This is a genomic window from Actinoplanes sp. CA-051413 (genome assembly GCF_050955795.1).
Taxonomy (GTDB): Bacteria; Actinomycetota; Actinomycetes; order Mycobacteriales; family Micromonosporaceae; genus Actinoplanes.
The window spans coordinates 6584150-6639337 of the sequence record NZ_CP192100.1; the positions used below are offsets into that span (position 1 = coordinate 6584150).

The 55188-nt window shown below is 72.5% G+C and carries 52 protein-coding genes (2 of these 52 only partly in view); 24 read left to right on the forward strand and 28 right to left on the reverse strand.

The window, feature by feature from the left end; genetic code table 11:
* Window positions 1-2102, forward strand: the 3' portion of a protein-coding gene (locus tag ACQP2Y_RS31050; protein WP_433718780.1) for a Tex family protein. 358 nt of this gene lie to the left of the window's left edge; only the last 2102 of its 2460 coding nucleotides appear in the window; its start codon lies off the left edge, out of view; the stop codon is at window positions 2100-2102.
* 58 nt (window positions 2103-2160) lie between these two features.
* Here the strand turns inward: ACQP2Y_RS31050 and ACQP2Y_RS31055 are convergent, their stop codons facing one another.
* The 6 genes from ACQP2Y_RS31055 to ACQP2Y_RS31080 form a co-directional block, all read right to left on the reverse strand.
* The gene (locus tag ACQP2Y_RS31055) at window positions 2161-3915 is read right to left on the reverse strand and encodes a serine/threonine protein kinase (RefSeq protein ID WP_433718782.1); all 1755 of its coding nucleotides are present in this window, start codon (window positions 3913-3915) and stop codon (window positions 2161-2163) included.
* Between the two features lie 158 nt (window positions 3916-4073).
* Window positions 4074-5891 (reverse strand): serine/threonine-protein kinase, encoded by a 1818-nt coding sequence (locus ACQP2Y_RS31060; protein ID WP_433718783.1) that lies wholly within the window; start codon window positions 5889-5891, stop codon window positions 4074-4076.
* Between the two features lie 2 nt (window positions 5892-5893).
* The gene (locus ACQP2Y_RS31065) at window positions 5894-6754 is read right to left on the reverse strand and encodes a cytochrome c biogenesis CcdA family protein (protein WP_433718785.1); all 861 of its coding nucleotides are present in this window, start codon (window positions 6752-6754) and stop codon (window positions 5894-5896) included.
* A gap of 3 nt (window positions 6755-6757) precedes the next feature.
* Window positions 6758-7315 carry a TlpA family protein disulfide reductase gene (locus tag ACQP2Y_RS31070; protein WP_433718787.1) on the reverse strand — a complete coding sequence of 186 codons (558 nt, stop codon included), beginning with the start codon at window positions 7313-7315 and terminating at the stop codon, window positions 6758-6760.
* Window positions 7312-8784, reverse strand: coding sequence for an NADH-ubiquinone oxidoreductase-F iron-sulfur binding region domain-containing protein (locus tag ACQP2Y_RS31075; RefSeq protein WP_433718789.1), 1473 nt, complete (start codon window positions 8782-8784; stop codon window positions 7312-7314). Before ACQP2Y_RS31075 ends, ACQP2Y_RS31070 begins: the two co-directional genes overlap by 4 nt.
* Before the next feature lie 61 nt (window positions 8785-8845).
* A complete protein-coding gene (locus ACQP2Y_RS31080) occupies window positions 8846-10654 on the reverse strand; it encodes a translation initiation factor III (protein ID WP_433718790.1) in 1809 nt (602 codons plus the stop codon).
* 448 nt (window positions 10655-11102) lie between these two features.
* Between ACQP2Y_RS31080 and ACQP2Y_RS31085 the strand changes: the two genes are divergently transcribed.
* Together ACQP2Y_RS31085 and ACQP2Y_RS31090 are read left to right on the forward strand one after the other, a co-directional pair.
* On the forward strand, window positions 11103-11912 hold the full coding sequence (locus ACQP2Y_RS31085; RefSeq protein ID WP_433718792.1) for a hypothetical protein: 810 nt from the start codon (window positions 11103-11105) through the stop codon (window positions 11910-11912).
* Window positions 11913-12028: 116 nt separating this feature from the next.
* Window positions 12029-12616 carry a DUF3455 domain-containing protein gene (locus tag ACQP2Y_RS31090; protein ID WP_433718793.1) on the forward strand — a complete coding sequence of 196 codons (588 nt, stop codon included), beginning with the start codon at window positions 12029-12031 and terminating at the stop codon, window positions 12614-12616.
* A 78-nt stretch (window positions 12617-12694) separates the two neighbouring features.
* On the opposite strand, the gene ACQP2Y_RS31095 is transcribed toward ACQP2Y_RS31090, so the two are convergent.
* The 5 genes from ACQP2Y_RS31095 to ACQP2Y_RS31115 form a co-directional block, all read right to left on the reverse strand.
* Window positions 12695-13174, reverse strand: coding sequence for a GNAT family N-acetyltransferase (locus ACQP2Y_RS31095; RefSeq protein WP_433718794.1), 480 nt, complete (start codon window positions 13172-13174; stop codon window positions 12695-12697).
* Between the two features lie 24 nt (window positions 13175-13198).
* Entirely contained in the window at window positions 13199-15166 is a 1968-nt protein-coding gene (locus ACQP2Y_RS31100; RefSeq protein ID WP_433718796.1) for a fibronectin type III domain-containing protein, read from the reverse strand.
* A 229-nt stretch (window positions 15167-15395) separates the two neighbouring features.
* Window positions 15396-16256, reverse strand: a complete 861-nt coding sequence (locus ACQP2Y_RS31105; protein WP_433718798.1) for a methyltransferase domain-containing protein — start codon at window positions 16254-16256, stop codon at window positions 15396-15398.
* Complete coding sequence (locus ACQP2Y_RS31110; RefSeq protein ID WP_433718800.1) at window positions 16253-16681, reverse strand: hypothetical protein; 429 nt, start codon at window positions 16679-16681, stop codon at window positions 16253-16255. Before ACQP2Y_RS31110 ends, ACQP2Y_RS31105 begins: the two co-directional genes overlap by 4 nt.
* Before the next feature lie 61 nt (window positions 16682-16742).
* Entirely contained in the window at window positions 16743-18506 is a 1764-nt protein-coding gene (locus ACQP2Y_RS31115) for a glycoside hydrolase family 6 protein (protein WP_433718802.1), read from the reverse strand.
* Between the two features lie 195 nt (window positions 18507-18701).
* On the opposite strand from ACQP2Y_RS31115, the gene ACQP2Y_RS31120 reads away from it, so the two are divergent.
* On the forward strand, window positions 18702-19550 hold the full coding sequence (locus ACQP2Y_RS31120; protein WP_433718804.1) for a class I SAM-dependent methyltransferase: 849 nt from the start codon (window positions 18702-18704) through the stop codon (window positions 19548-19550).
* Complete coding sequence (locus ACQP2Y_RS31125) at window positions 19547-20104, forward strand: hypothetical protein (RefSeq protein WP_433718806.1); 558 nt, start codon at window positions 19547-19549, stop codon at window positions 20102-20104. Before ACQP2Y_RS31120 ends, ACQP2Y_RS31125 begins: the two co-directional genes overlap by 4 nt.
* On the opposite strand, the gene ACQP2Y_RS31130 is transcribed toward ACQP2Y_RS31125, so the two are convergent.
* Both ACQP2Y_RS31130 and ACQP2Y_RS31135 read right to left on the reverse strand, forming a co-directional pair.
* Window positions 20079-20186 carry an MFS transporter small subunit gene (locus ACQP2Y_RS31130; RefSeq protein WP_433718808.1) on the reverse strand — a complete coding sequence of 36 codons (108 nt, stop codon included), beginning with the start codon at window positions 20184-20186 and terminating at the stop codon, window positions 20079-20081. The genes ACQP2Y_RS31125 and ACQP2Y_RS31130 overlap by 26 nt on opposite strands.
* Window positions 20183-21574, reverse strand: coding sequence for an OFA family MFS transporter (locus ACQP2Y_RS31135; RefSeq protein WP_433718810.1), 1392 nt, complete (start codon window positions 21572-21574; stop codon window positions 20183-20185). Before ACQP2Y_RS31135 ends, ACQP2Y_RS31130 begins: the two co-directional genes overlap by 4 nt.
* A gap of 101 nt (window positions 21575-21675) precedes the next feature.
* Here ACQP2Y_RS31135 and ACQP2Y_RS31140 point away from each other — a divergent pair, with 101 nt between their 5' ends.
* Window positions 21676-22248 carry an RNA polymerase sigma factor gene (locus tag ACQP2Y_RS31140; protein ID WP_433718812.1) on the forward strand — a complete coding sequence of 191 codons (573 nt, stop codon included), beginning with the start codon at window positions 21676-21678 and terminating at the stop codon, window positions 22246-22248.
* Window positions 22245-23072, forward strand: coding sequence for a hypothetical protein (locus tag ACQP2Y_RS31145; protein WP_433718815.1), 828 nt, complete (start codon window positions 22245-22247; stop codon window positions 23070-23072). Before ACQP2Y_RS31140 ends, ACQP2Y_RS31145 begins: the two co-directional genes overlap by 4 nt.
* Window positions 23073-23114: 42 nt before the next feature.
* Here the strand turns inward: ACQP2Y_RS31145 and ACQP2Y_RS31150 are convergent, their stop codons facing one another.
* Window positions 23115-25619, reverse strand: coding sequence for a LamG-like jellyroll fold domain-containing protein (locus ACQP2Y_RS31150; protein WP_433718816.1), 2505 nt, complete (start codon window positions 25617-25619; stop codon window positions 23115-23117).
* 213 nt (window positions 25620-25832) lie between these two features.
* Between ACQP2Y_RS31150 and ACQP2Y_RS31155 the strand changes: the two genes are divergently transcribed.
* Window positions 25833-26501, forward strand: coding sequence for a copper homeostasis protein CutC (locus ACQP2Y_RS31155; protein ID WP_433718819.1), 669 nt, complete (start codon window positions 25833-25835; stop codon window positions 26499-26501).
* An 18-nt stretch (window positions 26502-26519) separates the two neighbouring features.
* Here the strand turns inward: ACQP2Y_RS31155 and ACQP2Y_RS31160 are convergent, their stop codons facing one another.
* The gene (locus ACQP2Y_RS31160; protein WP_433718821.1) at window positions 26520-27887 is read right to left on the reverse strand and encodes a UDP-glucose dehydrogenase family protein; all 1368 of its coding nucleotides are present in this window, start codon (window positions 27885-27887) and stop codon (window positions 26520-26522) included.
* Window positions 27888-28204: 317 nt separating this feature from the next.
* Here ACQP2Y_RS31160 and ACQP2Y_RS31165 point away from each other — a divergent pair, with 317 nt between their 5' ends.
* Genes ACQP2Y_RS31165 through ACQP2Y_RS31180 form a run of 4 tightly spaced genes read left to right on the forward strand, consistent with a single transcriptional unit; the run spans window position 28205 to window position 33204 of the window.
* Window positions 28205-29236: a LacI family DNA-binding transcriptional regulator gene (locus tag ACQP2Y_RS31165; RefSeq protein WP_433718823.1), complete on the forward strand. Its 1032-nt coding sequence runs from the start codon at window positions 28205-28207 to the stop codon at window positions 29234-29236.
* A gap of 36 nt (window positions 29237-29272) precedes the next feature.
* Entirely contained in the window at window positions 29273-30037 is a 765-nt protein-coding gene (locus ACQP2Y_RS31170; protein ID WP_433718825.1) for a ThuA domain-containing protein, read from the forward strand.
* Window positions 30034-31086, forward strand: a complete 1053-nt coding sequence (locus tag ACQP2Y_RS31175; RefSeq protein WP_433718827.1) for a Gfo/Idh/MocA family protein — start codon at window positions 30034-30036, stop codon at window positions 31084-31086. Before ACQP2Y_RS31170 ends, ACQP2Y_RS31175 begins: the two co-directional genes overlap by 4 nt.
* Before the next feature lie 54 nt (window positions 31087-31140).
* Window positions 31141-33204, forward strand: a complete 2064-nt coding sequence (locus ACQP2Y_RS31180; protein WP_433718830.1) for an MMPL family transporter — start codon at window positions 31141-31143, stop codon at window positions 33202-33204.
* 7 nt (window positions 33205-33211) lie between these two features.
* Here ACQP2Y_RS31180 and ACQP2Y_RS31185 read toward each other — a convergent pair whose 3' ends face one another.
* Genes ACQP2Y_RS31185 through ACQP2Y_RS31195 form a run of 3 tightly spaced genes read right to left on the reverse strand, consistent with a single transcriptional unit; the run spans window position 33212 to window position 35574 of the window.
* Complete coding sequence (locus tag ACQP2Y_RS31185) at window positions 33212-33730, reverse strand: 2'-5' RNA ligase family protein (protein ID WP_433718832.1); 519 nt, start codon at window positions 33728-33730, stop codon at window positions 33212-33214.
* An 18-nt stretch (window positions 33731-33748) separates the two neighbouring features.
* Window positions 33749-34537, reverse strand: a complete 789-nt coding sequence (locus tag ACQP2Y_RS31190; RefSeq protein ID WP_433718834.1) for a class I SAM-dependent DNA methyltransferase — start codon at window positions 34535-34537, stop codon at window positions 33749-33751.
* Window positions 34534-35574 (reverse strand): Glu/Leu/Phe/Val dehydrogenase dimerization domain-containing protein, encoded by a 1041-nt coding sequence (locus tag ACQP2Y_RS31195; RefSeq protein WP_433718838.1) that lies wholly within the window; start codon window positions 35572-35574, stop codon window positions 34534-34536. The genes ACQP2Y_RS31190 and ACQP2Y_RS31195 overlap by 4 nt, the downstream gene beginning before the upstream one ends.
* A gap of 78 nt (window positions 35575-35652) precedes the next feature.
* On the opposite strand from ACQP2Y_RS31195, the gene ACQP2Y_RS31200 reads away from it, so the two are divergent.
* The gene (locus ACQP2Y_RS31200; RefSeq protein WP_433718840.1) at window positions 35653-36120 is read left to right on the forward strand and encodes an Lrp/AsnC family transcriptional regulator; all 468 of its coding nucleotides are present in this window, start codon (window positions 35653-35655) and stop codon (window positions 36118-36120) included.
* Here the strand turns inward: ACQP2Y_RS31200 and tnpB are convergent.
* The 3 genes from tnpB to ACQP2Y_RS31215 form a co-directional block, all read right to left on the reverse strand.
* Window positions 36107-37486, reverse strand: a complete 1380-nt coding sequence (gene tnpB / locus ACQP2Y_RS31205) for an IS607 family element RNA-guided endonuclease TnpB (protein ID WP_433718842.1) — start codon at window positions 37484-37486, stop codon at window positions 36107-36109. The genes ACQP2Y_RS31200 and tnpB overlap by 14 nt on opposite strands.
* Window positions 37483-38061 (reverse strand): IS607 family transposase, encoded by a 579-nt coding sequence (locus tag ACQP2Y_RS31210; protein WP_433718844.1) that lies wholly within the window; start codon window positions 38059-38061, stop codon window positions 37483-37485. Before ACQP2Y_RS31210 ends, tnpB begins: the two co-directional genes overlap by 4 nt.
* Window positions 38062-38149: 88 nt before the next feature.
* Entirely contained in the window at window positions 38150-38917 is a 768-nt protein-coding gene (locus ACQP2Y_RS31215) for an SIR2 family NAD-dependent protein deacylase (protein ID WP_433718846.1), read from the reverse strand.
* 138 nt (window positions 38918-39055) lie between these two features.
* On the opposite strand from ACQP2Y_RS31215, the gene ACQP2Y_RS31220 reads away from it, so the two are divergent.
* Window positions 39056-39910 carry a L,D-transpeptidase gene (locus tag ACQP2Y_RS31220; protein ID WP_433718848.1) on the forward strand — a complete coding sequence of 285 codons (855 nt, stop codon included), beginning with the start codon at window positions 39056-39058 and terminating at the stop codon, window positions 39908-39910.
* Window positions 39911-39925: 15 nt separating this feature from the next.
* Here ACQP2Y_RS31220 and ACQP2Y_RS31225 read toward each other — a convergent pair whose 3' ends face one another.
* Window positions 39926-40939, reverse strand: coding sequence for a LacI family DNA-binding transcriptional regulator (locus ACQP2Y_RS31225; protein ID WP_433718850.1), 1014 nt, complete (start codon window positions 40937-40939; stop codon window positions 39926-39928).
* A gap of 105 nt (window positions 40940-41044) precedes the next feature.
* Between ACQP2Y_RS31225 and ACQP2Y_RS31230 the strand changes: the two genes are divergently transcribed.
* Both ACQP2Y_RS31230 and ACQP2Y_RS31235 read left to right on the forward strand, forming a co-directional pair.
* Entirely contained in the window at window positions 41045-41191 is a 147-nt protein-coding gene (locus ACQP2Y_RS31230) for a hypothetical protein (RefSeq protein ID WP_433718852.1), read from the forward strand.
* 29 nt (window positions 41192-41220) lie between these two features.
* A complete protein-coding gene (locus ACQP2Y_RS31235; protein ID WP_433718853.1) occupies window positions 41221-42474 on the forward strand; it encodes a sugar efflux transporter in 1254 nt (417 codons plus the stop codon).
* Here the strand turns inward: ACQP2Y_RS31235 and ACQP2Y_RS31240 are convergent.
* Complete coding sequence (locus tag ACQP2Y_RS31240; protein WP_433718856.1) at window positions 42374-42976, reverse strand: SAM-dependent methyltransferase; 603 nt, start codon at window positions 42974-42976, stop codon at window positions 42374-42376. The two genes, ACQP2Y_RS31235 and ACQP2Y_RS31240, sit on opposite strands and share 101 nt — an antisense overlap.
* A gap of 62 nt (window positions 42977-43038) precedes the next feature.
* Here ACQP2Y_RS31240 and ACQP2Y_RS31245 point away from each other — a divergent pair, with 62 nt between their 5' ends.
* From ACQP2Y_RS31245 to ACQP2Y_RS31260, 4 genes are read left to right on the forward strand one after another with little or no spacing between them, the layout of a single operon-like run.
* Window positions 43039-43443: a GntR family transcriptional regulator gene (locus ACQP2Y_RS31245; protein ID WP_433718857.1), complete on the forward strand. Its 405-nt coding sequence runs from the start codon at window positions 43039-43041 to the stop codon at window positions 43441-43443.
* The gene (locus ACQP2Y_RS31250; RefSeq protein ID WP_433718859.1) at window positions 43433-44311 is read left to right on the forward strand and encodes an ABC transporter ATP-binding protein; all 879 of its coding nucleotides are present in this window, start codon (window positions 43433-43435) and stop codon (window positions 44309-44311) included. Before ACQP2Y_RS31245 ends, ACQP2Y_RS31250 begins: the two co-directional genes overlap by 11 nt.
* A complete protein-coding gene (locus ACQP2Y_RS31255) occupies window positions 44308-44679 on the forward strand; it encodes a hypothetical protein (protein WP_433718862.1) in 372 nt (123 codons plus the stop codon). The genes ACQP2Y_RS31250 and ACQP2Y_RS31255 overlap by 4 nt, the downstream gene beginning before the upstream one ends.
* A gap of 33 nt (window positions 44680-44712) precedes the next feature.
* Window positions 44713-45126: a hypothetical protein gene (locus ACQP2Y_RS31260; protein WP_433718863.1), complete on the forward strand. Its 414-nt coding sequence runs from the start codon at window positions 44713-44715 to the stop codon at window positions 45124-45126.
* On the opposite strand, the gene ACQP2Y_RS31265 is transcribed toward ACQP2Y_RS31260, so the two are convergent.
* Window positions 45123-46274, reverse strand: a complete 1152-nt coding sequence (locus tag ACQP2Y_RS31265) for an acyl-CoA dehydrogenase family protein (RefSeq protein ID WP_433718865.1) — start codon at window positions 46272-46274, stop codon at window positions 45123-45125. The two genes, ACQP2Y_RS31260 and ACQP2Y_RS31265, sit on opposite strands and share 4 nt — an antisense overlap.
* A 44-nt stretch (window positions 46275-46318) precedes the next feature.
* Here ACQP2Y_RS31265 and ACQP2Y_RS31270 point away from each other — a divergent pair, with 44 nt between their 5' ends.
* Window positions 46319-49255: a glycine--tRNA ligase gene (locus ACQP2Y_RS31270; protein WP_433718867.1), complete on the forward strand. Its 2937-nt coding sequence runs from the start codon at window positions 46319-46321 to the stop codon at window positions 49253-49255.
* A gap of 24 nt (window positions 49256-49279) precedes the next feature.
* Here the strand turns inward: ACQP2Y_RS31270 and ACQP2Y_RS31275 are convergent, their stop codons facing one another.
* A complete protein-coding gene (locus ACQP2Y_RS31275; RefSeq protein WP_433718869.1) occupies window positions 49280-49480 on the reverse strand; it encodes a DUF397 domain-containing protein in 201 nt (66 codons plus the stop codon).
* Complete coding sequence (locus tag ACQP2Y_RS31280; RefSeq protein ID WP_433732153.1) at window positions 49473-50360, reverse strand: helix-turn-helix domain-containing protein; 888 nt, start codon at window positions 50358-50360, stop codon at window positions 49473-49475. The genes ACQP2Y_RS31275 and ACQP2Y_RS31280 overlap by 8 nt, the downstream gene beginning before the upstream one ends.
* Before the next feature lie 213 nt (window positions 50361-50573).
* Between ACQP2Y_RS31280 and ACQP2Y_RS31285 the strand changes: the two genes are divergently transcribed.
* Together ACQP2Y_RS31285 and ACQP2Y_RS31290 are read left to right on the forward strand one after the other, a co-directional pair.
* Complete coding sequence (locus tag ACQP2Y_RS31285; RefSeq protein ID WP_433718871.1) at window positions 50574-50708, forward strand: hypothetical protein; 135 nt, start codon at window positions 50574-50576, stop codon at window positions 50706-50708.
* Complete coding sequence (locus ACQP2Y_RS31290) at window positions 50705-50917, forward strand: hypothetical protein (RefSeq protein WP_433718873.1); 213 nt, start codon at window positions 50705-50707, stop codon at window positions 50915-50917. Before ACQP2Y_RS31285 ends, ACQP2Y_RS31290 begins: the two co-directional genes overlap by 4 nt.
* 12 nt (window positions 50918-50929) lie before the next feature.
* Here the strand turns inward: ACQP2Y_RS31290 and ACQP2Y_RS31295 are convergent, their stop codons facing one another.
* The gene (locus ACQP2Y_RS31295) at window positions 50930-51670 is read right to left on the reverse strand and encodes a hypothetical protein (RefSeq protein ID WP_433718874.1); all 741 of its coding nucleotides are present in this window, start codon (window positions 51668-51670) and stop codon (window positions 50930-50932) included.
* A 293-nt stretch (window positions 51671-51963) separates the two neighbouring features.
* Here ACQP2Y_RS31295 and ACQP2Y_RS31300 point away from each other — a divergent pair, with 293 nt between their 5' ends.
* On the forward strand, window positions 51964-53082 hold the full coding sequence (locus ACQP2Y_RS31300) for a glycerophosphodiester phosphodiesterase (protein ID WP_433718876.1): 1119 nt from the start codon (window positions 51964-51966) through the stop codon (window positions 53080-53082).
* Between the two features lie 7 nt (window positions 53083-53089).
* Here ACQP2Y_RS31300 and ACQP2Y_RS31305 read toward each other — a convergent pair whose 3' ends face one another.
* Window positions 53090-55188 carry the 3' portion of a LuxR C-terminal-related transcriptional regulator gene (locus tag ACQP2Y_RS31305; RefSeq protein ID WP_433718877.1) on the reverse strand. The gene runs 136 nt beyond the window's last position, so only the last 2099 of its 2235 coding nucleotides appear in the window; the start codon falls outside the window, past its right edge; it ends in the stop codon at window positions 53090-53092.

A 55188-nucleotide genomic window follows, 5' to 3' on the forward strand; every position in this document is an offset into this window, starting at 1 on the left:
CCGGCCTGGAGCCGCTGGCCGACCTGCTGCTCGGCGACGCCACCCGGGACCCGAAGGCCGAGGCAGCGGCCTACGTGGACGTCGACGGCGTGGCCGACGTGACCGCGGCGCTCGACGGCGCCCGGGCGATCCTGATCGAGCGCTTCGCCGAGGACCCCGACCTCATCGGTGAGCTGCGCGAACGCATGTGGACCAAGGGCCGGCTGATCGCCAAGGTCCGCGAGGGCAAGGAGACCGAGGGCGCCAAGTTCGCGGACTACTTCGACTTCGCCGAGCCGTTCACCAAGCTGCCCTCGCACCGCATCCTCGCCATGTTCCGCGGCGAGAAGGAGGACGTGCTCGACCTGACCATGGAGCCCGAGGAGGGCGCCGAGGAGGGCGAGCGGTCCAGCTTCGAGGCGTCGGTGGCCGGCAAGTTCGGCATCTCCGACCACGGACGGCCCGGCGACCGCTGGCTGCTCGACACCGTGCGGTGGGCGTGGCGGACCAGGATCCTCATCCACCTGGGCGCGGACCTGCGGGTCCGGCTCTGGCAGGCGGCCGAGGACGAGGCGGTACGCGTCTTCGCGGCGAACCTGCGCGACCTGCTGCTGGCGGCCCCGGCCGGCAGCCGTACGACGATGGGTCTCGACCCCGGCTTCCGCACCGGCGTCAAGGTGGCCATCGTCGACTCGACCGGCAAGTGCGTCGCCACCTCGACGATCTACCCGCACGTCCCGCAGAACAAGTGGGACCAGTCGCTGCACACCCTGGCCACGCTGGCCCAGGAACACAAGGTCGACCTGGTGGCGATCGGCAACGGCACCGCCTCGCGGGAGACCGACCGGCTGGCGGCCGATCTGATCAAGCTGCATCCTTCGCTGGGGCTGACCAAGGTGATGGTCTCCGAGGCCGGTGCGTCTGTCTACTCGGCTTCGGCGTACGCGTCGCAGGAACTGCCCGGTATGGACGTCTCCCTGCGCGGCGCGGTCTCCATCGCCCGCCGCCTGCAGGACCCGCTGGCCGAACTGGTCAAGATCGACCCCCGGTCGATCGGCGTCGGGCAGTACCAGCACGACCTGTCCGAGGTGAAGCTGTCGAAGTCGCTGGACGCGGTGGTCGAGGACTGTGTGAACGCCGTCGGGGTGGACGTCAACACGGCGTCGGCCCCGCTGCTGACCCGGGTGTCGGGCATCGGCGCCGGCCTGGCGGAGAACATCGTCATGCATCGCGACGCCAACGGCCCGTTCAGGAACCGCTCCCAGATCAAGAAGGTGGCCCGGCTCGGGCCCAAGGCGTTCGAGCAGTGCGCGGGCTTCCTGCGCATCCCGGACGGCGACGACCCGCTGGACGCGTCCAGTGTGCACCCCGAGTCGTACCCGGTGGTCCGGACCATCCTGGCCACCGCCGGCGGCGACCTGAAGACGGTGATCGGCAACAGCCCGCTGCTGCGCGCCCTGCGCCCGGAGAAGTTCGTCACCGACACCGTCGGCCTGCCGACCGTCACGGACATCCTGCGCGAGCTGGAGAAGCCGGGCCGGGACCCGCGTCCGGCGTTCACCACGGCGACCTTCGCCGACGGCGTCGAGAAGATCGCCGACCTGCGCCCGGGCATGATCCTGGAGGGCGTGGTGACCAACGTGGCGGCGTTCGGCGCGTTCGTCGACGTCGGCGTGCACCAGGACGGCCTGGTGCACGTGTCGGCGCTGTCCAACACGTACGTGAAGGACCCGCGCGAGGTGGTCAAGTCCGGCGACGTCGTGAAGGTGCGGGTGGTGGAGGTCGACGAGGCGCGCAAGCGGATCTCGCTGACCATGAAGCTCGAGGACAAGCCGGAGCAGCGCGCGCCGCGGGAGCCGCGGGAGGCCCGGCCGGGTGGCGGCCAGCCCCGGCAGGGTGGCCAGCCGAGGCAGGGCGGTCAGGGCGGGCAGGGCGGTCAGCCCCGCCAGGGTGGTCAGCCCCGGCAAGGCGGCCAGGGCGGCCAGGGCGGTCGAGGTCAGGGCGGTCAGCGGCAGGGCGGCGGGGGCCAGCGCTCCGGCGGCCAGGCGCCCGCCGGCGGCAACAACTTCGGCAACAGCGCGATGGCCGACGCCCTGCGCCGCGCCGGCCTCACCAAGGACTGACCCCGCGAACCGGGCCCGGCACGCTTCCACCGCGCCGGGCCCGGCCCCGAGCGGCCGCTCAGCGGTCGATCGGCCAGATCTTGATGTCGTTGAAGGCGACCTGGTACGGCCCCTTCACCGGCGCGCTGCGCTCGGTGAAGATGCCGAGCACGACCCGCCCGCCGCGGATGTCCTTGTCCTGCACCGGTACGGCGCCGAGCAGCTCGCCGTCGCGCAGCACCTCGAGGGTCTCGCCGACGACGCTCACCGTGATCACGGTCGCCGGGGCGCCGACGTCGATCGGGCGGTCGTCGAGCGGGAACGTCTTGTAGACCTCGGTGGTGGTCGACTTGTGGGTGCCGACGTACACGTTGCGTTCGCAGACGCGTACCTGATAGCCGCGGTTCTGCGCGAAGCGCATCCAGATGGACGCGCAGCTGTCCGGGGTCAGCAGCCGGACCTTGACCTCGGCCTGCACGTCCGGGGGTTCGTAGTCCTCCGGTCCGCGGCAGCGGAAGACGCCGCGGGTCGCGCGGCTGACCACCAGGCCGCCGTCGAACGAGCACCCGGCCTGCTCGTCCTCCAGGGACGTGGCCTGCCAGAGGCGCTGCCCGGTCAGCGGGTCCGAGAGCAGCACGGTCTGCTCGGACTCCTCGACGCGCGGGTCGATCGTGGCGCCGGTGCTGTTGCCACCGTTCGGCCACAGCGTCGCCACCACGCCGCCGACCGCCAGCATCGCCAGGACCAGCAGGACCACCGCGGCGGGCAGCACCCACGGCCGGCGCGGCGTGGGGTCGTGGGAGAACGGCGTGTCCGGGGCGGCCGGTGAGGTCGGCACCGGCTGGGTGACGATCGAGTTCTCCGAGTAGCCGATCAGGGTGGGCGCGGCGGTGACCTCGGTGAGCAGCGCGGCGGGGTGCACCCCGGTGACCGCCTGCGCCTCCTGCGCGGCGAAGCGCAGGCCGGGCTGGTGGTCGAGCGCGGCACCGGAGGCGGCCGGTCGCTGCGGGCCGTCGACCAGCAGATCCAGCAGCTCACGGGCGCTGGGACGGTTGGCCGGGTCCTTCTCCAGCGCGTGCCCGATGAGGTCGCGCAGGGGGCCGCTGAGCCCGGACAGGTCCGGCGGCTGGGTCAGGATCCGGGCCGCGGTCGCCGGCGGGGAGTCGGCGCTGAACGGGGTGCGGCCGGTGCCCGCGTACGCGACGACGCCGCCCCAGGCGAACACGTCGGCGGCCGGGGTGAGCGGCACGTCCAGGTCGGGGCCGAACCGCTCGGGCGCCATGTACGCCACCGTGCCGACCATCTGGTCGGTGCTGGTGTGGGCGCTGGTCGCCTCCATCGCCCGGGCGATGCCGAAGTCGATGACCTTGGGGCTGCCCGGGGCGAGCAGGACGTTGCGCGGCTTGAGATCGCGGTGGATGACCCCGGCGCCGTGGATGGCGGTCAGCGCGGTCGCCACCCCGATCGCCACACTGTGCAGATTGGACGCGGTGAGCGGGCCGCGCTCCTCGACCACCTCGGCCAGGCTCGGCCCGTCGACGTACTCGACGACCAGGTAGGGCTGCTCGTGATCGGGGTCGGCGTCGAGCACCTCGGCGGTGCAGAACGGCGGCACCTGGCGGACCCGGTTGACCTCGCTGCGGAACCGGCGCCGGAACGCGTCGTCCGGCGCGAGGTCGGCCCGGACCACCTTGACCGCGACGAGCACACCGGCGGCGCTGCGGGCCAGATAGACAGTGCCCATGCCGCCCTCGCCGAGCCGGCTGAGCAGTTCGTACGAACCGAGCCGGCGAGGGTCACGCGGGCGCAGCGGGCTGGTCCGCTCGTCCGACATGCCGTTTACTCCTACGCCCCCGCGGCATGACGCCGCCCCACCCCCGACAGGAAAGGTCACCCTATAGGGCCTTGTCATCGCCTGCGAAGACCTGTCCGCCGGTTGGCGCACAACCGACACAGATCACTGTCTTCGCCACCGACGGGCCGGCGCGAGCGTCAGAAGGACCGGATGTCCACGTCGGCGAAGGTCACGGCGTACGGCGGGTCGGTGTCGACGGCCTCGACGCTCAGGCCGAGCAGCACCTGGCCCTGCTCCGGCCCGTCCTTGGGCAGCCGCACCGAGCCCGCGAAGTCACCGCCGCGGAAGACCTGGGCCTCGCCCTCGCGGACCACCAGGTGCACGCGGACCGACTCGCGCAGGTCGATCCGCTGGTCGAGCGGGATCCGGCCGTAGACCCGGCGGTCGTCCGGCCGGTCCGCCGCCACCGACATCTCGTTCTGGCAGACGCGCAGCACCTGCCCGCCGCGCCGCGGGTCCCAGTGGAACCAGATCGCCGCGCAGCTGCCGGCCGACTGCAGCGCGGTGGTCACCTCCACGCCGAAGTCGTCCGCGATGGACTCGTCCGGGCCGACGCACTGGTACGTGCCGCGGTCGACCCGGGCGGCGCGCATCACGCCGCGGGTGGAGCAGTTGGCGTTCTGTTCCCGGATCTCGCTGTCCAGCCACTGGCCGGGCCGGTTCAGCGCGTCCTGGATGATCGGCTCGCCGCCGTCCGGCTCCACCGGGGTCCGGTCCGCGCCGTCGTCGTCCTCGTAGTCGGCCGCTTCGGTGGGTGGCGGGCTCTCCGGGGCCGCTGCCCCGTCCTGCCCGGTGGACTGCTCGACGCCGGCGGCAGCGCCACCGCGCGGCGATCCTCCGGTGGTCGACGGGTCGCCGGTGCCGCGCTGCGCGTTCAGGACCAGCGCCACCGTGGCCACGCCCGCGACGACCAGCAGGACGGCCAGTACGGCGAGCAGCCGATGGCCCCGCGGCCGTCCCCTGCCGGCGGGCACCTCACCGCGGGAGTAGTGGTCGGTGGCGTAGGGGCGGGGCGGGTAGTTGTCGTCGGACTCGAAATACTCGGCCACGACCGGCGGGGCCGGGACGACGGGGGCACTGAACACCGTGGTGCGCTGCCGGGCCGACGGGCGCGCACCGCGCTGGTCGTCGCCCAGCAGCATGTCGAGCAGTTCGCGGGCGGTCGGCCGCTCCTCCGGGTCCTTCGACAGCGACAGGGCGACGATCTCCCGCAGCGACTCGGGCAGCCCGTTCAGGTGCGGCGGCTGGGTGAGGATCCGGGCCGCGGTCGCCGGCGGCGAGTCACCGTGGAACGGCGTGCGGCCGGTGCCGGCGTAGGCCACGACACAACCCCAGGCGAAGATGTCCGCGGCGGCCGTCAGCGGCGTGCCCGGCTCGGAGGAGAAGCGTTCCGGGGCCATGTAGGCGACCGTGCCGACCATCTGGTCCGTACGGGTGTGCTGGCTGGTCGCCTCGAAGGCCCGGGCGATGCCGAAGTCGATGACCTTGGGGCTGCCCGGGGCCAGCAGCACGTTGTCCGGCTTGAGGTCGCGGTGGATGACCCCGGCGCCGTGGATGCCGGTCAGCGCGGTCGCCACCCCGACCGCCAGCGAGTGCAGGGCCGCCGCGCGCAACGGGCCGCGTTCCTCCACCACCTCGCCCAGACTCGGGCCGTCGACGTACTCGACCACCAGGTACGGCGGGTTGTGGTCCAGGTCCGCGTCGAGGACCTCGGCGGTGCAGAACGACGGCACCTGCCGGGCCCGTTCCACCTCGCTGCGGAAGCGCCCGCGGAACTCCGGGTCGTTGACCAGGGCGGCGTGCACCAGCTTGATGGCCACGTAGTTGTCGTCGCGGTCGGTCGCCAGGTAGACCACGCCCATGCCGCCCGAGCCGAGCCGGCCGGTGAGCCAGTACTCGCCCAGCTGCTCCGGGTCCCCACGGCGCAGCGGAGTCACGCGGTACGCGGTGTCCACGGTCAACTCCCCACTGAGGTACGACGGCGCCGCGACAGCAGGAGCGCCGTCAGGACCAGCGCGGCGAGCAGGAGCACGAACCATCCCGCGCCGAGCCGGCCGACCACACCACTCAACTCGCGCTGGAGATTCGAGGCAAGATTCACGATCGGATCCTGCCCGGAAGTCCTCAGATCCTTGACAAGGCGCAGCTCATACCATCCGTAGTAGGCCACGTACGCTCCGGCGACGACCAGCACCGCGCCGCCGATCCGGGGCACGAAAGCCGCCGCCCGGCGCAGGCGCGACACCGCGGAGACCCGGACCAGAGCGACGGCGAGGGCGGTCACGCCGATCACGAGACCCATCCCGGCCGCGTAACTGACGAACAGGGCCACACCCTCGACGGTGGAGCCGGCGCGCAGGCTGGAGACGACGATCGCGAGGAACGGCCCGATCGCGCAGCCGAGCGACGCGATCGCGTAGGCCATGCCGAACAGGACCATCGACGCGGCCGTCCCGGTCAGGCGGGGCGCGCGCATCCCCCGGCCGGGGGTCGGCAGGGACCGCCCGGCGAGCAGCCAGCCGCCGAGCACCACCAGCCCGGCCCCCAAGACCACGGTGAGCCACGGCAGCCGGGGCATCAGCCACCCGGTCAGCGGGGCCAGCAGCAGCCCGAACACCCCGAAGACCAGGACATAACCGGTGGTCAGGGCGGCCGTGCAGCGCAACGCCCGGCCCACGGCGGCCGGACCGCCGCCCGCGACCCGCGGCTCATCGCCGGCAACCAGGACCGACAGGTACGCGGGCAGCAACGCGAAGCCGCACGGGTTCACCGCACCGAGCATCCCGGCGGTCAGCGCGAGCAGCAGCGTGGCCCGCACGGCTCACGCCACCAGCGACTTGACCTTGGTGGTCAGCTGCAGGTCGTCCAGATAGTCGGTGGTGACGATCTTGCCCGCCCGATCGAGGATCACGTAGGTGCTCTGCTGCGTGATGCCGAACTTCTTCCACAGCTTGCCCGGCTCGTCGTCCAGGTGCGGCACCGCGCCCACCTCGAGGTCGGCGACGAACTCGTGCATGTCCTTGTTGTTGCCCAGGCCCGCGATGCCGAGGATGTTGAGCCGGCCCGCGTACTCCTGCTGCAGGTCGGCGATCGACATGGCCTCGCTCGCGCAGGTCGCGCACCAGGGCGCCCAGAACCACAGGATGGTCGGCTTGCCGGCCATGGTCGCCGCGTCGAACGCCTTGCCGTCCAGGGTCTTACCCGTGAACTTCAGCGACGCCGGCACCGTCACGGGCGCGGCGGGCTCTGCGGCAGCGCTCGCCGGTGGTGCGGCCGGCATCGGCTCCGACGCCGCGACCGGCTCGGAGGCCGCCGGGCCGCAGCCCGCGAGGAGCCCGAGGCAGACCCCGGCGACCAGCCCGGACAGCAGCCGGGTCACTTCTTCACCGCTTCCGTCAGCCGCAGCGCCAGCGCCGGGCACACGTTGACCGCCTTGCGGGCACCGTTCTCCAGCCACGGCGGCAGCGGCGTCTGCGGGAACGCCGGGAAGCCGTTCGCGTCCAGCCGGATGATCTCCGGGGCGACCGCCGAGCAGAGACCGTGACCGTCGCACCGCGACCAGTCCACCGCGAGCTTCCGCGCCCCCTGATCGGTGTGGTACGGCAACGGCAGGACGCCGCGCACCTGCTTGCCGCAGCCCTCGCCGTTGGCGTGCAGTTCCACGTCGCGGGCGAAGACCTCGAGCGCCGACAGCGCGAACCGGGCCGTGCCGTCGGGGTGGCTGCAGGCACCACGGCCCTTCACCACACCGGCCGCCTGCCGGACGTTCTCCAGCGCGCTGCCGCCCAGCGCCACCAGGGTCACCGCGCGGGCCAGGTCGGGCAGGCCGAGCCGGCACGGGCCGCACTGACCCGCCGACTCCCCGGCCAGGTACTGCGTGACCTGGGCGACCTCGCCCAGCGGACAGGTCGTCGAGCCGATCGGGATCAGCATGCCGGCGCCCAGCGTGCCGCCGACCTTGGCGAAGCCCTTGCGGGAGATGGTCACCGTCTTCGCCGCCTCGGCGCTGATCCACTTGCCGTGGTAGCCGCCGACCAGCAGGCCCGGACCGATGTCGGCCCCGCACATGGTGAGCACGTCCATCAGCGGCGTGCCGGTCGGTGCCTCGATCACGGCGGGCGCGGTGGCCGAGCCGCCGACGGTCAGCATGACCGTGCCGGGCTCCTCGGGGATGCCGACCGCGTTGTACTCCCACGGGCCCAGCCGGGCCGCGATGGCGAGCTGCGAGTACGTCTCGGCGTTGGAGAGCAGGGTGGGCAGCCCGCCGACGCCGTTGTCGCTGGAACGGACCTTACGGCCGGGCGGGATGTGCGCCTCACCGTTGATGCCGCGGACCAGCGCGCCGCCCTCGCCGGAGATGAACCGGTGCGGGACGGTGACGATCCGGGTCGGCACCGGCATCCGGCGCTCGGCCAGGGCCGCGGCCAGCGAATCCTGCCCGATGCCGTCGTCGGCGATGCCGATGACGATCTCCTCGGCGTCGAGCGCGGCGGCGGCCAGGGCCGCGCCGTCCAGGATCAGGTGCGGGCCGCGGGTCAGCACGGCCTTGTCCTTCCAGGACGGCGGCTCGCCCTCGGTGGCGTTGACGACGATCACCGGCGGCAGGTCCTGACGCTGGCAGGAGTCGAGCACCGCGCGCACCTTGCGGGCGAACGGGAACCCCGCACCGCCCCGGCCGCGCAGCTCGATCCGGTCGGCCAGACCGATCAGCTCACCGCTGGACAGCGCCGCGAAGCCGCCGTGCACCTCCTGATGCGCGATCAGGTCCAGGCGGCCGTACTCGTCGAAGCCCGCGGTGATCCGCGGGGTCCCGATGCTGGTGACCGGAGGGACCAGATCGGCGCTCAAGACGATGCCCCGCTACGGGTGGCATCGCCACGGCGGGCGATCCGGTCGATGGCGCGCTCAGTCACTGTGCTTCCCCTCGCAGCTGACGCCAGTAGACGTCGTCAGCCGATTCGTCCGCTCTGCCCCTGCTGCCGCGACGAGCCCCCCGGCTCGCCGCCCGGACGGGTTCCGGCTGGGTCGCCCGGCGGGCCCGGCGCGACGCCATGTCGACCAGGGTCGGCGTCTCGTCGGGTTCCAGGTCCGGACCGGCCACGGCGCGCGGCGCCCCGGCCAGGTCCACGAACTCGCTGCGGCTGTGTCGTCCCGAGTCGGCGCTGTCGACGTCGGCGCCCCGGTCGCGCCGGGTCCGGGGCGCAGTCTCGACATCGTCGGTGTAGCGCGACGAGCGCGACGGCCGCGGCGGCTCGTCGTCCGGGTAACGGGCGGACCGCCGCCGCGGGGGCGGCGCCTCCTCGTACCGGTCGTCCTCGACGTAGCGCCGCTGCCGCGGTGCCGGGACGTCGTCGTCGGCGGCGTAACGCCGGGAGCGCGGCGCCTCCTCCTCGACGACGCGCCGGGAACGCGGCGCGGGCATCTCGTCCTCGTCGGCGTAGCGCCGGCCGCGGGCCGGGGCCTCGTCCTCGAACTCGGTGCCGGCGTAACGCCGCGAGCGGGCCGGGGGCTCCTCGACGTACGGGTCACCGGCCGCCCGCCGGCGGCCGCGCGGCGCGGGCACCTCGTCCTCGTCGGCGTAGCTGCGCATCCCCTCGTCGAGCGCCCGGCGCGACATGGCGCTGGTCGGCTCGTCGAAGCGCTCGGCGGCGCGGCGCTGACGGGGCGCCGGGGCGTCCTCCTCGGCGTAGCCGCGCGAGCGCGGCGCCGGCAGGTCGTCCTCCTCGAACTCCCACCGCTGGGTGGGGGCGTCGTCGAAGTCACGGCGGCGGCGGACCCGCTCCTCGTCGTCGACGCCGCGGCGCGGCCGGCGCGCCGGCTCCGGCGGCACGCTGATCGGCGCGCTCGCGGGGGCACTGACGGGCTTGGCGGCGGTCTCGACCAGCGGCGGCGCGCCGGTGGCGCGAGCGGCCGGCGTCCAGGTGGCCAGGGCGGCCGACCCGTCGACGACGACCGCGTCGTCGCGGCGGCTCTTGCCCCGGCCCTTGCTGCTCGGGGTCGTCGTCGGGACCAGCTTGCCGACCGGCTGGATCTTGCCGGTGCCGGTGCCGGCCTGCGACGCGAAGTCCTTGCGGCGGTTCAGCCGCACCGAGAGGCGCACGGCCAGGCCGACCAGCACGAGCAGGATGCAGATGATGTAGGAGACGATGACCCACGGCTTGGCCGCGCGCCCGGCGCCCAGACCGTGCAGCAGGGCGATCGGCCACATCAGGTACGAGATCGCGTGGATGCCCCGCCACATCCAGGGCTTGCCCTTGCCGACGAAGCGGGACCGGGCGATACCGGTCCACATCACCATCACCATGATGTAACCGGAGATGGTGCCGAAGCCGATGAGCATCGTCTTGTACGGCGCCAGGAACGGGACGAACACGTCGATCACGCCGATGTAGTTCATCGCCACCTTCGTCCACACGTGGAAGAAGAGGGCCACGACCGCGATCACGCCGGTGGTGCGGTGCGCGGACTGCAGCAGTACCCGCTGGCGGATCGACAGGACCAGCCGGTCGGTGGCGACTAGTCCCACCATGATGGTGATCGAGAGCGAGACGAGCGCGACGACGCCCACGTAGAACTCGGTGTACGCGAAGACGTACACGTACGCCTTCTGGCCGGCCGGGGTCAGCATCGCGGCGGCCCAGAGCGCGGCGAGGACGGAGACGCCGAGCACCGCGTAGGTGATCATCGACGGCGGTGTCCGGCCGCCGGTAGCGCTCATCGGGACGTCCACACGACTGGCGGATCGCTGGTTCATCTTCGTCCGGGCCATAACTCCTCGTTCTCCGCAGCGGTACAGCGTCCGTCCTGGGCGGTCGGGACGCCGGCATCCGTGGGGGATGCCCCGCGCTCGTTACTGTCGGGCCGGTCTACCGGCGGCCTGCCCTTCCTCACCCTGAGTGAAAGCCGGTCTCCTGCCCTCCCCCATCTACGTGTGTGGCCGGGGTTCGGATGAACGTTCGGGAAGTTCTTTGCGGCGAAGTTTGCGCGAGCATGCTACCGATCTCGCCCGGAAGTGCCCTGACCAGGCAAGACACTGTTCGGAAACCCGGGGCTAAGGCAAAAATAAAGTGTTATCGAGGTGGGAATCACCGGTCCGGGGTGAACCTTTCGCCCGGCCCTCCCGAACTACCTCACGTGCGTGCAAGTTGACGCCATAGCGTGAGGAGATGATTGCTGTGCGGCATCGCGCTGCTCTGCTGTGCGCCATCCTGGCCGCCACGGCCGCGACCCTGATCATGCCCGGCCGGGCTTCCGCGGTCGAGCCGGGCTTCCAGGTCGAGATCACCGAGCTGCCCCGCACCTTCACCGCCGGGGCCGACGCGCGACAGGTCACCGTGGTCGCCACCAGCGAGCAGAACCGGTGTGTGAAGGTGCGCTGGTCGCTGCTGCTCGAGGTGGACGGGCCGGGCCTGGACGAGGTGGAGGTGGCCCGCGACGAGGACGGGGACTTCCCCGTACAGGTGCAGAACGTGGCCGCCGGCACCGCCCGGATCACCGACGTGCAGCTCGACCCGGGCCTGCTCTGCCGGGGTCGTACGGTGACCGCCCGCTACCAGATCGCCTTCGACGACGAAGCCGAGCCGGGCCGGGTCACCTTCCGCGCGCAGGCCTTCAACGCGGGCCGCACCCTGCTGCAGGAGACGAGTTCGCGCAGCGAGGTCAAGGGCGAGCGGGAGGAGCCGGAGGAGAGCGAGTCGCCCAGCCCCTCGGCCAGCCCGTCACCGAGCGAGTCCGCCGAGGCGGAGGAGGCGGACGACGAGGCCACCGCCGAGCCGGAACCCACCGACAAGGACGTGGACGTCGCCGCGGTGCCGACCGGCAGCAACAGTGGCACCCCCAGCCTGCTGGGGGCCGGCCTGATCGTCGGCGGGATCCTGGTCTTCCTCGGGGTCGGGCTGCTGCTGCGGCTGCGCATGCGGGGCCGGGCGCCGAAACACGGCAGCGATCTGCCGACCGGCTTCTACCCCACCAACTGATCTTCCTCCACAACTTCCTGGGGTAAACCTGCGGAAGACTTAGGCCGCAGTTAAGAGACCGTCGCGGACGGTAGCCCTAGGGTGGGTCGGGCGCTACCCCCTACTGTGGAGGATCCTTGAAGACCAAGACTGTCCGTATCTCGGCCGGGGTCGGCGCCGCCGCGCTGGCGCTCGTCGGTGTCTCCGCCGGCGTCTCCTTCGCGGACGACAAGCCCGCCCCGGTGACCGCGGCGAGTGCGGCGGACCGGTTCCTCGGCGGCGCCGCCCCGGTGCCGGCCGCCCTCGTCCCCCCGCCCGGCAACACCCTGACCTCGGTCTTCAAGGCCAAGGGCGTGCAGGTCTACGGCTGTACGGACACCAAGTGGACCCTGATCGAGCCGGCCGCGTCGCTGACCGGCATCACCCTGAACCCGGTCAAGGTGGCCTCCGCGCTGCACTTCCGCGGCCCCAGCTGGCAGTCGCCCGACGACGGCTCACTGGTCGAGGGCACCGGTCCGGTCTCGGCGCCGTCGGCGACCCCGAACAGCATCCCGCAGCTGCTCGTCACGGCGAAGGCCAGCCGCGGCCCCGGCGTCTTCGGCGACGTCACCTTCATCCAGCGCCTGTCCACGGTCGGCGGCGTCGCCCCGGCCACGGCCTGCACCACCGGCGCGACAGCCTCGGTGTCGTACCAGGCGGTCTACCGCTTCTTCAAGAAGAGCTGACTGCCGCGAAACACTGACCTTTCCGAGGGGCCGGATGCCGGTGCCCCGCCGATGCGGCGGTGCACCGGCATCTCTCGGTCAGGGCTCATCGAGGCGCAGGACCGTCTCCTCGATCTCCGTGCCGCGGGCGGTCGCGTACGCGACCTCCTTGCCGACCGGCCGGAAGCCCGCCTTGCGCAGGACCGCCAGCGAGCCGGCGTTGTCACTGGCCGCCCGGGCCGTGATCGGCCGCACCGGCACCAGATCGAGCAGCAGCTCCACGGCGCGGGTGGCGATTCCCCGCCCCCACCGGGCCCGGTCCAGCCAGTACGTGATCTCGGTGTCGTTACCGACCGGGAAACTGGCCACCGTGCCGGCCAGCTCGCCGTCGACGGTGATCGCGAACAGCAGGATCTCCGGATCGGTGCGGATCCGGGTGAAGTGCGCGTCGAAGGCGGCCCGGTCGTCGGGATCATCGGCGGTGAACGCGGCCATCCGCACCGCGACGGGATCACGCATCTGGTCGTAGATCAGGTCCAGATCGTCGTCGCGCACCGCCCGCAGGCCGATCTCAGCCATCCGTCGCTCCTGTCCCGGCCCGGATCACCGGGCCGTCGCGTCGTCGCCGCCGGGCCCGCTCACCACCGCACCTGGGATCCGGTGGCGGCAGCCTACCGAACGACCGGCCCTCAGCACTGTCCAGCCGGCGGTGAGCAGGACGAGACCGGCTGCGGCGAGCGGACCCGGCCCGGTGACCGGCAGCCCCACTCCGGCCGACTGCGGCGTGCCGTGCCCCAGAGCGCTGAAGGAGACCCCGCCGTGGCTGACCGCGGCGACGACCACGGTGTAGCGCTTGCCCCCGGTCAGGCCGGTGACGGTGCAGGACTGCGTGGGGCGGGCGGTGCAGGACCGGCCGCCGTCCAGGGTCCGGCCGGTGAAAGCAACGGCGACGTACGCCGCGATCCGATCGGCACCCGGCGTGGCCGGCGCGGCCCAGCTGACCTGCAGACCACCGGGCCGGGCCAAGGCCCGCACCCCGGTGACAGCACCAGGAGCCAGCGGTACGGCCCTGAGCACACCGTCACGGGTGCAGTAGACAGCCTGCGAGACGTCCACGGCACAACTGCGATCGGCCCCCACCGACAGATCGGTGACGATAGGAGCGGGACGCCCGAGCAACAACCGCACCAACGTCGACGTCCGGATCCCACGACGGTCAACCGGCGCCGCCAAAGCCTGGTCGGAGCTGCCACCGACCGCAAGCTGCCCATGATCGTTGGCACCCCAGCAGTACGCGGCCCCGCCACCGGTGAGCCCACAGGTGGAATCCCCACCGGCGCGGAGACCGGAATAGACCCGCAGGCCGGCCCGCCGCGGGGCAGAGCGATCACCACCCCGGCCGAGCTGCCCACGGTCACCGGCACCCCAGCAGTAGGCGGCACCCTTCGGCCCGAGCGCGCAGGCATGGCGCCGCCCGACGCTGATCTCCGTGTACGGCCCACCGCCGACCGCAACCGGACTCGCCGCAGGATCACCGGCGCCGCCGCCGTCCCCGAGCTGACCGTCCGAGTCGGAACCCCAGCACCAGACCTTCCCGCTCTGCTCCAGCGCACAGGTGCTCTCATCCCCGGCGGCCAGATCGATGACGCCGGTGAGCCCGGGCACCTGCTGCGGATTGGCCTCACTGGTGCCGAGCGTGCCGAAGCCCAGTTGGCCGACGTCGTTACGCCCCCAGCAGGAGACGGTCAGCTCGATATCGAGCACGCAGGTGTGCTCGGCCCCGGTGACGACCTGCACGGCGTTCCCGGCGACCTGCGCGGGCCGGTGCCGGTCGGCGAAACTGCCGTCACCCAGCTGGCCCTCGTCGTTGCCGCCCCAGCAGTAGACGACCAGGCCCATGGCGGCGTACTCCAAGGTGAGCGCGCACGTGTGCACCCTGCCCGAATGGACGGCGAGGATGCGGGCGGCCTCGACCAGCTTGCCGGACGCGGTGACCCGCACCGGGCGGGCGGAGTCGCGGGTGGTGCCGTCGCCGAGCTGGCCGTGGTCGTTGCCGCCCCAGCACCAGAGATCGGAGTACTGCACGACGGCGCAGGTGTGCCGGCCGCCGACGGCGGTGAGGCCGGCGCCGGGGCCGGACTCGGCGGCGGAAGGGCCGGGAGCCCAGCCGGTCACCGCCCCGACCGCCGGATCAACCGGCGGACCGGCCTCCGGGCCGCCCGTCAGCTCACCCTCCGGTCCGACTGCCCACCCACCCGGCGAGCCGTCCCCAGCGCCGGCTTCCTCGCCGACCGCCCGCCCACCCTCCGGACCAACCGTGCGCCCGCCCGTCGGGTCGGCCCCCGGGCCAACCGGCCGCTCACCTTGCGGGCCGGCGGCGCCTACCGTCGGCGAGCCGGCGAGCGGCTCGGGCAGCGGGCGGAGGGCCAGGCCGGCCAGCCGGAGCACCTCGGCCTGGGCCGCGCGGACAGCGTCCGGTCCGGGGTCGGCTTCCGCCCCGGCCGCGGGCCACAGTGGTACAAGGGCGGCCGCCGCGACGACCCCGGCGACCCGCCGGGTGAAGATCCACATGCGGCTCAGCGAATCACACCGAATCGCGCCGGACACCCGGAAAGTACTATTCGTCCCGCCGGACGGGCCGGGTCCGGGTCCGCGTCCCGCTCGGGCATACGTCGCGGACGAGTGCCGGATGAGGACGCGCGCTGCGATCGGCCGCCGGGTTGGCCGGATCAAGCCCGGATCGCGCCCAACGAGGCCGCCGCCGACGAGTGCCGGGCGGAGACGTCAGCTGGCGCCCGGATCAGGCCCGGGTAGCGCTCAGGTAGGCCGTGGCCGCCGTGTGCCGGGTCGGGACATCGGCCAGCGACCGGACGTGCGCGTCGAACCGGTCCCGTTCAGCCGGGGTCAACGCCATGTCGAGCACCTCCCCGTAGGTCGGCACCAACGGGTTCGGCGCCGTGCGGCGGACGGCGGACCAGTCCGTGATCGGCGGCCCTGGCATGTCGACCTCCGCGCGGTAGTCCAGCCGTACCCCGGTGAAGCCCGCCTCCGCCGCCCAGCGCACCAGGTCTCGCTCGTCGAAGTCGAGCATTGCGGCGGTTGCCGGCGCGGCCGTCAGGTAGGCCGTGCGGATCTTGGCGACCAGGTCGGCGATCGGCGCCGGGTCCAGGCCGAGCAGGGTGTCGTGGCCCATCCGGGCCGGGAAGTTGTTGATCGGCTCGAAGACGGACAGCCGGCCGCCGGGGCGCAGCACCCGGTACAGCTCGGCGAAGGCCGCCGGTTTGCGGGTCACGTAGATGAGCACCGAGCGGGTCGTCACCACGTCCACCGAGGCGTCCGGGATCGGGCTCAGGTCGTCGGCTGCCGCCCGTACGAACGACGAGCGGGCCGGGTCGGCCTGCCGGCGGCATTCGTCCAGCAGCGCCTCGGAGATGTCGCTGAAGATGACCCGGCCGGCCGGTCCGACCCGGTCGAGGGCGCCCAGGCCGATCAGCCCGGTGCCGGTGCCGACGTCGAGGACCGTGTCCCCGGGGGAGATCGCCGCGCGGTCCAGGACGCCGTCGCGGTAGGCGGTCAGCTGCGGGGCGAACTGGGAGCGCAGGCCGGCCGAGCCGCCGTCGCGGTGCCGCAGCAGCCAGTTCGCCCACCTGTCGGTCGTCACCGGGACACGCTAGCCCCGCGGGGCGCTCGGCGGGAGGCCAGCAGCACGGCCGGTACGAGGGTCACCAGGCTCAGGGTCACCACGTTGCCGGCCTGGTCGATCGGGGCGTAGTGGGCGAGGTGCCCGAGGTGGTAGATCAGGTGGGGCACGGAGAAGGCTAGCCAGGCGAGCGCGGTCAGCCGTACCAGGAAGTCGTCGGCGGGCCGGGCCGCCGCGCCCAGGGTGACCACCGCCAGGGCCAGGTAGAGGGCGCCGACGTCGCGGGCCAGGTGTTCGTTGTAGGTGCCGAGCATCGGCAGCCAGTGGTGGCCGGCGCCCGGGAAGGACCGCCACCAGAAGGCCGGCGCCGCGGCCGCCCACGCGCCCACGAACAGGGCGGTGGCGGCTTGCAGGAGCAGGAGCGTACGGCGCAGCTTCGCAGTCATGAACCCAGGACGAGCCGGACGGCCCGGTTGTGACAACCGGGCCGTCCGTATTGGGAGAGGGTCAGAGTGCGGGGTACGCGTTGGCCATCAGCTCGCGGAACTGAGCCGAGAACCACGCGCCGGAGATCGGTGCGTTGGGCAGCGATCCCGTCATGCTGTTGCCGTTGCGCTCGTTGCCCGTGTAGGTCGGGTCGCACATCCGGTCGAAGCCCTTGCCCTCGTTGTTCGGGATCAGAGAGCTGGAGCCGTCCGACTCGCCCGGGGGCTTGACCCAGACGTAGGCGTCGATGCCCGTCTCCGGGGCGGCCTTCGGGCGCTCGCCCAGACCGGCACCGGACTGGTTGCACCAGTTGCCGGCGTGGATCCGGCGGTCGATGCGGGACTGGTTGACGAAGGTGTTCACGTCGGTGGACGTGCTCGCCGCGGCGGGCCGGTTGGCGCCGCCCCAGCCGTTGCGGGAGGTGTCGATCAGCATGCCGATGTTCGAGGAGAACCCGGCCGAGACCAGCTGCTGACGGTACGCCTGGGCGAAGCTCAGCTCGTCGACGTAGAAGTTCCAGTCGACCCACTTCGACTGGCGCACGGACTGGCCGCCCACCGTCGAGTTGGCCTGGAAGAACGGCTCGTGCAGGGCCGAGTAGTTCGCCGTGTTGACGATGAAGCCGGTGACGTTGTTGACGTTGCCGGAGGCGCGGGCGGCCTCGAGCAGGATCTGCGCGGTCGGGCCGGAGTTGGTGTCCCAGCCGATCCAGCCGTGGTGCGCCGCGTCCACGTAGTTGTAGACGTTGCCGATCGCGCCGAGCTTGTTCAGCGCGTAGCCGACACCCTGCACGTAGCCACCGTTGGACTTCATGGTGGCGCAGGTCGCGACATTGGTGTTGGTGATCAGGTTCGGCAGCGAGTCGATCTCGACGATGTTGATGATCCGCAGGCCCGCGTACTTCGGGTCGGCCTGGATCGCCGCGATCGGGTCGATGTACTCGGTCTTGTAGCGCGGCAGGTCGTTGACGCCGAGCTCACCGTTGGAGGCGAGCGCCGAGCAGTCCCGGCCGGGCAGGTTGTAGATGACGAACTGGACGTAGCCGGCGCCCTGGGCGAGAGCCGCGTCCAGGTGGTCGCGCAGGCCCATGCTGCCGTTGGAGCTGCTGCCCGAGGTGCCGGCGATGGCCGCGATGCGGTCCAGCCAGACGGCGGTCGGGTTGCTGGAGACGCGGCTGCCGCCGGGCTCGGCGTCGGCCTTGGCCTTCCACTCCGGGTTCACGTAGCCCTTGGCCCCCGCGTACGGGTTGTCGACCTTGGTGCCGGGCGGCGGCGGGGTGCTGGGGCTGGTCGGCGTCGACGGGGTCGCGGACGGGCTGCCCGGCGTCGACGGGGTGGCCGACGGGCTGCCCGGGGTGGTCGGGTTGCCCGTGCAGGCGGTGCCGTTGAGCGAGAACGAGGTCGGGGCCGTGTTCGTGCCGGAGTAGTCGGCGTTGAAGCCGAACGTCGCCGACGCGTTCGAGCCCAGGCTGCCGGCCCAGGACGGGCTGGCCGCGGTGACCCGCTGCCCGCTCTGGGTGATGGTGGCGCTCCACCCCTGGGTGATCCGCTGGTTGCCCGCGAAGTCCCAGGTCAGGTTCCAGCCGCCGGAGATCGGGTCGCCGAGGTTGGTCACCTGGACATTGCCGGTGAAGCCCGTGCTCCACTGGTTGGCCGTGTAGGAGACCCGGCAACCCGCGGCGGCGCTGGCCTGCTGCGCCGCGACGGCTATGCCGGCGCCGGTGAGGAGGGTGATCGCGGTGGCGGCCGTCAGGCCTCGCACCAGCGAGTGGGGACGTGGACTCATGCGCAAGCGCTCCTGGAAGACATGGCGACGCCCGGGGCAGGCGTGCCGAGGGGAACGAACTTCCGGCGCGGGGATCGATCGCTGTCGCTGACCACCGCGTGAGGCCCACACTATGGGAGCGCTCCCATGACATCAATACGTAATGGCCGCGAAACTTTTCGTGGATTTCTCGAAGTGCGGCCGATGATGATCTCCATGAAGGAGCTGACGGACCTGATCGTGGCCACCGATCCGGTCTCCGGCGCCCGCCTGCCGGTACGCCGGGACGCGGTGATCGCCCAGCTCACGGCGGGTGGCCAGGATCGGGCCGCCCGGCTGGCTCGGCGGCTGCCGGTCCGCGACGGCGTCCTGGTGGCCGAGGAGATCGACGCGTTGCAGATCCGGGTGCACTGTGAACTTCAGCGGCTCGGCGAGGAGCTGCAACTGCCCCGCCGGATCGCCGAGTGGCTGCTGCGATGGCGCGCCACCCGGCCCGGGGAGCCGATCCGGGTGGTCGACGTGGGGTGCGGGCTCGGGCACGTGGTGCGCTGGCTGGCGGCGTACGACGCGCTGGGCCCCGGCGCCGACCTGGTGGGTGTCGACCTCAACCGGGCGCTGGTCGCCCGGGCCGCCGAACTGGCCGGCGCCGAGGGATTGCGCTGCCGCTTCATCGCCGGCGACGCGCTCGCCCCGGGGATCGCCGGGGACGACGGCATGACCACCGTCGTCATCTCCTCGGGCCTGCTGCACCATCTGCCGGCGTCCGCACTACCGGAATTTTTCGCCGCCCAGCGCGACCTGCGAATCGCAGCATTCGCACACTGGGACATCGACCCCGGCCCCTGGACGACGGCCGGCGCCTGGATCTTCCACCGGGCCCGGATGCGCGAGCCGGTGTCCCGTCACGACGGTGTGCTGTCGGCCCGGCGTGCTCATCCGGCGTCCGTGCTGCTGGCCGCGGCCCGGGCCGGTGCACCGGACTACCGGCCGGCCTGCACCGACGGACCGCGCTGGTGGCCGCGGCTGTCGGAGGTGCTGCGTCCGGTCACCGGGACGGCGCCGTGACCACGGCGTGGTGCGTGCCGGTCGCGCTGGTCATGCTCGCCGCGCTGGACGGGGCGTTCGCCGGCTTCCGGTCCTCGTGCGGGCGGACCGGCCTGATCCGGCACCGCCGCGAGGATGTCCGGGCGCACCTGCGCGGCCTGGCCACGGCGGCGCTGCTGCTCTGCCCGGTGGCCGCGGTCGTTCTGGTCGACGTGCTCGTCCACCCGCCGCACTGGGAGGACTACCTGGTGGCGGGCCGGGCGATGCTCGCGCTTTATCTGCCCTTCGGGGCCACCGTGCTGGCCGCCCTGGCCGGTTACGCCGTCCTGGGCTGGCGCCGCAGGTTTCTGGCCAGCGCACTCATCCTCGGCCCGTTCACTTTCGCCCGGCCGTTCGTCGCGGTGGCCGGTGTCGTGCTCGCCGCCCGGGCCGGCGCCGGCTTCACGGTACTCGCCGCGGCCACGGCAGCGGTGATCGCGGCCCTGGCCGTGGAACCGGTCCTGGACCGCCGATGGGTGGCCGCCGCCCGGCGGCGGCCACCCATGCTCCCTACTGGAACAGCTTCGCCGCGGTGATCGCCGTCTGGATCACGCCGTAGCCCAGCAGCACCACGACCAGCGCCCAGGACAGGGCCAGCCGTACGTTCGACGTCTTCATGCCACCGCCTCCTTCTTCTCCTCGCTGCGCGGCTCGTGGAACCGCTCCGGCACCGGCTGCACCAGCAGGTTGGCGATGAAGCCGACGGCCAGCACCCCGACCATGGTGAACAGCGCCGGCTGGTACGCCGACGCCGTCAGCGTGCCCGGCTTGCCCTGCGCGTCCAGGAAGCCGTTGACGATCAGCGGGCCGGCCACCCCGGCGGCCGACCAGGCGGTCAGCAACCGGCCGTGGATCGCACCGACCTGGTACGTGCCGAACAGGTCCCGCAGGTAGGCCGGCACCGTGGCGAAGCCGCCGCCGTAGAACGACAGGATCACGCCGGCCAGCAGCACGAACAGGCCCACGGCGACGTGCCCGACCGAGGCCAGCAGCGCGTACAGGATCATGCCGACGCCCAGATAGACCATGTAGATCCGCTTGCGCCCGATGAGGTCGGAGGTCGACGACCAGACGAAGCGGCCGGCCATGTTGAACAGCGACAGCACCCCGACGAAGCCGGCCGCCGCGGCGACCGCGACCGCGGACTTGCCGCCGGAGTCCCGGAAGAAGTCCTGGATCATCGGGCTGGCCTGCTCCAGGATGCCGATGCCGGCCGTGACGTTGCAGAACAGCACGATCCAGAGCAGCCAGAAGGCCCGGGTCCGGATCGAGTTGGCCGCGGAGACGCTGGCCGTGGTGACCAGCGGCTTCTCCTTGACCGAGGCCGGGTCCCAGCCGTCGGGCACCCAGCCCTCGGCCGGTACGCGCATGTTCACGACGCCGAACATCATCACCACGAAGTAGCCGATGCCCAGGGTCAGGAACAGCGCCACGAGCGCACCACCGCCGGCCACCGAGGTCGACACGTTGGGGTCGTAGCCGGAGTCGTAGAACGACAGCAGCTGCCGCGACAACGGGCTGGCGATCAGCGCACCACCGCCGAAGCCCATGATCGCCAGGCCGGTCGCCAGGCCGGGACGGTCCGGGAACCACTTGATCAGCGTCGAGACCGGGGAGATGTAGCCGATCCCGAGCCCGATGCCGCCGAGGAAGCCGTACCCGAGGTAGACCAGCCACAGCTGTTTCGTGCTGATGCCGAGCGCGCCGACCAGGAAGCCGGCGGCCCAGAAGCAGGCCGAGACGAACATCGCCTTGCGCGGGCCGTTCGCCTCGACCCAGGTGCCGCCGACGGCCGCGGACAGGCCGAGCATGACGATGGCGATACTGAAGATGATGCCCACCGACGTCGCGCTGGCGTCGAAGTGGGAGACGAACGAGTTCTTGTAGACGCTGGTCGCGTACACCTGGCCGATGCACAGGTGCACGGAGAGCGCGGCCGGTGGGATCAGCCAGCGGCTGAACCCGGGCGGCGCCACGGAGTGTTGACGGTCGAGCGCGGACAGCATGCGGCGCCTCCCTGACCTGGTGATGATCTATCGAGGCTCATCATCGACCCGCGGGAAAATTGCTGCAACAAATAGCGGCCCGCCGGACACAGCAGGATGTGATGACGCAGACCGGGCCGACCGACCAGGACCTCTGGACCGCGGTGGCCGCCGGCGACGAGGCCGCCTTCGGGACGCTGTTCGACCGGCACTCGCGGGCCGTCTACAACCACGCCTTCCGGCTCAGCGGCTCGTGGAGTGTCGCCGAGGACGTCACCCAGGCGACGTTCGTGGTCGCTTGGCGCAAGCGCGGGTCGGTCCGGCTGACCCACGGGACGGCGCTGCCGTGGCTGCTGGTGGTGGCCGGCAACCACGTGCGGACCGAGTGGCGCTCGGCCCGGCGGCGGCGGGCGCTGCTCGGGCGCGTACCGGTGGAGCACGATCCTGATCCGGCCGACGACGTCGCCGGCCGGCTCGACGACGAGCGCGCGATGGGCCGGATCCTCGCCGCCGTGCGGCGGCTGCCGCGGGCGGAACGCGAGGCCGTCGCGCTGTGTCTGTGGTCCGGCGTCGGTTACGCCGAGGCCGCCGCCGCCCTGGGCGTCACCGAGGTCGCGGTCCGCTCCCGGGTGAGCCGGGCCCGGGCCCGGCTCGCCGCCCTGCTCGGCCCCGCAGTCAAGGAGGACCAGCGATGATCGACCTGATCGAACCGCCCGCCGAGCGGGACTTGCCGCCGGCCCGGGCCGCGCGGATGCGCGAGGAGCTGCTCGCGGCGGCCCGCGGCCCGCGGCCGCGGATCTCCCGGCGGCTGCTGGTCGCGGCCGCGGCGGTGCTCACCCTGATCGCGGCGGTCACCGTGACCCTGGAGGTACGGCATGAGGACCGCACCCGGATCCTGGCGATGAGCCCGGGCGAGCTGGATCTGTCGCTGCGCCAGGCCGTGCAGCGCTGCCTGGAGCTGATGGCACCGCAGCACGACGGGGCGCCGGAGCCCGAGTTCGTGCCCGTGTCGCCGACCGACGTCTCGATCGCGGCCCGGCGGGGCTCGTGGATCCAGGTGCTGTTCCTCAACCGGATCGGGTACATGGCCTGCGAGCTGCAGCTGAAGTCCGGCCGGCTGTCGTCGGGCAGCGTCGGCGGCGAGGCCTGGCCGCACCGCGGCTGGCTGCCGGGCCCGGTCCAGCGCCTGAGCCTGTCCTCGACGGAGGTCGACGGCGGCTCGGTGTCGGCGCTGGGACGGGTGAGCGCTCGGGTGCACCGCCTGGTCCTCGAGCACGGCAACGGACGGACCACGACGGCCCGGCTGCACGACGGGGCGTTCGGGCTGATCTCCCGCACGGACGACGTACGCGAGGACGCTGAGCTGGTCAGTTACGACGCGACCGGCCGGGAGATCGACCGGCGGCGGCTGCTGGAGTACCTCGGCCAGTTCCCGCACTGCTACACCGACCCGGCCGGCAAGGTGATCTACGACGGGCCCGGCCCGCGGTGCCTGCCCGCCGATCCCTGGACCAGATAGCAGGCGGCGGGCTCCCGCGGGAGCCCGCCGCTCGCACCGTTGCTAGTTGCCCGAGGCGTAGAGGTCCTTGATCTCCGCCGCGGACAGGGCCCGGTCGTACAGGTGCACCTGGTCGACGGTGCCGTCCAGGTAGTCGACCGGGTTGCCGCCGAACTTGCCGCGGCCGATCACCGTGTTGCCGGTCGGTGCCGCTTGCGGCAGGCAGGCCCCGGTCCGGCCGGCGAGCTCGCCGTCGATGTAGAGCCGCAGCTCGCCGAGCACGGTGTCGCGTACGCCGGTCAGGTGGTACCAGCGGCCGACCTCCGGCTTGACGGGCCCGAGCGCCCGGACGCCGGCGAAGCTCATCGCGAACCGCTGGTCGGCGCCGGAGTACTGCAGGAAGAAGTCGCTGACGCTGGCGCCGTCCTGGCTGACGATCGTCTGGAACGCGCCGTCGGCCTTGTCGAGCTTCACCCACGCGGAGGCGGTGTAGTCCGACGCCGTGTTCAGCACCGGCGCACCGGTGTCGATGAACTGGCTGGAGCCGTTGAGCTCGACGCCCTGGCCCTTCTTGGCGTCCACATAGCCGGGGCCACCGACCAGAGTGGCGTCGTGGTCGCCGGCGGCGTCCTCGGCATTGCCGTCCAGCGGGTAGAACGCGACGCCGGTCAGCCCGGGCGTGCCCGGACCGGGCTGCGGGGTGTCACCCGGGGTGCCGTCGGCCTTGGCGATGATCTCCCGGTTGATCGAGCGGACCTGCCGGAAGTCCATCTTGGCGACCTGCCGGTCGTAGGTCCAGAAGCCGTTGAGCTCCCCCTCGACGTCGGTGATCTGGGTGTAGATCGCGGCGCTGATCCCGCACGAGCGCGCCGAGGTGAGCACGGCCCGCTGGTTCTCCACGTACTTGCGGGTCAGCGTGGCCGAGTCCGGCTCCATCTCGTACGCCTGACCGTCGCCGAACCACATGTGGTTGGAGGTCTTCAGCCCGAAACCGCCGTGCTCGCCGTCGATCGACACCCGGTTGTCGTCCGGCGCCGGGGAGGCCGGGCCGAGGTACTGGTGGAAGTCGATGACGTCGCCGCGGCCGGAGTCGCCCTTGGAGTTGCAGCAGTTCACGCCGCTGTGCGCGTTGACCAGCCGGCTCGGGTCCTGCTTCTTGACGTCGTCGGCGATGCGGCCGGTGGCGGTGCGGTCCCACTCGCCCCAGCCCTCGTTGAACGGCACCCAGGCGATCACCGAGGTCCAGCTGCGGTGCTCGCGGACCATCTCGTGCAGCTCGGCCTCGAACTGGTCGCGCCACTCCGGCGGGATCGGGCCCGTGTTGGCCGCCGGCATGTCCTGCCAGACCAGCAGGCCCAGCTTGTCGGCCCAGTAGAACCAGCGGTCGGGCTCGACCTTGATGTGCTTGCGGACGGCGTTGAAGCCCATCTCCTTGTGCTGCTGGAGGTCGAACTTGAGCCCGGCGTCGGTGGGCGCGGTGTTCAGGCCGTCGGGCCAGAAGCCCTGGTCGAGGGTGGCCATGTTGAACAGGATCTTGCCGTTGAGGGCGATCCGCAGCTTGCCGTCGGCGCCCTTCTTGGTGCCGATGGCCCGCATGCCGAAGTACGACTTGACGGTGTCCACGGTCCGGCGCCCGTTCAGCAGCGTGACCTCGAGGTCGTACAGGTACGGGTTGTCGGGCGACCACGGCTTGGCCCTGGGGACGGGCAGGCTCAGCTCCGTACCGGTGGCTCCGGTGACCTTGCCGACCACCTTGCCGCCGGCCTTCGCGACGGCCTGGACCGTCAGTCCCTCACCGCGCACGGTCTCGGCCGTCAGCTTCAGCGCCGAGGCCGCCAGGTCCGGCGTCGTGACCAGCCCGGAGATGCTGGAGTCGGCGACCGGCTCCATCCACACCGTGCGCCAGATGCCCGAGCTGCCCTGGTAGAAGATGCCGCGGTCGGAGACCCGGCGCTGCTTGCCGATGGGCTGGCCGGTGGCGTCGGTGAGGTCCTCGGCCCAGACGATGAGCTCCTGCGGACCGGTCCCCTTGAGCGCGGCGGTGACGTCCACGTCGAACTTGTCGTAGCCGCCGCGGTGGGTGGCCACCTCGGTGCCGTTCACCCACACCTTGGCGTCGTAGTCGACCGCGCCGAAGTGCAGCACCAGCCGCTGTCCCTGCCCGACCTGCCAGCCGACGGGCACGGTGAACGTGCGGCGGTAGAACATCCGGTCCTCGTGGCGCTGGATGCCGGACAGCGCGGACTCGATCGGGTACGGCACCAGCACCCGCTCCCCCAGCTCCTGGCCGACGGGCGGGGCCTGGCCGGGCGCCGCCTTGCCGAACTGCCAGACGCCGTTGAGGTTCTGCCACTTGCTGCGGACCAGTTGCGGGCGGGGGTATTCAGGAAGGGCGTTCTGCGGGCCGACCTGGGCGGTCCACGGGGTGGCGATCGGCGGGATGCCCTTGTGCCACTGCGGTTCGGCGGCTGCGGCGGGGGCGGCGCCGGCGGCACCCGCGGCGCCGATGGCGAGAAGGGTGACGGCGGCGGCGGTGACGGCCCGCCGCGCTGTCCGGGGTGTGGTCATGCGCTGTGGTCCTCTCGGTGGGAAAGAACACGGGCAGCACCGATCCGCACTCGGCCGTCGCGTTCGGACATACGGCAAGCGCTTGGCGGGACCACCCAGTAGTAAACACAGTTCAACAAGATTGCTCAGATCCCGTCAAGGCTTGGATGGAAGAAGCTCGATGGTCGTGCCCGCTGGGGCAACCCGTTCAGACTGATGTGCGACGATGCCGCGGTGCCTCAATCGATCTTGGAAGTGATCGCGCTGGACGCCGCGGACGCGCGGGCGGCCGAGGCCGGCGGCGCCGACCGGATCGAGCTGGTCGTCGACATGCGCCGGCAGGGCCTCACCCCGCCGGTCGCGACCTTCGCGGCGGTCCGGGCGGCGGTCGACCTCCCGGTCCGGGTCATGCTGCGGGCCGAGGACGGGTACGCGCTGAGCGACCCCGGCGCCCTGGTCGAGGCGGCGACCGGCCTGCGCGCCGCCGGTGCCGACGAGTTCGTCCTGGGCTTTCTCGACGCCCGCGCCGCAGTCGACCTGGCCGCCGTCGAGGCGGTGCTCTGCGCCATCGAGGGCTGCCGGTGGACGTTCCACCGCGCGCTGGACCACACCGCCGACCGGCCGGCCGCCCGCCGCGCGCTGGCCGAGCTGCCCGGACTCGACTGTGTGCTCACCGCCGGCAGCCCGGCGACCGTCGAGGAGGGCCTGGCCACGCTCACCGCCGAAGCAGCCTCACCGCCACGGGTGCTGGCCGGTGGCGGCCTGCGCCGGCACCACCTCGCGCCACTGCTGGCCGCCGGGGTGGACGCGTTCCACACCGGCAGCGCGGTGCGTCCCGGCGGCCGCTGGGACGCACCGGTGGACGCCGCGCTCGTCGAGGCCTGGCGCGCCGCCCTGCCCTGACCTGCCCTGAACTACCGATCAGCGGCCGGTGACTGACAGGTAGCGGTAGCCGAGCTTGACCAGGCGCTCCGGGTCCAGGCAGTGCCGGCCGTCCAGCACGACCGGGGTCCGCATCAGCGACGCGAACTTCGCCCAGTCCAGGTCGAGGTACTCCGACCACTCGGTGACCAGCACGACCGCGTCGCTGTCGTCGAAGATCTCCTCGACCTCGCCGGCCAGGTACGGCACCAGGTCGGGCTGCTCGCGGCGGAAACGCTCGGCGGCGACCGGGTCGTGCAGCCGGATCCGGGCCCCGCGGTCGAGCAGCATCCGCGCGATGTCCAGGGCCGGCGCGTCGCGCATGTCGTCGGTGTTCGGCTTGAACGCGAGCCCGAGCAGCCCGATCTTGCGGCCCTTGAGGATGCGCAGCTCGTCCAGCAGCCGGTCCACGACCAGCCGGCGCTGCATCTGGTTGACCTCGCGGGCGGCGGTGACGATCGGCATGGCGTGGTGGTACTCGGCGCTGGTGGCGATCAGCGCGGCGGTGTCCTTGCCGAAGCAGGAGCCGCCCCAGCCGATGCCCGGCTGCAGGAAGCGCGGCCCGATCCGGGTGTCCAGGCCGATGCCCCGGGTGACCTGCGAGATGTCCGCGCCCACCCGGCCGGCCAGCTGGCCGATCTCGTTGGCGAAGCTGATCTTGAGGGCCAGGAAGGCGTTGGCGGCGTACTTGATCAGCTCGGCCGAGGCCAGGTCGGTCGAGACCATCGGCACCGCGCCGAGCTCCGCCGGGCGCGGCAGGTAGGTCGGCGGCGTGAACGTCTGGTTCAGGATCGTGCGGTAGAGCCGGTTGAGCACGTCGAGGCTGCGCGGGTTGTCCGAGCCGACCACGATCCGGTCCGGGTAGAGGGTGTCCTGGATCGCCGCGCCCTGGCGCAGGAACTCCGGATTCGACGCGACCGAGAACTCACCGTCGCTGCGCCGCTCGTGGGTGCGCTCGAACGACTCCCGCAGGATCGAGTCGACCCAGTTGCTGCTGCCGATCGGCACGGTCGACTTGTTGATCACGACGGTGAACTCACCGTCGATGTGCCGCCCGACGCTCTCCGCGGCCGAGCGCAGATACTGCAGGTCGGGGTTGCCGTCCGGCAGCGACGGGGTCTGCACGGCGATGAACACCACGTCGGCGCCGGGCACGGCCGCGCTGTAGTCGGTGGTGAAGGTCATCCGCTCGGCCGAGTCGGCCAGCAGGGCGTCCATGTGCGGCTCGTAGATCGGCGAGCGGCCCCCGCTGAGCAGGTCGACCTTGGCCTGGTCGAGGTCCACGCAGGTGACGTCGTGCCCGAGAAACGCCAGGCTGACGCCGGTGGTGAGACCCACGTAGCCGGTTCCTACGACGCACACCTTCATGCCCGCACTTCCCTTCGGTTCGCATCGGGTCCGGGTGTACCCGATCGCTGCACGGTAATCCGTCCTGTCGCGCCGCCTGGTGTCGCGGGATCCTCAGGCGAGTCGGATCACTGCCGACCGAAGCGACCATGACGGTGAGCAACGACGTGCGTACCTTCAGCGCCCGACGATGAGCTCACCCCGTTGCACAACGAACTGATCGCCTCGACGACCCGCGACATCCTGTGCGCCGGCGGGCTCTTGAGCGCGAGGACCACCCCGATTAGGCTCGTCCGCAGGCAGTCGATACGTATCGACGGCGGGAGGTGAGCCCCGGCATGGTCACGAGCAGAGACGTGGCCCGGCTGGCCGGCGTCTCGCAGAGCACGGTCTCGTACGTGATGAGCGGCCGCCGGTCGATCTCCGCCGAGACCCGCCGCCGGGTCGAGTCGGCCATCGCGGAGCTCGCCTTCCAGCCCAACGCCGGCGCCCGCGCCCTCAAGAGCCAGCGCACCCGGGTGATCGGCCTGGTCGTGCCGTTCGGGCCGGACGCCGACACCTCCGGGCTGCTGCCGTTCATCGAGACCATCGCCAACTGCGCCCGCGAGCAGGACCACGACATCCTGCTGGTCACCCGCGACGAGGGCTCGGCCGGGCTGACCCGGCTGGCCGCCCGCTCCCTGTGCGACGCGATCGTGCTGATGGACATCGAGACGCACGACGCCCGGATCCCGGTCGCCGCCCGTCTCGCCGTACCGGTGATCCTGATCGGCCTGCCCGCCGAACCGCTCGGCCTGCCCTGCGTCGACCTGGACTTCGAGCAGGCCGGCCGGCTGGCCGTGGACCACCTGGCGGCCACCGGGCACGACCGGATCGCCCTGCTCGGCCATCCGCGGCCGACGGTGGCCCGGGAGGTCAACTTCGTCGGCCGCTTCCGCCAGGGCGCGACCGCGGCGGCGGCCACCCACGGCCTGCCGTGCGCGGTCGTCGACCAGCCCGAACGGGGGCCGCGCGGCGTTTCGGCGGCCCTGGACGAGGTACTGCGCTCCGGTGACCACACCATCGACGGCCGTCTCGGCCTCGTCGTGCACGACACCGAGGCGGTGCAGCCGGTGCTGACCGCAGTGGCCGGCCGCGGGCACCGGCCGGGCCGGGACCTGTCCGTCGTCGGCCTGTGCCCGGACGTGCTGGCCACGGGCACCACTCCCCCGGTCACCAACGTCTCGCTCGAACCGCGGGACGTGTCCCGGCGGGCCATGCGCACCCTGTTCCGGCTGCTCGACCGGGACCCCACCGCGGCCGAGGCCATCGAGCCGGTCGAGCTGATCACGCCGCGCCTCACCCGGCGCCGCACCACACCGCCCGGCTGACGCGCCGGCACCGCTTCCGATCAGGAGGGACGCAGCATGGACCAGATCCGCGTGACCGTGTGGGGCGAGAACCGCCACGAACGCACCGAGGAACACGTCGCGAAGCTCTACCCGGACGGCATGCACGAGACGATCGCCGCCGGCATCCGCGAGCACCTCGGCGACGCCGCGGACGTCCGGACGGCCACCCTGGACGAGCCCGAGCACGGCCTGACCGAGCAGGTGCTGGCCGGCACCGACGTGCTGACCTGGTGGGGGCACGCCGCGCACGGCGAGGTGGCCGACGAGGTGGTCGAGCGGGTGCACCGGCACGTGCTGTCCGGGATGGGCCTGGTGGTGCTGCACTCCGGGCACTGGTCCAAGATCTTCACCAGGCTCATGGGTACGACGTGCACCCTGCGCTGGCGCAACGAGCACGACCGCGAGCTGATCTGGACCGTCGACCCGACCCACCCGATCGCCCAGGGCGTGCCGCACCCGATCGTCCTGCCCGAGGACGAGATGTACGGCGAGTACTTCGACGTCCCGCCCCCGGACGAGCTCATCTTCATCAGCTCGTTCAGCGGCGGCGAGGTGTTCCGCAGCGGCTGCACGTGGCGCCGCGGGCACGGCCGGATCTTCTATTTCAAGCCCGGCGACCAGGACTACCCGGTCTACCACCACCCGGACATCCGGCGGGTGATCGCCAACGGGGTGCGCTGGGCCCGTACCGACCGGCCTGAACGGGAGCTGCCCGAGCTGCTGCGCTACGACACCGGGGAGTTCTTCGCGGGGCGCTCGTACCAGGGTCCGACGGCATGATCCGGGTGCTGCTGGCCGGCGCCGGTGCGATGGGCCAGGCCTGGCTGGCGGCGATCCATGCCGACCCCGGCGTCGAGCTGGCCGGGGTGGTCGACCTGGACCTGGCGGCGGCCCGGCGGGCGGGACCTGGACTGCCGGTCGGCACCGACGTCGCCGCGCTGGCCGCCGAAACCGGGGCGGAGGCGGTGATCGACGTGACCGTACCGGTGGCCCACCACGAGGTCACCACGGCCGCGCTGTTCGCCGGGCTGTCCGTGCTCGGCGAGAAGCCGGTCGCGGACACGCTGGCCCAGGCGCTGTCCCTGGTGGCGGCGGCGGACGTGAGCGGCCGGCTGTTCATGGTCAGCCAGTCCCGCAGCTGGAACCCGCAGCTGTTCGCGCTGCGGGCGATGACCGGGAAACTCGGCCCGGTCGGCTCGGTCAGCACCGGCTTCCACCGGGCGCCGCACTTCGGCGGCTTCCGCGAGCAGATGGCGCAGCCGCTGCTGGTCGACATGGCGATCCACGCCTTCGACGCCGCCCGGTTCCTGCTCGACGACGACCCGCTGTCGGTCTCGTGCCAGACCTGGAACCCGCCCTGGAGCTGGTACGCCGGCGACGCCTGCGCCGCCGCGGTCTTCGAGATGACCGGCGGCGCCCGCTACGTGTACCACGGCAGCTGGTGCAGCCCGGGCGCGGAGACATCCTGGAACGGCGAGTGGCGGGTCAGCGCGCAAGAGGGGACGGCCCGCTGGGACGGCGACCACGATCCGGTCGGGCCGCCGGTCGACGCGCCGGACGACCGGTATTCGGGCATCGGCGGGGCGCTGCGGGTGTTCACGGAGGCGTTGCAGAGCGGGGTGACACCGATGGGTGAGGTGCACGGCAACGTGCTGAGCCTGGCCATGGTGGAGGCCGCGGTGGACTCGGCTCGGCGGGGACGGCCGGTGCTGATCGACGAGGTGCTGGCGCGGGCGCACGAGCAGGCCGTCCGTGACGAGCGCCGGCCGGAGGTCCGGGACGAGCTGCGGAGCTGGACCGACGTACGGGCCGCGCTCCGCGCGGCCTGAGCGTTATCCACAGCCACTCAGCGGCGGCCGGGGTGAGTGACTAGCGTGCCTGGGGTGAACGCTCTGTCGCGGTTCGTCGTCGCGCACCGCTGGTGGGTGCTGGTGTCCTGGTTGCTCCTCGCCGCCGTGGGCGGCTTCGCCGCGCCCAAGGCGACCGCCGCGCTGAGCTACGACTTCTCCCTGCCCGGCCAGGACGGCTACGAGACCAACAAAGTGATCACCGAGCGGTTCGGCTCGGGCGGTGACTTCTCGCCGATCCTGCTGGTCATCGCCGACCCCGGCGATCCGGCGCCGGTGGTGCAGGCGGCGACCGCGGCCGTGCCGGGCGCCCGGATCCTCTCCCCCGCCGACGAGCCGGCCCTCCGAGCGCCGGACGGGCGCACCAGCGTGGTGGTCGTCTACCCCGCACCCGGGCCCGGCCCGGAGCCGTACGTGGCCGCCCTGCCGGCCCTGCGCCAGGTCGCCGCGTCCGCCGCCGTGCCGGTGACCGTGACCGGCAAGGACGTGCTGGAGTCGGGCGAGGACGGCGACAGCGGCGGCGCCGACGTGCTGGTCGAGACCATCGCGGGCGGCACCGGCGCGCTGCTCGTGCTGCTGCTGGTCTTCGGCTCGGTGCTGGCGCTGATGCCGCTGCTGATCGCCGCCGCCTCGATCCTGACCACGTTCCTGATCGTCTGGGGCATCACCGGGGTCACCGACGTGTCCTTCATCGTGCAGTACCTGCTGGCGCTGATCGGCCTGGGCGTGGCCATCGACTACGCGCTGCTGATCGTCACCCGCTGGCGCGAGGAGCGCGGCCACGGTTACAGCAACGCCGACGCGGTCATCCGGGCGATGGGCACGGCTGGCCGGTCGGTGTTCTTCTCCGGGGTGACCGTCGCTGTCAGCCTCGCGGCGCTGATCGCGTTGCCGGTTCCGTTCCTGCGCAGCGTCGGCTTCACCGGCCTGCTCATCCCCGTGGTCAGCGTGCTGGCCGCGCTCACCCTGCTGCCGGCGCTGCTGCTGGTCATCGGCCCCCGCCTAGACTGGCCGCACCGCCGCTCGACCGACCCGGAGAGCCGGCTGTGGCGGCGGATCGGCGCGGCGGTGGTCCGGCACCGCTGGGTGTCGATCGCCCTCGCCACGCTCGCCCTGCTGGTGCTGGCCGCGCCCGTGCTCGGGCTGCGGCTGGGCCGGCCGACCAACGAGTCGCTGGCCTCACAGGGCGGCACGGCGGCGGCCGCGGTCCTCCGCCTCGACGCCGCCGGCATCGGCTCGGGCCTCACCACGCCGATCGAGATCCTGACCCCGGACCCGGCCCGGGTGCGCACCGCGGTGCAGGACATCGACGGGGTGGCCGCCGTGGTGACCCCGGCGGCGTGGACCCGCGGCGGCCTGTCGGTGGTGGACGTGTGGACCCGCGCGGACAGCTCCTCCGCGGAAGGCGCGGACGCTGCCGCCACGGTCCGGGAGGCGGCCGAGCGGGCGGGTGCGCGGGTGGGCGGCACGCCGGCGCAGGACGCGGACTTCATCGACGCGGTCTACGGCAACGCGTGGTGGGTGGTGCTGGCCATCGTGGTGGTCACGTTCCTGCTGTTGCTGCGGGCGCTGCGCTCGGTGGTGCTCCCGCTCAAGGCGCTGCTGCTGAACGTGATCTCGCTCGGGGCCGCGTACGGCATCACGGTCTGGATCTGGCAGGACGGCCACCTCACCGAACTGCTGTTCGACCGCACCGCCTCAGGCGCGATCACCGTGTGGATCCCGATCGCGGTGTTCGCGTTCCTGTTCGGCCTGTCGATGGACTACGAGGTGTTCCTGCTGGCCCGCATCCGCGAGGAATACGACCAGGGCCACGACACCGACGCCGCAACCGTGCACGGCGTGGCCCGCACCGGCCGCCTGGTCACCTCGGCGGCGCTGATCCTGTTCCTGGCGTTCATCTCCCTCGCTCAGGTCCCCACGACGGAGGTGAAGATCCTGGCCACAGCCCTGGCCCTGGGCATCGTGATCGACGCGACGATCGTCCGCGGGGTGCTGGCCCCGGCTCTGGTGGCGGCGCTGGGCCCGGCCAACTGGTGGCGGCCGTCCCGCCGCCACCCGGCCCCGGCAGCGCCGGAGGTGGTGCACAGCGAGACGTAGGCCGGGCTCAGGGGGTGAGGGGCTGGGCGACGTCGTTGGCGTGGTCGGTGACGGCCGCGCCGGTCACGGTGGCTCGGATCGGCAGGAATTCCAGGCAGCGGCGGACGGCCGCGCCCATCAGCGGGTTCGGCACCCGCATCGAGATCGTGCAGTGCGGCACCCACCGCCCCGGCCGGTAGTGCTCCCAGACCTCGATGCCGCGCCCGGCCAGCCGGTCATGCACCGCGCGGTGCAGTTCGAGCAGCTCCAAGGTCGGGGTGACCCCCAGCCACAGCACCCGCCCGATGAACTGGCCGACGAAATCCAGCTCCAGCGTCAGCCCGCCCCCCACCGCGTGCCCCGCCAGCGCCGCCGTCACCGCCTCCGGCTCCAGCCGCCGGGCGGCCGCCAGTGACACGTGCGGACGGTGGCGTTCGTCGAGCAGGGACGCCAGCGTCTGCACGCCCTCTTCCTCGAGGGCCTGCCACAGCTTGCGTACCCGGCGGGACGCGTCGACGTCCAGATACAGCTCGATCGCCGCCACCACCCGCTCACCCTATGCGGATCACCGGACCCGCCTCGCCAGCAGGTAGGCCCGGCGGCTCGGAAACTCGGCCGGGTCCAGCGGCTCCCGCAGCATCGTCGACTCGATCCGGAACCCGGCCGCCACCAGGTCCGCGCGCACCGCGTCCGGGTCCAGGAAGTGCACGTCCACGTCCACCTGCGCCCCGAACCAGCTGGTCAGATGGCTGGTACCGCCGGCCGGCACGTCCGGGCCCTCGACGTGGAAGGACACCAGCAGCCGGCCATCGCCGCGGATGGCCCGGGCCAGTTCACCGAACGCCGCCACGCGGTCCGGCGGGCTCAGGTGAATGATCGAGTACATCGCCACGGCCCCCGCCCACGCACCGTCGGCGACCGGCAGGGACAGCATCGACGCCACCGTGAACGGGATCTCCGGCGCGCGTTCGCGGGCTATCGCGATCATCTCGGGCGACAGGTCCAGGCCGGTCACGTCGGGATGCCGGGCCGCCAGGAAGCGGGTGACGTGCCCGGGACCGCATCCGACGTCCGCTATCCGGCCGGGCCCGGCCAGTTCCAGGAACGCGGCCAGCAGCGCCCGGTCCAGGGGTTTGTGGTCGAGCTCATCGGCCAGCTGAGCGTCGTAGGCGCGAGCGACCTTGTCGTAGGTGTCGCGCAGGCGCACGGCCTCACCCGAGTCCCCGCCCTCACCCGGGCGCGGACCGGCGTCGCTCGGACGCGGGCTGGCGTCGCTCGCGCGAGAGCCGGCGTCACTGGCGCGGGGGCCGGCGTCGCTCGGGCGGGGGCCGGCGTCGGGGAAAGGCTCACTCATGCGGCCATCGTCGCCTGCCGGGCGCTGTCGATGCGTGCCCGGGCCAGCTCATGCGCCGCCGCCAGCGGAGTGATGCCGCGACGCCGAGCCGAGTCCAGCGCCCTGGTCAACGTGCCGGCGATGCCGCGTACCCGGGCCGTGGCCTCCGCTTCCGTCTCCCCGCGCAGTTCCACCCCGGTCGCGTGGATGACGCCGCCCGCGCTGACGACGAAGTCCGGCGCCCACAAAATGCCCCGCTCGTGCAGCAGATCCGCCGTCGCCGGCCGATCCAGCTGGTTGTTGGCCGGTCCGCAGATCTCGGCGCAGCGCAGCCGGGCCACCGTAGCCGCGGTCAGGACCCCGCCGAGGGCCGCCGGCACCAGCACGTCCGCCTCCGCGGTCAGGATGTCGTCGGTCCAGGTCGCACCGAGCTCGGCCGCCAGCTGCCGGCGGCTGTCGTCCACGTCATTGACCACCAGTTCGGCGCCGGACGCGGCCAGTTCGCGGGCCACGTGCGCGCCGACCCGGCCCAGGCCCATGATCGCGAACCGCCGGCCGGCCACCGGGGCGAGTGCGGCCAGTGCGGCCAGCACGCCCTCGGCGGTCGGTCCGGAGGAGTCGCCGCTGCCGCCGGCGCCGACCGGGCGGCAGAAGACGTGGTCGGTGCGTTCGCCGATGACGGCCATGTCGTCCGGGCCGGTGCCGACGTCGGGCCCGGTCGCGTAGTCGCCGCCGAGCGATTCGATGGTGTCGCCGACGTCGTGCAGGACGGCCCGGCGCAGCCCGGTGTCGAGCGTCGTTCCCGGTGGCAGAGCCACCACGGTCTTGGCGCCGCCGTGCGGCAGGCCCGCGACCGCGCATTTGGCGGTCATCGCGGCGGAGAGCCGCAGCGCGTCGGTGAGGCCGTCGCGCCAATCCGGGTACGGGGCCAGCCGGCACCCGCCGATCGCCTGACCCAGGGCGCTCGAGTGCACCGCCACGATCACCGGCAGCCCGCTGCGGACACCCCGGCGGGCCACGACCCGTTCGAACTCGTCGAAATTTGATGCGGTAGTCATGCCCGGACCATAGGAGCTCGTTCCGTCCACCAGTCGCGGCTCCGAACTATATTCGGCAGATGACGGGAGGTGGCGACCGTGGACGAACTTGATGCGGCGATCATCCGGCATCTGCAGCAGGACGCCCGGCAGACCAACCGGGAGCTGGCCCGGGCGGTGGGCATCGCGCCGTCGACCTGCCTCGAACGCGTCCGGCTGCTACGCGCCCGGGGCGTGATCACCGGCTACCACGCGGAGATCAGCCTGGCCGCGCTGAACCGGACGGTGCAGGCGCTGCTGCACGTCCAGGTACGCCCGCTGAGCCGCGAGGTGATCGAGAGCTTCAAGACCTCGATCACCTCGCTGCCCGAGGTGCTGTCGGTGTTCGTGGTGGCCGGCGCCGACGACTTCCTGGTGCACGTGGCGGTGCCGAGCGTCGACGCGCTGCACGCGTTCCTGATGGACAAGTTCAGCAAGCGCCGGGAGATCCTCGGCTTCCGCAGCTCGGTGATCTACCAGCACGCCCGCACGATGGTCGTCGAACCGTTACCTCTCAGTGCGCTTTAGTGAGCGCCTGATCAGTAGTCCTGCCTTGCGGCGGGACGGTCCCGGTCTGACCGGCGGATGCCGTGCCGGGTTCACGTTTCATCGCCACCTGCCCGCGTACGCGGGTCTTCTGGTCGGCTCCACGTGCTGCCACCGGGCCACTCCCGGCAGTGTAGGACTCAGCCGCGAGCGCGGCGAGGTTGAGTGAGGCGTTGTGGTCGCGGTCGATGACCAGGCCGCATGCCTGGCATTCGTAGGTGCGCTCGTGCAGGGCGAGTTTGGTTTTCACTGCGCCGCAGCCCGAGCAGGTTTTCGAGGATGGATACCAGCGGTCGGCCGTGAGGAGGCGGCCGCCGTTCCAGCTGGTCTTGTAGGCCAACTGGCGGCGGATCTCGGCGAACCCGGCGTCGGCGATGTGCCGGGCCAGGCGCCGGTTGGCGAGCATCCCGGTAACATTGAGGTCTTCCACCACGACCGTGGGGTGCGTTACGGCGAGCCGGGTGGTCAGTTTGTGCAGGCCGTCCCGGCGTAGGTTCGCCACCCGGGCGTGGGCGCGGCCGAGCCGGGCCGCGGCCCGTTCCCAGCGTTTCGACGGCCGGCGGCTGGTGCGCCGGTCCGGTCCGGTCTTGCGCGACAGTGCCCGTCCCAGTGCGCGGAGCCGCTGCTGAGCGGAGGTCAAGTGGCGCGGGTTGTCGACGAGTTCGCCGGTGGACAGCACCGCGAGGTGCTTGATGCCGACGTCCACGCCGACTACCGAGCAGGGCCGGGCCGGGAGGCGTTCGGACCGTTCGACCTCGACGGTGAACGCGACGTGCCACCGGCCGCCGTCACGCCGCGCGGTCGCGGACATGATCCGTGCGGTGCCGGCTTCGAGGCGGCGGGCGAGCTTGCGGGCGGACTCGTGCAGCTTCAGGCGGCCCAGCCGGGGCAGCACCACATGCATCCGGTCCGGCTCCACCCGGATCGCTCCGGTGGTGAACCGCACGCTGGGTGTGGTGCGGTGGCGGGACTTGAACCGGGGGAACCCGACCGGGCGCCCGGCCCGTGTGCCTTTTCGGGATTCGGCCCAGTTCTTCAGCCCGCGGGCCAGGGCGTCCAGGCCGGTGTTGAATGCCTCCTTCGACACCTCGGGCCACCACGGCGCGACGGTGTCCTTGGCCGCGTTCCATGCTTTACGTAATGCTGGCAGTGACCAGGACAGCGACAGTGTCAGCAGCTCGTCCGGTACGCCGTAGGAGCGCTCGGCCCTGCGTTGGTCCATGACCGCTTTGAGCCGGGCCAACGCCCAGTTGTGGGCGACGCGCGCCGCCCCGGCGTGGGCGAGGACTGCTCGTTCCTGCGCCGCGGTGAGGTCGAGGGCGAACCGATACGCCTGGATCGTCTTCACGCCGGACCCCTGGTGGCCGCCTCGACACCGCGGCGGGCACGGTCCGCCGCGGCGCGACGGCCGTACAGGCGGACGCACAGCGAGGTCAGGATCTCGGTGACGTCGCGGACGAGGTCATCGTCGACCTCGTCCGCATCGACCACCAGCAGCCGCCGTCCTTGCGCCGACAACGCGGCCTCGACGTACTCGGCACCGAAGCGGGCGAACCGGTCCCGGTGCTCGACCACAATCGTCGTTACGGCTGGGTCGCGCAGCAGGACGAGGAACTTCTTGCGGTGCCCGTTGAGCACCGAGCCGACCTCGGTCACTACGCGGTTCACGGCAACGCCCTGACCGGTAGCCCACACGGCGACCCGGGCGACCTGCCGGTCCAGGTCCGGCTTCTGATCTCCCGACGACACCCGGGCGTAGACCACGACCTGCTCTGCGGGCCGGACCGCACCGGTCAACGGCTCGCCGACCATGATCAGCCGCCCGAGCCGGTACGCAGGAACAGGCAGCGTTCCCGACTCGAACCGCCGCCGCGCGGTCGCGTACGAGATTCCAGTGGCTGCCGCCCACTCCTTCAAGTTCATAACGTGACTTTAGACTACTGTTGACCACTAATGACGACTGATGCGCCAGTAGTTGTCTGCCCTCAACGACTGACCGGCGCAGGCCGGATCAGCCGCGGACCGTGGATCCGGCAGCTTCGGTGAGAGCCGCGCAGAGCTGCGGCACCGCGACGCCGATCGGCTCACGGATCACCGCGGCGGCCAGCTCGTCGTACGGCGTCGGGTCCCGGTTGACGATCACCAGCCGGTGGCCGGCGTTGAGGGCCACCGCGCACAACGACGCCACCGGCTCGACCAGCAGGGAACTGCCGATCACCAGCAGCACCTCGCTATGCGCCGCGATCCGCTCGGCCAGTCCCGCCGTACCCGGGTCGAGGTTTTCCCCGAACAGCACCACCGCGAGCTTGAGGATCCCGCCGCACGCCGGGCACCGGGGGTCGCCGTCCCCGGCGGCCACCCGGTCGAGGATCGGCCGGCTGGGCGAACGCTGCCCGCAGCCGGTGCAGACGACCTCGTGCATGCTGCCGTGCAGCTCGAGCACCTTGCGGGCGCTGGAACCGGCCCGCTGATGCAGCCCGTCGACGTTCTGGGTCAGGATCCGCACGGCCACCGGGGTGCGTTCCAGTGCGGCGAGCGCCCGGTGGGCGGCGTTCGGCTCCGCGCGCCACGCGCTGTGCCCGAGGTACGTGCGCCAGAACCGCTCGCGGACACCCGGATCGGCCATGAAGGACCCGTACGTGAACGCGTCGACCAGCGCCGGATCACGGGTCCAGACGCCGTCCGGCCCGCGGTAGTCCGGGATCCCGGAATCGGTGGAGATGCCGGCCCCGGTCAGCACCGCGACCCGCGAGATTCCGTCCATCCAGCTCGTGTTCATGGTCGCCGATGCTAGGAGGGGCAACCCCGGAGGTCGAACGGGTTACGGGTGGGCGGGCGTTCGGCTCAGATTCCTCCGTTCCGGTGGACGGTCCGGCGATCCGGGGGCTTGACCGGCTGCGGCGCATACGGTGGGCGGGTGTTCCGAGCCCTGCGCGTCACCCGTACCGGAGCAGGGCTGATCGGTCTGGCCGCCTGCGTCGCCGCCGGCGCCGGCTTCCTGACCAGCACCGATGACCACCCGGCGGCAGCGCCGGCACCCGCCGCGCCCTCCCCCAGCGTCGCGGCCCGGACCCCGGAGCCGACCCTGCCGGCGGCGCCGGCCCCGGCCGGCCTGCCGGTGATCGACTACTGGACGGCCCCCCGCGGCTTCCCGGCCGACCCGGCGGCGATGTCCCTGACCGCCGTCACCGAGGGCCTGCAGCCGACCCGGTCGATCCCGGTCTACGACGCGCCCGGCGGCCGCCCCCGCGCCCGGCTCACCCCGGAGATCAGCGGCATGCCCCTGATCCTGCCGATCACCGACCGGCGCTCGGGCTGGGTCGCGGTGCTGCTGCCCACGGCGAACCGCCGGATCGGCTGGCTGCCACCGAAGGGCTGGTCACCGCGGCCGCTGCGCGACCACCTCATCGTCCAGCGCCGCACCCACAAACTGATCTGGCGCCGCGACGGCATCCGCAAGGCGGCCTGGACCGTGTCAACCGGCACGACGGCGACACCCACCCCGCTGGGCCGAAGCTTCGTGCTGGGCCGCACCCCGACCAGCGGCTCCGCGTACGCGAACGTGGACGCGCTGGCGCTGAGCTCGGTGCCGGAGAACCGCCGGTCCTTGCCGGCGGCGCTGCGGGGCGCGCACACGGGCATCCACGGCTGGTACGACAGCGGCGCGTTCGGCCGCAGCGCGTCGAACGGGTGCGTACGGATGCCGCGGGAGGCTCAGCGCACCCTGCTGAAGCACATCGGGCACGGCACCCTGGTCGCGGTCGTCGACTGAGACCGGCCGCCAGGCTCAGGCGGACCCGCGGATCAGCAGTTCGGTCTCCACCAGCGCCAGTCCGCCCGGCTCGCCCGCCAGCAGCCGCTGCACCTCCGCCACCGCCAGCTCGCCCATCCGGCGCTTGTCGATCGCGATGGTTGTCAGCGGCGGGTCCAGCAGCTCACCGAGATTCAGGCCGTCGAAGCCGAGCAGAGCCACGTCGTCCGGGATGGCCAGGCCCGCCCGCCGGGCCGCCCGGTACGCGCCCAGCGCGATCAGGTCGTTGAAGGCGAACATCGCGGTGAGTTCCGGGCGCGCCGCGTGCAGCTTCTCGAAGCCTGATTCGCCGCCCGCCATGGACTGCTCGACGCCGATGATCGCGTCCGGCGGCACCGGCAGGCCCTGGTCCTCGGCTTCGGCCAGGAAGATCGCCTTGCGGGCCGGGTCGGCCGCGTCCGGGCAGTCGATCATGCCGATCCGCTGGTGGCCGCGGGCGACCAGGTGCCGTACGGCCGCGCGGACGCCTGTCTCGAGGTCGATGTCGACGGAGCCGAAGGCCGCTTCGCGGGCGCGCCGGCTCATGACGACCAGCGGTACGCCCTCGACCGCGGCGGCGACCACGTCGTCCGGCTGGAAGAGGTAGCCGATCAGGGCGTCGACCTGGCCGGCCAGGGAGCGCAGCAGCTGCGGTTCGCGGCCGGGGTCGTCCTGCGTGCTCGCGACCAGGACCTGCCAGCCGCGTTGCTCGGCCGCTTCTAGGACGCCGGCGATCAATTCGGGGAAGAACGGGTTCACCACGTCGGACACGATCAGGCCGACGGTCGTCGCGCCGGGGCGGACCAGGCCGCGGGCGAAGCGGGACGGGCGGTAGTGCAGTTGCCGGGCGGCGTCCAGGACGCGGCGGCGGGTCTCCGGGTCGATCTCGCCCTTGTCGTTGATGGCCCGGGACACGGTCTGGTGTGAGACGCCCGCCAGGCGCGCCACGTCCCGCAGTGTCGCGCGTTTTCCGGCGCTCGCTCCGGCGGTGTCCTGCTGTTTGTCTCCCACGATGACCGCATCGTAAACCGCCGGGGGTTGACGGCCCGGCCGCACCTGCGCGACGATCCCGTTAACGGTCACGTGACCGTTAACGGGATGGAGGAGGTGTGGCTCATGGAAGGTGTGGCTCTGCTGCTGAGCGTGCAGGTGACCCGGCGGACCAGCCATTCGGCGCTGCCCGGCGCCGAGGTGCAGGTGCACCGGGAGAGGTGGCGGTGGGCCCGGGCGGTCGTACGCCGGGTCGCCCGAGGGCGTGCATAGTGCCGGTGGACCCTGGGTAGCGAGATCCAATGACCACTGTCGCGGCGGCCGGGGGCCGTTCGAGATTTCTGCCGCTGCTGGCCGGTGTGCTGCTGCTCGGCATCGCGGACTCGATGATCGGGCCGTACCTGGTGCTCTTCGGGGCCGACGAGGCGCGGCTGTCGCCGTTCCAGGTCGGGGTCTTCCTGTCGCTCGTCGCGATCAGCGGCCTCGCGGTGAGCACCTGGCTCGGCCGCCGCTACGACCGGTCCGCGAGCCGGTGGCCGGCGTTCGTCGCCGTGGCCGCCCCCGCGGCCGGTTACCTGGCCCTGACGACCACCACCGACTACGCCCTGCTGGCCCTGATCGGCGTCGGGTTGCTCGGGGCCGGGATGGCCGCGTTCCCGCAGCTCTTCACGCTCGCCCGTACCCATCTCGACCGCTCCGGCAGCGACGCCGCCGGCCGCCGCACCCCCGCCCTGCGCTCGGTGTGGTCGCTGGCCTGGGCCATCGGCCCGCTGGTCGGCGCGGCCGTGCTGGCCTGGCGCGGCTACGACGCGCTGATGGCGCTCACCGCGGCCGCGTTCGCGCTGGTGGCACTGCCGCTGGTGGCGCTCGGGCCGACTCCGGCGCCGGTCCGGGTCGCGGCGCCGGAGGCCGGCCGGGAACGGCTGAACCGGTCGATGCTGCTGATCGCCGGCAGCTTCACGCTGTTCCACACCGCGATGCTGGCCGGGTCGGTCGCGCTGCCGCTCTACGTCACCCGGACGCTGGCCCGCCCGGACAGCGACGTGGGGCTGCTGTTCAGTATCTGCGCGGTGGTGGAGATCCCGGCCGCACTGAGCGTCATGCTGTTGCCCTCCCGCGTCGCCAAGCGCGTGATCCTGCTGGGCATGCTGCTGTTCACCGCCTACTTCGTGCTGGTGGCGATCAGCGCCGGCATGCCGCTGCTGATCGCGACCCAGGTCGCCCGCGGCGTCGCGCTGGCGGTGGTGGGCGCGCTCGGCATCACGTACGTGCAGGACCTGCTGCCGCACGCCACCGGCCGCGCCACCACCATGTACGCCAACACCCTGACCATCGGCTCACTGATCTCCGGCGTCCTGGCCGGCGCCACCGCCCAGGCCCTCGGCTACCGGTCCGCGCTGCTGCTCTGCGGGGCGCTCGCCGCCGGCGGATGTGCCTTGTTCGCCGCAGCCAGGGTCAGCGGACCCGGCGCAGCACGTCCAGCAGGAACCATTCGTCCTCGTGATGGATCCGGCGTTCCAGACCCGGCCGGGCCGCCAGCGCAGCGTGCACGTTGAGGCCGTCGTGGTTGCCGCCGGTCTGCTGGTCGCGGAAGTGCACCGAGACCAGGTCACCGTCCGGCTCCAGGCGCTGCACCAGGCCGTCGAGCGTGGCCTCCAGGTCCTCGGCGGACAGGTAGTAGAGCAGATCGCCGAGCACGATCAGATCAAAGGTGGCGTCCGGCAGGCCGGCCGGCAGCATGGCGTTCTCCACCCGTACGTGGGGGAAGTCGCGAACCTCCGCACGGGCTGACTCCACCGCCTCGTCCACGCAGTCGACCGCCAGGATCTGGTCGCACCGCTCCGCGAGCATCCGGGTCAGCAGCCCGATCGAGCAGCCGGGCTCGTACGCGCTGCGGTACCGCTCGCGGGGCAGGCCGGCCATGGTCACCGCGTACTTGCGCCGGTTGTGCCAGCTGGTGGCGACGTCCCAGGGATCGGTCTTGGCCAGGTACAGGCCGATGAAGTGCTCCTGGGAGACCGTCTCGGCGGGCGGCCGGGCTGTGTCTGCTTCTGTCACGCCGAGATTGTGCCCGAAGCCCCGGGCGCGGTAGCGTACGGACCCAAGTCCACTAGTCAACTATGGGATTGGTTGTCGTCGTGATCTTCCGGATCGATCGTCGGACCGGGACCGCCGTGTACGCCCAGCTCATGCAGCAGGTGCGCCAGGCGATCCGGATGGGCCGGCTGGCGCCCGGTGACCAGCTGCCGACCGCCCGTGAGGTCGCCGAGAGCGCCCGCATCAATCCCAACACCGTGCTCAAGGCCTACCGGGAGCTGGAGCTGGCCGGGCTCGTGGAGGCCCGGCAAGGCTCCGGCACGTACGTCCGGGAACACCTGGCGCCGCTGCCCGACAACCTCGGGGCGTTGCGGCATGAGCTGGCGTCCTGGGTCGCCCGGGCCCACGCGGCCGGTCTCGATGTCTCGGACATGCAGGCACTGGTGGCCGAGGTGGCGGCCGTGCCGGAGGCCCACCATGTCGGCTGACCGGACGACGCCCGCCCTGGAGGTCGCCGGGGTCACCCACAGCTTCGGCCGGGAGCGCGCGCTGGACGACTGCTCGTTCACAGTGCCGGCCGGTGCGGTCACCGCGCTGGTCGGACGCAACGGCGCCGGTAAGAGCACGCTGCTGCGCGCCGCCGCCGGGCTGCTGCGCCCGGACGGCGGCGAGGTGCGGGTGTTCGGCGAGCCCGCCGGTGACGGCTCACTCCCCAGGATCGGGTACGTGGCGCAGCAGGCACCGTTGTATCCGATGCTGACCGTGGCGCAGACGCTCGCCCTCGGCGGCCGGCTCAACCCGCGCTGGGACGCGGCGTACGCACAACGGCTCACCGACGACGCGGCAATGCCGGGCGCCGCGCGCGTGGGCTCCCTCGCGCCGGGGCACCGCAGCCGCCTGGCGGTGGTGATGGCGCTGGCCAAGCGGCCCGATCTGCTGGTGCTGGACGAGCCGCTGGCCCCGCTCGACCCGGTCGCCCGCACGGAGGTCGCCGGGACGTTGATGGCCGACGTCGCCGAGCACGGCACGACCGTGGTGCTGTCGTCGCATGTGGTGGCCGACATCGACGGCGTCTGCGACCACGTGGTGGTGCTGGCCGACGGGCGCGTACGCCTGGCCGCCGAGGTGGAGGCGGCGCTGGATGGCCATCTGGTCGCGGTGGGGGCCGGCATCGAGTTCAGCGCGTTCGACAGCTCCGCGGTCGTCGAAGTGCGCGCCGCGGGCGCCGACGCCACCGCCCTGATCCGCCCGGCCGGGGCCGCCCCGGGCGGCGGCTTGGCGTGGCACCGGCCGACGTTGGAGGAACTGCTCCTCGGCTATTTGAGGGCACCGACGCGAAAGGTCCCCACCGCATGAACTGGCTCGCCCTGCGTCTGCTGCGGCCGTACCTGATCGTCGCGGCCGCTCTGAGCGCCGTCTCGACGGCGTTCATCCTCGTCGGCGCCCGCGTCATCCAGCAGCAGGTCCACGCGCACGGCCTCGTGATCGAGGACTACGCGCCGGACCGCACCGGCCTGTGCGAGCAGGGCGTCAGCTGCCTGCCCCCGGGCGCGGCGACGAACCTGGGACAGGCCATCGCCCTGGTCGCCGCTTTCGTGCCGTTGCTGATCGCGCTGATCCTGGGCGTGCCACTGTTCGCCCGGGAGCGGGACGAGTCGACCGACGCCTTCGTCCTCACCCAGTCGGTGCCCCGGTTGCGCTGGCTGTCCGCCAAGCTCTTCTAGGCCCTGGCAGCCGGCGCGCTCTGCACGGCCGCGGTGGCGATCACCTTCCGACTGGCGGCCGCCCGGTACGCGCTGGTCGTGGACGGTCTCGGCTACGGCCTGCTGCGGGAGGTCCACAAGAACAGCATCGGCTTCATGGTGATGCAGACCGTCTTCGTCACCGCCCTGGCCGGCATCATCGGGCTGGCCGGCGGTCGCACGCTGCGCACCCTGGTGGTGTCCGTCGTGGCGTGGCCGGTGGCGCTCGTCGCCGCGCAGCTCGGCGGCCTGCTGCTCGGGCTGCTCGCCTACCTGCTGACGTCCTGGTCCGAGACGCTCTCCCAGCTGCTCGGGACGCAGACCGAGAACGAGACCGCCACCTTCGCGGCCCACGCTCTCGCCGCCGGCACCGTCGCCGCCGTGCTGATCGGACGACGGATCCTCACCGGGACCACGATGCGCCCCTAGACGAAGGCGCTCAGGCCGGTCACCGCCCGGCCCACGATCATCGTGTTGATCTCGCGGGTGCCCTCGTACGAGTACAGCGCCTCGGCGTCGGCCACGAAACGGCCGATGTTGTAGTCCAGCACGATGCCGTTGCCGGCCAGGATCTCGCGGGCCCAGCCGACCACCTCACGCATCCGGGTCGTCGTGTACGCCTTCGCCAGCGCCGAGTGCTCGTCGCGGAACTCGCCCGCGTCCTGCAACTGGGTCAGCCGGACCACCATGCCCAGCGACGACGTGACGTTGCCGAGCATGCGCACCAGCAGGTCCTGGACCAGCTGGAACGAGCCGATCGGCCGCCCGAACTGCTCGCGCTCCTTGGCGTACTTCAAGGCGATCTCGTACGCCGCCAGCATGACCCCGACCGCCTGCCAGGCCACCCCGCTGCGGGTCTGCCGCAGGATCTTCGCGGTGTCCTTGAACGTGCCGGCGTTCTGCAGCCGGTCCGTCTCGGGCACCACGCACTCGGTGAACGTGATGTCGGCGTTCTGCACGATCCGCAGGGCGATCTTGTTCTCGATCTTCGTCGCGGTGAAGCCGGGGGTGTCCTTGCCGACGACGAAGCCCTTGACCTGGTTGTCGGCGACGTCACGGGCCCACACCACGGTCAGGTCGGCGAAGGTGGCGTTGCCGATCCAGCGCTTCTGGCCGTTGAGCACCCAATTGTCGCCGTCGCGGCGGGCCGTCGTGCGCAGGCCCGCGGCCACGTCCGAGCCGCCGGTCGGCTCGGTCAGCGCGAACGCGCCGATCTTGTCGAAGCCGGCCATCGCCGGCAGCCAGCGTTCCCGCTGCTCGGGCGAGCCGCAGGTCTCGATGCTGCCCATCGCCAGCCCGGCGTGCACGCCGAAGAACGTCGCCATGGAGGCGTCCGCGTGCCCCATCTCCATCGCCAGCCAGCCGGAGAGCAGGTTCGACTGCTTGCGCCCGGCCAGGCCCAGCCCGGCGAAGCCCTTGATCAGCTGGTACGGGAACTCGGCGCGGGCCCAGTGGTCGTTCGCGATCGGCACGACCTCGGCGGCCAGGAACGCGCGGACCCGTTCGACGACGGCGGCCTCCTCGGCGTTCAGCAGGTCCTGGAAGCGGTACAGATCTCCTACCAGTAGCTCCGACATGGGGTTCGTATACCCAGGTGACGGCCTCACTAGACTGTGAGGTCATGCTCACCATGCAGGACGCCCTCGCCCGCCTCACCGCGTACTGGACCGATCAGGGCTGCCTGGTCGTGCAGCCGATGAACACCGAGGTCGGCGCCGGGACCCTCAACCCCGCGACCTTCCTGCGGGTGCTCGGGCCGGAGCCGTGGCGGGTCGTCTACGTCGAGCCGTCCGTGCGCCCCGACGACTCCCGCTACGGCGAGAACCCGAACCGGTTGCAGACCCACACCCAGCTCCAGGTGATCCTCAAGCCCGACCCCGGCAACCCACAGGAGCTCTACCTGGGCAGTCTCACCGCGCTCGGCATCGACGTGGCCGCGCACGACGTGCGGTTCGTCGAGGACAACTGGGCCTCCCCCGCGCTGGGCGCCTGGGGCCTGGGCTGGGAGGTCTGGCTGGACGGCCTGGAGATCACCCAGTTCACCTACTTCCAGCAGGCCGGCGGCATCAATCTGGACCCGCCATCGGTGGAGATCACCTACGGCATCGAGCGGATCATCATGGCGCTGCAGGGCGTCACCCATTTCAAGGACATCGCGTACGCCGAGGGCGTCAGCTACGGCGAGGTCTTCGGCCAGGCCGAGTACGAGATGTCCCGCTACTACCTCGACGACGCCGACGTGGCGACCAACCGCCAGTTGCTCGAGCTGTACGCGGCCGAGGCGCAGCGGCTGATCGACGAGGGCCTGCCGGTGCCGGCCCACACGTACGTGCTGAAGTGCTCGCACGCGTTCAACGTGCTCGACTCGCGCGGCGCCGTGTCCACCGCCGACCGCGCCGCCGAGTTCGCCCGGATGCGCCGCCTCGCCGGTGACGTCGCCCGGCTCTGGATGGCCCGCCGCGACGAGCTCGGTCACCCGCTCGGCCTGGTCAGCCCGCTGCCCCCGGCCGCCGCCTTCGAGGCCACCCCGGCCGGTGACACGCCGCGGACGCTGGTCTTCGAGGTCGGCACCGAGGAGATGCCGCCCAGCGAGGCCCGCGCCGCCCACACCCACGTGCAGCGCGAGCTCACCGAACGGCTCGGCGGCACCCGGCTCGCGCACGGCGACGTCCGGGTGCACGCCACGCCGCGACGGCTGATCGCCGTGGTCACCGAGGTCGCCGCCCGCGAGCAGGACCACGTCCGTACGGTCAAGGGCCCCAAGGCCGGTGCGCCGGCGAAGGCCGTCGAGGGTTTCGCCCGCTCCCAGGGTGTGCCGGTGGAGTCGCTGGAAACCGCGGAGCTCAACGGCGTACAGCATCTGGTCGTGCGCCGGCACGAGGCCGGTCGCGCGGCACCCGCCGTGCTCGTCGACGTGCTGGCGAAGGTGGCCGGCAGCTTGCGCTCGGCGAAGAACATGCGCTGGAACGACCCGCAGCTCGCCTTCACCCGGCCGATCCGCTGGCTGGTCGCGCTGTGGGGCGACGAGGTCGTCCCGCTGGCCGTGTCGGCGCTGCTGGCCGGGCGCGAGACCCGGGTCCTGCGCACCGCCGCGCAGCCGGCGATCAGCGTGGCCTCGGCGGAGACGTTCATGGAGACGCTCGCGGTCAACGGGATCGTCGCCGACGCCGAGGACCGCCGCGAGCTGATCGTCACCGGCGCGCAGGACCTGGTCTGGGACACCGGCCGGATCGACGTCGCGGGCGAGAGCGCGCTGATCGACCAGATCACCTACCTGGTGGAGCAGCCGACGCCGCTGCTCGGCACGTTCGACGAGAAGTATCTGGAGCTGCCCGCCGCGGTGCTCACCACGGTGATGCGCAAGCACCAGCGCTACCTGCCGGTCCGCGACGCCGACGGCACGCTGCTGCCGATGTTCGTCACGGTCGCCAACGGCCCGGTCGACGTCGAGCGGGTCCGCACCGGCAACGAGGCCGTGCTGCGCGCCAGGTACGAGGACGCGGCGTTCTTCTACCGCGCCGACCGGCAGACCCCGCTCGCGGCGATGCGCGACAAGCTCCAGCGGCTGACCTTCACCGACAAGCTGGGCTCGATGGCCGACCGGGCCGCGCGGATCGCCGAGCTGGCCGGCTCGCTGGCCCCGCAGCCATCGGCCACCCTGGAACGCGCCGCGCAGCTGGTCAAGTTCGACCTCGGCTCGCAGCTGGTCACCGAGATGACCAGCCTGGCCGGCGTCCTGGCCCGCGACTACGCGCTCAACGCGGGCGAGACCCCCGCGGTCGCGCAGGCGGTCTACGAGGCCGAGCTGCCGCGCAGCGCGGGCGACGACCTGCCGGCCTCGGTGCCGGGCGCGCTGCTGTCACTCGCCGACCGGCTGGACCTCGTGGCCGGGCTGGCCGCGACGGTGGGACTGCCGACCGGCAGCAGCGACCCGTTCGCGGTACGCCGGGCCGTGCTCGGCCTGCTCGCCGTGCACCGCGCACACCCGGAGCTGACCGGCATCGACCTCACCGCCGCGCTGGCCGCCGCGGGCGCGCTGCAGCCGGTCGAGGTGCCGGCCGCGGTGCTCGCGGACGCCGGCGAGTTCCTGGCCAAGCGGCTGGAGCAGGTGCTGGTCGAGGAGGGCCACCCGGTGGACCGGGTCCGGGCCGTGCTCCCGCACGCGGGCCGGCCGTCCTTCGCGGACCTGCTGCTCGCGCAGCTGGGCCGGCTGATCGCCGACCCGCAGTTCCTGGCCCTGGCCGAGGCGATCCAGCGGGCCCGGCGGATCGTGCCGGACGGCACGCCGGCCCAGTACGACCCGGCGGTGCTCAAGGAGCCGGCCGAGGTCACGCTGCACGAGACGGTCCAGGCGGTACGCGCTGAGCTGCCCGCCGACGCCGACCTGAGCCGCTTCACGACGGTCGCGGGGCCGCTCACCGCCCCGGTGCACGCGTTCTTCGACGACGTCTTCGTGATGGCGGACGACCCGGCGCTGCGCTCGGCCCGGCTCGGGCTGCTCGCCACGGTCCGCGACCTGGGCGCCGGCCTGCTCGACTGGCCCCAGCTGCGCCTCTGAACCGTTGGCCCCGCCGCTGTCAGCTCAGATGTCGAACTCGCCGTCGCGGACGGCCGCCACGAAGGCGGTCCACTCCTGCGGGGTGAACTTGAGCGTGCCGGCGGCGGGGTTCTTCGAGTCCCGGACGGCGACGACGCCCGGCAGGTTGTCCGCCACTTCGACACAGTCACCGTTGGCACCGCTGCGAGTACTTTTCCGCCAATGGGCGCCGGTCAGGTCACGCATTGTCGTTCATCTCCTTCATGATCACCGTGATCATCTTGGCAGATTGTCCCCTGTCGAGCGCGCGCTCCGCGATCGCCGACCAAACTTCTTCATATCGCTGGACCTCCATGGTCTTGTCCAGGTAGAGCGCACCGGTGAGTGACTCGCTGTAGATGGTCGGCGGCTCGCCCTTCTCACCGGCCGCGGACGGAAACTCCAGGATGGTGAAGGCCCCGGCCAAGGACGCGCGGTGCGGCCCGACGGCCAGTGGCAAAACCCGCACCGAGACGTGCGGCAGTTCATTCGCCTTCAGCAGATGCCACAGCTGCTGGGCCATCGCGCCCGGGACATCGGGCGGGCGGCGCAAGGCAGCTTCATCCACGATCAGTTCCAGGCTCGGTGGTGGCGGGAAGTGCCGCGACAGCAGGCCCTGACGCGCCACCCTGATCGCCGTCCGCCGCTGCACCTCGTCCTCGTTCAGATCCGGCTGGTCGGCCAGGATGATCGCTTCCATGTAGGCGCGGGCCTGTAAGAGGCCGGGGACGACGTTCGGCTCGAACTTACGGATGCGGCTGGCGGCGCCCTCTAGTCCGACGTACAGCTCGAACCAGTCCGGGACCGCGTCGCCGTACGACTGCCACCATCCCTTGGCCTTTGTCTCCCGGGCCAGCCCGACCAGGACCTCGGTCATCTCCGGCGAGACCCCGTAACCCTGGCAGAGCAGCTTCACGTCGGTGCCCCGGACCGGGACCGCACCCTTCTCGATCCGCCACAGCTTCTGGAACGAGCACTCGAGGATGTCGGCGCCGCCCTTGACGGTGATGTTCCGTTCCTCGCGGATCTGCCGAAGATATCGACCCAGCTGCCGCCGGGGCACCGTCGATCCGGCGTCACTGTCCACCGTCATTTCCCTCCCCGGGCCTGAATTTCGCCATCGACGGAAGTCTCCGGCTTCCGCCGCGGAAGAGATTTCCGGAAATCTTGTGTCATGGCAATACCGGCGGTCAATTTGCCGCATGGAATATTGCGCGGACGGCAGACCGGTTGCCAGTATTCCGCCGGCAGAAACAGCGGCTGGTCGGGTACCGATCAGCCGACCGGAAGGAGGAACGTCATGGCGCCGATGATCGCCACGGTGACCGCGGCAGTGATCATGGGATTTTTGAGCGGCCTGCTCACCTTTCGCCGGGCGCAGCGCTGGTGCCCGGCGTGCGGCAGCACCCTGACCTGCCCGCAGGCCCATCGATGAACGGCAACGAGCTGATCGACGCGCTGGACGTGCAGCCGTGCCTGGACACCGACGTGCGGGTCGACGTGGGTGGAGACCTGATCGAGGTGGCCGCGGTCGGGTTCGACCGGGTGCGGCACACGATTGTGCTGCATCTGTCCGCCGGCAGCACCGCGGAATCGCTACGCCAGCTGCTCGTCAGGCCGCACGAGACCGGTCTCCGGCAGTGAGCCTGATCAGTGTCAGGCGGCGCGGGGCAGGCGGTCCGGCAGGGTCAGCGTGACCCGGTCGAGGCGCTCGCCGTCCACCGCGTACTGGGCGTGCAACGCGAAGCCGGCCAGCATCCAGCGGTCCCAGGGGCCGTAGTCGCCCAGGAAGCGGTCCCGGTACGGGTCACCCTGCTCGTCGGGGTGACCCAGGGCCGCCCACAGCTGGGTGCGCCGCGGGATGCTGCCCGCCCCGCCCGGGATCTCGCCCTGGTACGAGGTGAACCCGTCGTCGCCGTGGAAGTGCAGGAAGACCGTGGTGACCAGGCCGTGCGCGTCGGCGGCGAGCTCCACCCCGGCGTCACGGGACAGGTACGAGCGGGAGAGCCCGGAGCCGACCGCCGCGCCGGAACGCGGGATGAGGCCGTACTCCTGGCAGATCTGCTGGACGCGCGCCTCGAGCACGGTGCGGCCGAGCAGCAGGGTCAGGTCGGTGCGCCCGACCGGCCGGGGCGCGACCGGCTGGTCCGGGGCCGCATGGTCCGGGGCCGGCTCCGGAACCACTCGTGCGGGTGACGGCGGGGCGGGCGGCGAGGTGGGCAGGCCGACCGGATCGGCGTTGGCCCGGCGGGCGTGGGCCGGCTCGAAGAGGGGCTCGTTGGAGCCGCCGGGGCGCGGGCCGGTCTTGGTGCCGTACCGGTCCTCGGGCCGGGCCGGCCTGGTCACAGCCTCCCCGGCCGGCCGATTCTGATCGGCGCGACGCTCGAGAAATCCCATGGTGACACTCCACGAAGGCTTTTCACTGTGAGCGTTCGGACCACAACCCTAAGCCGATCTTCGCCGGAACCTCAAGGGGACGAAGGGGCAGCGGACCGGACCATCCGGACGACCATGACGTTCCCCGCACCCCATCCCGGTACACCCTGCCGCGCGGAGTGATCATCACCGGCGGGTTCTCACGAGGCGTTCGCCCGGCCGCCACGGCAACTTCGCCTGCCGGTCGGAGTGATCGCCTGAACTCGCTGCGGGGAGGCCCGGCGACGGTCGCCGGCGGATCCCGTGGAGGAACCGTGGCAGATCGCCGACAGGTGCTGCGCTTCGGCGCGCTGGCCGCCGGCGTACCGGCTGTGCTCGGGGCGGCGGCCACGCCCGCCCTCGCCACCGTCGAGCTCGGCGGGCACGGCGGCGGGCGGGGCCCGCTGGTCGTCGGTCACCGGGGCGCGTCCGGCTACCGGCCGGAGCACACGCTGGCCTCGTACGAGCTGGCCGCCCGGATGGGTGCCGACTTCATCGAGCCCGACCTGGTCATCACCAAGGACCGCGTCCTGGTCGCCCGGCACGAGCCGGAGATCGGCGGCACCACCGACGTCGCGTCGCGGCCCGAGTTCGCCGCCCGCAAGCGCACGGTGCTGCTCGACGGGGTGTCGGTGACCGGCTGGTTCACCCACGACTTCACCCTGGCCGAGCTCAAGACGCTGCGGGCCGTCGAGCGCATCCCGCAGCTGCGCCAGCACAACACGCTGTACAACGGGCTGTTCGCGGTGCCGACCTTCCAGGAGGTGCTGGACCTGCGCAAGCGGCTCTCCCGGGAGCTGGACCGCGAGATCGGCGTCTTCCCGGAGACCAAGCACCCGACCTACTTCCGCGGCCTGGGCCTGGAGCTGGAGGCGCCGCTGGTGCGCGCGCTGCGCCGCAACGGGCTGGACCGGGCCGACGCCAAGGTGTTCGTGCAGTCGTTCGAGGCGACGAACCTGGCCGCGCTGCGCACCCGGTACCAGCTGCGGGCGCCGCAGGTGTTCCTGACCAGCGCGTCCGGCAAGCCGTTCGGTGACCCGAAGACCTACGCGGAATACCTCACCCCGGCGGGCCTGCGTGGGCTGTCCCGCTACGTCGACGGCATCGGACCGGACAAGGCCCAGGTGATCCCGCGCCGGGCCGACGACACCCTGGGTACGCCGACCAGCCTCGTCACCGACGCGCACGCGGCCGGGCTCAAGGTCATCCCGTACACGTTCCGGGCGGAGAACCAGTTCCTGCCGGCCGACTACCGGACCGGCACCGACCCAGCCGCCTACGGCCGGGCCATCGACGAGCAGGTCACGTTCCTGCGGACCGGCCTGGACGGCCTGTTCACCGACCAGCCTGACATCGGAGTGCTGGCCCGCGCGGCGGCCCTCGCCCGCGTCTGAGCCGGGGTCAGCCGGCCAGCCGGCGGACCAGCTCGGTGCGGGAGCGCACCCCCAGCCGGGCGAAGACGTTGCGCAGGTGGTGGTCGATCGTGCGGGGGCTGAGGAAGAGCTGCTGGGCGATCTCCCGGTTGGTGGCCCCGTCGGCCACCAGCCGGGCGATCCGCTCCTGCTGAGCGGTCAGCTCCCGGGCCCCGGCCGGATCCGGCGGTACGGGGGCCCCGGCCGCCCGCAGCTCCACATCGGCCTGCGCGGCCCACGGCCCGGCCTCCAGCAGCCGGAACGTCTCGACCGCGCTGAGCAGGTGCTCGCGCGCTGCCCCGGGCCGTCGCCGTCGCCGCAGGTCCCGGCCGAACAGCAGCTCGGTGTGCGCCCGGGCGAAGTCGGCGTCGCCGCGGTCGTGCTGGCGCAGCGCCTCCCGGAAGTGCTCCTCGGCGGCCTGGGGTTCCGCCGAGCGCAATGCCCGGCACCGCGACCGCAGCGCCAGCCAGGCCGGCTGGCCGGTCCCGGCGGTCCACCGGTCGAACGGCTCGAACGCCCGGTCCAGCGCCGACGTCCGCGCGTCGACGCCGGACGTGCCGGTGGGCGGGTCGCAGCGCCACACCGCCTCGACCAGGTGCGGGGTGGCCGCCACCTGCACGATCAGGTTGCCCCGGGCGCTCGCCGCAACCACCAGGGCACCCAGCCGTTCGACCGTCCGGCGGGGCCGGCCCTCGACCAGGTCCAGCAGCGCGAGCGCCCACTGGCACAGCGCCCGCGCCTCGCCGGGACCCTGCACCGTGTCTCCCGCGCCGGCTTCGCGGATCCGCAGCACACAGCTCTCCCGGTCGCCGACCAGCGCGGCGAGGACCGCGAGGACGCCGAGCTGGCTGCGGACCAGGGCGGGCTGGCCGGTGGCCCGGGCCAGGACGGCACCCTCGGTCGCGGCGGTGGTGGCGGCCTCGTAGTGGCCTTCGGCGAGCCCGGCGTACGCGGTGATCTCCAGGGCCTGCGGCACCAGGGTGACCTCGCCGCGGTCGCGGGCCAGGGCGATCGCCCGGCCGGCCAGCGCGCGGGCGCGGGAGTCGTCGCCGACCAGGATCCCGGCCCCGGCGGCGCGGATCAGGGCCGCCGGCTCCTCGACGCGGGCGGCGAGCCGGAGCACGTCGCGCAGGCGGGCGAACGCGGTGTCGTGCTCGCCCGCGTACATGTCGGCGAGCCCGGCGACCTGCTGGAAGGCCAGCGCCACCGGGGCCGGTTCGTCGCCGCGGCGCTGGGCCAGGGCCCGCCGGGCGACCACGCGGTAGCGACCGTGCTCGCCGGCCAGGTGCACCGCTTCCCCGGCGAGCAGCAGGGCTTCGAGCGCGGCCGGGACGTCGTCCGGGACGAGGTACGCGGCGGCGTCGAGCAGCATGTCGCGGGCGATGGCCGGATCACCCTCCCGGAGTTCCATCTCGCCGGTCAGCCCGCCGGCCCGGGCCCGCGCCTGCGGGCGCCGGCTGACCCGGCGCAGCAGCATTCCGGCCTGGTGCCGCTCCCCCGCCAGCCACGCCTGCCGGGCGGCGGCGACCATCGATGCGGCGGCCGCGGCCGGGTCCGCGGTCAGTTCGGCGGCATACCGGTACGCGGCCGACGCCGTCCGCGGTGGACCGTCGGCAGCGGCTGTGAGCAGGTCGCGGGCCAGGTCCTCGTCGGCTCCCACGGCCGCGGCGGCGCGGTGCACGAGCCCACGCAGCCGTTCGCCCCGCCTGCCCAGCACCTCGGCGAGCAGGCTGTGGGCCGCGCGCCGGGCGGCCAGCGGAGCGTCGTAGTAGACGACTGCGCGCAGCACCGCGGGCGTGAACTGCACGGCGCCGGAGGTGACCGAGACCAGGCCGGCCTGTTCGGCGACCGCCAGGGCCTCCGCGGCACCGGCGGCCAGCAGTTCGCCGGGAGCGAGGTCCGGGTCCGTGGCGGCGAGCAGCAGCGCGTGGCGGGTGCGCGCCGGCAGCACAGCGAGGGCGGCCCGGCACCGGCGGCCGAGCGGGCCGGCGGCGGGCAGGGTGCAGGGTGGTGGCTGGGTGCCGCGTACCTGCTCGGGGGTGAGGGTCCCGGCGACCTCGTGCAGCACGGCCGGGTCGCCTCCGGCCA

Excerpts from the sequence above, each read along its gene's own strand:
- ACQP2Y_RS31055 (WP_433718782.1), bottom strand. The coding sequence starts at position 3,915 with ATGTCGGACGAGCGGACCAGCCCGCTGCGCCCGCGTGACCCTCGCCGG.
- ACQP2Y_RS31080 (WP_433718790.1), bottom strand. The coding sequence starts at position 10,654 with ATGAGCGCTACCGGCGGCCGGACACCGCCGTCGATGATCACCTACGCG.
- ACQP2Y_RS31085 (WP_433718792.1), top strand. The coding sequence starts at position 11,103 with ATGATTGCTGTGCGGCATCGCGCTGCTCTGCTGTGCGCCATCCTGGCC.
- ACQP2Y_RS31095 (WP_433718794.1), bottom strand. The coding sequence starts at position 13,174 with ATGGCTGAGATCGGCCTGCGGGCGGTGCGCGACGACGATCTGGACCTG.
- ACQP2Y_RS31100 (WP_433718796.1), bottom strand. The coding sequence starts at position 15,166 with ATGTGGATCTTCACCCGGCGGGTCGCCGGGGTCGTCGCGGCGGCCGCC.
- ACQP2Y_RS31110 (WP_433718800.1), bottom strand. The coding sequence starts at position 16,681 with ATGACTGCGAAGCTGCGCCGTACGCTCCTGCTCCTGCAAGCCGCCACC.
- ACQP2Y_RS31115 (WP_433718802.1), bottom strand. The coding sequence starts at position 18,506 with ATGAGTCCACGTCCCCACTCGCTGGTGCGAGGCCTGACGGCCGCCACC.
- ACQP2Y_RS31120 (WP_433718804.1), top strand. The coding sequence starts at position 18,702 with ATGAAGGAGCTGACGGACCTGATCGTGGCCACCGATCCGGTCTCCGGC.
- ACQP2Y_RS31130 (WP_433718808.1), bottom strand. The coding sequence starts at position 20,186 with ATGAAGACGTCGAACGTACGGCTGGCCCTGTCCTGGGCGCTGGTCGTG.
- ACQP2Y_RS31135 (WP_433718810.1), bottom strand. The coding sequence starts at position 21,574 with ATGCTGTCCGCGCTCGACCGTCAACACTCCGTGGCGCCGCCCGGGTTC.
- ACQP2Y_RS31140 (WP_433718812.1), top strand. The coding sequence starts at position 21,676 with ATGACGCAGACCGGGCCGACCGACCAGGACCTCTGGACCGCGGTGGCC.
- ACQP2Y_RS31145 (WP_433718815.1), top strand. The coding sequence starts at position 22,245 with ATGATCGACCTGATCGAACCGCCCGCCGAGCGGGACTTGCCGCCGGCC.
- ACQP2Y_RS31150 (WP_433718816.1), bottom strand. The coding sequence starts at position 25,619 with ATGACCACACCCCGGACAGCGCGGCGGGCCGTCACCGCCGCCGCCGTC.
- ACQP2Y_RS31160 (WP_433718821.1), bottom strand. The coding sequence starts at position 27,887 with ATGAAGGTGTGCGTCGTAGGAACCGGCTACGTGGGTCTCACCACCGGC.
- ACQP2Y_RS31165 (WP_433718823.1), top strand. The coding sequence starts at position 28,205 with ATGGTCACGAGCAGAGACGTGGCCCGGCTGGCCGGCGTCTCGCAGAGC.
- ACQP2Y_RS31170 (WP_433718825.1), top strand. The coding sequence starts at position 29,273 with ATGGACCAGATCCGCGTGACCGTGTGGGGCGAGAACCGCCACGAACGC.
- ACQP2Y_RS31175 (WP_433718827.1), top strand. The coding sequence starts at position 30,034 with ATGATCCGGGTGCTGCTGGCCGGCGCCGGTGCGATGGGCCAGGCCTGG.
- ACQP2Y_RS31190 (WP_433718834.1), bottom strand. The coding sequence starts at position 34,537 with ATGAGTGAGCCTTTCCCCGACGCCGGCCCCCGCCCGAGCGACGCCGGC.
- ACQP2Y_RS31195 (WP_433718838.1), bottom strand. The coding sequence starts at position 35,574 with ATGACTACCGCATCAAATTTCGACGAGTTCGAACGGGTCGTGGCCCGC.
- ACQP2Y_RS31210 (WP_433718844.1), bottom strand. The coding sequence starts at position 38,061 with ATGAACTTGAAGGAGTGGGCGGCAGCCACTGGAATCTCGTACGCGACC.
- ACQP2Y_RS31215 (WP_433718846.1), bottom strand. The coding sequence starts at position 38,917 with ATGAACACGAGCTGGATGGACGGAATCTCGCGGGTCGCGGTGCTGACC.
- ACQP2Y_RS31230 (WP_433718852.1), top strand. The coding sequence starts at position 41,045 with ATGGAAGGTGTGGCTCTGCTGCTGAGCGTGCAGGTGACCCGGCGGACC.
- ACQP2Y_RS31235 (WP_433718853.1), top strand. The coding sequence starts at position 41,221 with ATGACCACTGTCGCGGCGGCCGGGGGCCGTTCGAGATTTCTGCCGCTG.
- ACQP2Y_RS31245 (WP_433718857.1), top strand. The coding sequence starts at position 43,039 with ATGGGATTGGTTGTCGTCGTGATCTTCCGGATCGATCGTCGGACCGGG.
- ACQP2Y_RS31250 (WP_433718859.1), top strand. The coding sequence starts at position 43,433 with ATGTCGGCTGACCGGACGACGCCCGCCCTGGAGGTCGCCGGGGTCACC.
- ACQP2Y_RS31255 (WP_433718862.1), top strand. The coding sequence starts at position 44,308 with ATGAACTGGCTCGCCCTGCGTCTGCTGCGGCCGTACCTGATCGTCGCG.
- ACQP2Y_RS31265 (WP_433718865.1), bottom strand. The coding sequence starts at position 46,274 with ATGTCGGAGCTACTGGTAGGAGATCTGTACCGCTTCCAGGACCTGCTG.
- ACQP2Y_RS31270 (WP_433718867.1), top strand. The coding sequence starts at position 46,319 with ATGCTCACCATGCAGGACGCCCTCGCCCGCCTCACCGCGTACTGGACC.
- ACQP2Y_RS31275 (WP_433718869.1), bottom strand. The coding sequence starts at position 49,480 with ATGCGTGACCTGACCGGCGCCCATTGGCGGAAAAGTACTCGCAGCGGT.
- ACQP2Y_RS31285 (WP_433718871.1), top strand. The coding sequence starts at position 50,574 with ATGGCGCCGATGATCGCCACGGTGACCGCGGCAGTGATCATGGGATTT.
- ACQP2Y_RS31290 (WP_433718873.1), top strand. The coding sequence starts at position 50,705 with ATGAACGGCAACGAGCTGATCGACGCGCTGGACGTGCAGCCGTGCCTG.
- ACQP2Y_RS31295 (WP_433718874.1), bottom strand. The coding sequence starts at position 51,670 with ATGGGATTTCTCGAGCGTCGCGCCGATCAGAATCGGCCGGCCGGGGAG.